Below are 57,671 nucleotides of genomic sequence, written 5' to 3'. Positions count from 1 at the left end.
GCAGGATGCTGGAGAATAGGGCGAATTCGGAAGACAGATTGCTTTATCCTCTGAAAAAAATCGATGGCAAATTCGAGAGGATTTCCTGGGAACAGGCACTCGATGAAATTGCTGGAAAACTGGCTTATTATAAAGAGAGTTTTGGCACCACATCCGTATTGCACAGCCATGATTATGCCAATGGTGGTTTGCTCACCAATCTCGACAGCCGCTTCTTTAATCTCTATGGCGGTGTGACTGAATTGACTGGTTCCATTTGCTGGGGATCGGGAATTGAAGCACAGAACTGGGACTTTGGCGATGCCTACAGCCATGCACCAGAAGATTTGAAAAACAGCAAACATGTTGTCATCTGGGGCAGAAATGTCGCCCGGACGAATATGCATCTTTTCCAAAACCTTCAGGCTACGAAAAAGAATGGCACGAAAATCTATGTCATCGATCCAATTTATAATGCAACGGCCAAGCTGGCCCATGAATATATCTCCATCAAGCCAGGTTTCGATGGATTATTAGCTGCTGGAATCATGAAAGAGTTACTGAGGATGGATTTGCAGGATGGCAATTTTCTGGCGGGCCATACTTTAGGGTTTGAGGACTTGGAAGCCTTGCTTGATACGGTTTCATTAGACTATATAAGTGAAGTGACAGAAGTTCCGGCCGACCTCATCACCCACCTTGCCGAGGTTTATGCTGATAAGCCAGTATCGACCATCATGGGACTTGGCATGCAGCGCTATGAAAATGGCGGGAGTACAATCAGGCTGCTGGACGCGCTTGTTGCCGTCAGCGGCAATATCGGGATTCCGGGCGGCGGAGCCAACTATGCGAACAAGCAGGTAGGGCAAAGTTTTGACTACCAGAATATGACTATGCCTGAACAGAAAAAGACATCACGAACGTTCACGATGATGAGGCAGGCAGAAGGAATACTGTCGGCAGTTGATCCTGTGATTAAGATGGGAATCGTCACATGCGGAAATCCGCTGACTCAAGTTCCGGATACGAAAAGAGTGCGAGAGGCTTTTGAATCGCTCGAAACACTCGTGGTGATTGACCAGTTCATGACCGATACAGCTGAACTTGCAGATTATGTTCTGCCAGCTGCCACAGCTTTTGAGGTAGAGGATGTGTACTATTCTTCCATGTACCATCATTATGTCAATCATGGTCCGAAGCTTGTCGAACCGCCGGGAGAAGCTAAGCCGGACGCATGGATTTGGGGAGAACTGGCGAACAGATTAGGATTCGGGGACGAATTTGGTTTTACCAGGGAAGAATTCTTGGGAATGGGTCTGGCATCCTTGACAGAAAAGGGTATTACTTTGGATAAAATCCGTGTGGAAAAGTTCGCGGAGCTCCCGGTGGATAAAATTCCATGGGCAGACAGGAGATTCAAAACGCCAAGCGGCAAGTATGAATTCACTGCTACTGCAGTCGCTGACGGCCGAATCAAATTGTCACTGCCAACAGAAACAAAATGGACGAATCCAGAGCTGGCGGATAAGTATCCATATTCCTTGCTGACGATCCATCCTTTGCGTTCCAACCACTCGCAGCATTTCCACCTGTTCCAGCCGGAGCCATATGTGAAAGTGGAAATCGCAAGCAGCGTGGCTGTAGAAAAGGGACTGAAAGACCAGGACTATGTCCGTGTCTGGAACGACAGAGGCGAATTGAAAGGGACCGTTTCAATTTTAAAAATGGCCCACCCGGGGACCGTGAATATTGATGAAGGCTTGAGCGCCCGATTCGGAGGGTCTGTCAACCAGCTGACATCCAGCCGGGAATCAGACAACGGCCTCGGCAGCACACTATATGACTGCCTGGTCAATATTGAAAAAGTTGAAAAAGAATAATCATCGTTTTGCCGCACTTTCATTGAGAGTGCGGTTCTTCTGTGCGCCCGGCATGGGTGCAGTCTATAGGGTGTAAGTCCCGAGCCATGAAGGCAGTAGTAGTGGTTAGCTTAACGCAAGGGTGTCCGCGGTGACGCGGAATCTGAAGGAAGCGAGCGGCAAACCTCCGGTCTGAGGAACACGAACTTCATATAAGGCTAGGTACCATTGGATGAGTTTGCAGAACAAAACAAAGTCCTTACTGCCGAAGGTGGTACAGAGTAAATGAAGCAGATAGATGGAGGGAAAGACTGTACTCTTACCCGGGGAGGTCTGATTGGAAAGCCAAGTACACTTGGTAACCTATCTAGCAATAGATAGCTGAACAATCAGAAGTCAGCAGAGGTCATAGTACTTTACCGGCTCGAGACGGTAAGGGAAGGACTGAACAATTAGGAAGAACGAGAACTAGGCATACAATTCCTGTGTAGAAGCAGACAATCCGAAAGGACTTACTTGAAGGAGGAAGTGGTGAATCCACAGGGGACTTCATGAGGGTGGAGCAGGAATAACATAATTAGATTTCTACGTTCACGTCGAAAGGAAATATCACATGTTAATGAATCTGATTCTATCACGGGAAAACTTAATAGAAGCACTTAAACGTGTGGAGAAGAACAAAGGGAGTCACGGCATAGATGGAATGTCCGTAAAATCCCTACGAAGACATCTCTATGAGAACTGGGACACCCTTTGTGATTCTTTAAGGAAAGGTACCTATCAACCTAACCCAGTACGTCGAGTCGAAATCCCGAAACCGAACGGTGGAGTAAGGTTACTTGGAATACCTACCGTGATAGATCGTTTCATCCAACAGGCAATCGCCCAAGTTTTAACTCCGCTTTTTGACCCAACCTTCTCGGAACATAGTTATGGGTTTAGGCCAAGCCGAAGAGGCCATGACGCTGTACGTAAAGCAAGGGGATATATAAGTGAAGGTTACAGATGGGTGATTGACATGGACTTGGAGAAGTTCTTTGACAAAGTGAATCATGACAAGCTGATGGGGATATTGGCAAGCAGAATCCAAGACCGATTGGTCTTGAAGCTAATTCGAAAATATCTCCAAGCAGGAATCATGATAAATGGTGTAGTCTACGATGCAGAAGAAGGAACACCACAAGGAGGTCCCCTGAGCCCTCTTCTTTCGAATATACTTTTGGATAAGCTTGATAAAGAACTAGAAAGGAGAGGTCACAAGTTTGTCCGATACGCCGATGATTGTAATATTTACATGAAATCGAAGAAAGCTGGAGAACGAGTAATGAACTCCATTACATGCTTCATTGAGCAGAAATTAAAGCTCAAAGTAAACAGAGGGAAATCAGCGGTTGACCGCCCGTGGAAACGAAAATTCCTTGGCTTTAGCTTTACGGTTAATAAGAAACCGAAGGTTCGAATAGCCAACGAAAGTGTTAAAAGGCTAAAAGCTAAAATACGAAAGTTAACATCCCGTTCTAAACCAATCCCCATGGAAGTTAGAATTGAGAAATTGAATCAATTTCTAACGGGATGGTGTGGATATTTTGCATTAGCTGATACACCAAGTAAATTCAAAGAATTTGATGAGTGGATTAGAAGAAGACTCCGTATGATTGAATGGAAACAATGGAAGAACCCGAAGACAAGAGTAAGAAAACTCAAAAGTCTTGGCGTTCCAGACCAAAAGGCATACGAATGGGGAAATTCCAGAAAGAAATTTTGGAGAATTGCCTCAAGTCCAATCTTACACAAAACCCTCGATAACTCTTATTGGAGTCATCGAGGGCTCAAAAGTCTATATCAAAGATATGAATTTCTACGTCACACTTAATTGAACCGCCGTATACCGAACGGTACGTACGGTGGTGTGAGAGGTCGGGGGTTAGTCACCCCCTCCTACTCGATTTTTTAGAGAATATGGACAAGCAACATTGGTGTTAGATGTTGAAAAATATGGGCATGAGGACGCCAAGAGACATGATTGATGAACAGATATTTGAAATCTAAGGTACCAAAGATACCCTTATGCAAGCCAATCGGACTCTATAAGTTGCCGTTTAAGGAGAAAGAGACCCTTATGCAAGCCAATCTGCCTCTATAAGGGTGCCGTTCAGGGAGAAAGAGACCCTTATGCAAGCCAATCCGCCCCTATAAGGGTGCCGTTCAGGGAGAAAGAGACCCTTATGCAAGCCAATTGGCTTCTATAAGGGTGCCGTTCAAGGGGAAAGAGCCCCTTATGCAAGCCAATCTGCCTCTATAAGGGTGCCGTTCATGAAGAAAGTCAAAAAATAGTTTCACTGTCAGGCCTTGCAGGGCTTTTCGGGGCTGACCAAGGCGCTTGCGCTTTTCTAACAAGCTTGTCTTTTCCCTTCGTTATCTCTATAATTGTGAGAGGAAAAAATCGTTTAGGTGATTCTTGCTTGAATAGATACATTTTTAAATAGAGGAGTGACATGGATGGCCTTAACAGCAGGTATTGTTGGACTTCCTAACGTTGGGAAATCTACATTGTTTAATGCGATCACACAGGCTGGTGCTGAATCAGCGAACTATCCGTTTTGTACGATTGACCCGAATGTCGGAATCGTTGAGGTTCCTGACCATCGTTTAACTAAATTGACTGAGCTCGTACAGCCGAAAAAGACTGTACCGACTGCATTCGAATTCACTGACATTGCTGGAATCGTTAAAGGAGCGAGCAAAGGAGAAGGTCTGGGAAACAAGTTCCTTTCCCATATTCGCCAGGTAGATGCGATTTGCCAGGTTGTCCGCTGTTTTGCGGATGACAATATTACGCACGTTGCCGGTAAAGTAGATCCTATTTCTGATATCGAGGTTATCAACCTGGAATTGATCCTTGCCGACCTCGAGTCTGTTGAAAAAAGAATCAGCCGTGTCGAAAAGTTGGCTAAGCAAAAAGACAAGGAAGCTTCTATTGAGTTTCCAATCCTTGCTCGCCTTCGGGACGCGTTTGAAGCTGAGCAGCCAGCTCGTGCGGTTGAATTTACAGATGAAGAGATGAAAATCGTTAAACAACTTCATTTGCTGACAATCAAGCCAATGCTTTATGTTGCGAACGTGGGCGAAGAAGATGTTGCAGATCCGAGCGGAAACGAATATGTCCAGAAGGTCCGCGACTTTGCACAAAAAGACAATGCGGAAGTCATCGTCATCAGCGCTAAGATCGAAGAAGAAATCGCTGAGCTTGAAGGCGAAGAAAAGCAAATGTTCCTAGAAGAGCTAGGCATTGAAGAATCAGGTTTGGACCAGTTGATCCGTGCGGCTTACAGCCTGCTTGGACTGGCAACCTACTTCACAGCTGGTGTCCAGGAAGTCCGCGCATGGACATTCCGCCGCGGAATGAAAGCACCTCAGTGTGCCGGTGTCATCCACTCAGATTTCGAACGCGGATTCATCCGTGCAGAAACAGTCCACTACGATGACCTTTTGGCAGCAGGATCCATGACAGCAGCCAAGGAAGCAGGAAAAGTCCGCCTTGAAGGAAAAGAATACGAAGTAAAAGACGGAGACATCATCCACTTCCGTTTCAATGTATAACTCATTTTTTGCCCTGCCCATACAGCAGGGCATTATTTTTTATTATCGATTCATTTAGCATGGACAAAAATACGAACATATGTTAGTATTTTCTTATAGAAATCTATCACATAGAAATAGGGAAAATAGATTCTCTATACATATCATTGCCTTTGAATATGTTCTGTGATATAATTTCATCTTGTGAGTAATTAAACAATTACTCCTTGCCCTGTAATGGGGCCGTTTAGACCAAAAGGAGGTGACAGTGATGAGAAAGTACGAAATTATGTACATCATCCGCCCAAACATTGAAGAGGAAGCTAAAAAGGCTCTTACCGAGCGTTTCAGTTCAATCCTTACAGAAAACGGTGCGGAAGTTTCAGAAGCTAAGGAATGGGGCAAACGCCGCCTTGCTTATGAAATCAATGATTTCCGTGATGGCTACTACCAGCTTGTTAAGGTAAACGCTACTCCGGAAGCAGTTGAGGAATTCTCTCGTCTTGCTAAGATCAACGAAGATATCCTTCGCCACATCGTAATTAAAGAAGAAGAATAATTAATGTTATAAATATAAACTTTCAGCGGAAGATGTTTCATATGGAACATTCATGCTGGGGGGAAGGAGTTGATTCTGATGATGAATCGTGTCATTCTTGTTGGCCGTTTGACCAAGGATCCTGAATTACGTTTCACACCGAATGGAGTTGCGGTGGCTACTTTCACACTTGCGGTAAATCGTTCATTTACCAACCAGCAGGGGGAAAGAGAAGCTGACTTCATTAACTGTGTGGTATGGCGCCGTCCAGCCGAAAATGTTGCTAACTTCTTGAAGAAGGGCAGCCTTGCAGGTGTTGATGGACGCGTTCAAACTCGTAGCTATGAAGGACAAGATGGTAAGCGTGTATACGTTACAGAAGTTCTTGCTGAGAGTGTTCAGTTCCTTGAGCCAAAAGGACAGTCTTCAGACAGAGGGGATAGCGGTTATTCCCGTCAAAATGATCAAGGATCCCCGTTCGGGAATCAGAATCAACGACAAAACCAAGGTTATACAAAAGTAGATGAAGATCCATTTGCAGGTGGCGGCCAGATCGACATTTCAGATGATGATCTTCCATTCTAATATAACTCGGATTTGAAATAGAATACACAAGGAGGGAAATGACCATGGCAATGGGTGGACGCAGAGGCGGACGTGCAAAACGCCGTAAAGTTTGCTACTTCACAGCAAACGGAATCACTAAAATTGATTATAAAGATGTTGATCTTCTTAAAAAATTCATCTCTGAGCGCGGTAAAATTTTACCACGCCGTGTAACTGGTACTAGCGCTAAATATCAGCGTAAATTGACAGTTGCAATCAAACGTTCTCGTCAAATGGCATTACTGCCATACGTTTCAGGCGAATAATGATCGGATTTTAAAAGGCAGCGGGGCTTTCCCGCTGCCTTTTATATTAGCTATATATCACTTCGTTTGCTTGTCATACGTTTAAAAGCTAAAATAGTTCTTATCGGTTATCTTAAAAATGGCTGGTACTTGGTTCAGTAAACAGTTATTAAATCTTGATTGAACCTTATAATGACACCAAGGCGCTTATGCTTTTCGGTGTCTAGCTCCAGCACTTGTCGAGGCTGATCAAGGCGCTTACGCTTTTCTGTGAGGTGGATTATGAAGAATACATACAAGCTGACGGAAGGTGCCATCCTGTTAGCGATTTTTGCGGTTTTATTATTGATCACTTTCTATATACCTGGCCTGGGGTTAATCGTAAACCTTTTTCTTTCTTTGCCGTTCTTATTTTTCGGTGCTAAGTATGATGGGAAAAGTACGGCTGTTTTTACGCTCGCAGCTGTGTTATTATCCATGATTTTAGGATCGCTCCTGGCAATCCCGCTTGCATTGGCATATGGGACAACAGGTGCTGTTATGGGTTATATGGTCAGGGAAGGGAAAAGTAAGTTCGCAGCATACATAGCTGGTTCCCTCGTGTTCCTTTTGAATTTGGTGGCACAATATGCGTTATCAGTCATCTTATTCAAAATTAATATTATCGATGAATTGATGGAGGCTTTTCGTGCCTCTACCGACCAGGCGATTAAATTGCTGGAACAAATGGGGCAGGCACCTGATGCGAACCTCATCAAGCAATTTGAAGCAATGATCGATATGATGGAAGTACTTATGCCGAGCATGTTCGTCATGGCCTCATTCTTGATTGTGTTCCTGCTTCAGCTTGTCTCGTTTCCATTCTTGAAACGGTTCGGGATCAAGGTGCCAACCTGGCCGCCATTCAGGGAATTGAATCTGCCTAAGAGCATACTTTGGTACTATCTCATCACGATGATTGCAGCATTGATCATACAGCCGGAAAAAGGAACCTATTTGTTCTGGGTGATTTCCAATCTAACATTCATCCTGCAAATGCTGATGGTTCTCCAAGGGCTCTCTTTAGTGTTTTATGTAACACATATTAAAAACTATCCTAAAGCGGTTCCCATCATCTTCGTTGTCCTGGTTTTCCTCCTTCCATTTGTTCTTTATATTGTGAGGATATTAGGTATAATTGATTTAGGATTTGACTTAAGAAAACGTCTTGGGGAGAAGAAGTAATCAGAAACTAACGCTTTAGGAGCTGAGCACATGCCTTCTTATTTAGAGAGGCGGCAAATACGCTATCCATTGTATGGATTGATGGCCGTAACACTAGTGCTGATTGGATTTCTGTCTTACTATAACTGGATTATAGGAGCAGCAGGTTTCATTCTCACTGGCCTATTGATATATTTGATTTTTCAAGTGAATCATAAAATAAGGCAAGAGACGGAAGAGTACATTTCCACGCTGTCTTACCGGGTGAAAAAAGTCGGCGAAGAAGCGTTGATGGAAATGCCCATCGGGATCATGCTGGTTAATGATGACTATTATATTGAGTGGACGAATCCCTTCATTGCTGCATGTTTCAATGAAGATTCGCTAGTAGGAAAATCACTTTATGATGTTGCTGATGCGGTCATTCCGCTGATCAAGCAAGAAGTGGAAACAGAAATCATCACTCTTCATGCCCGTAAATTCCGAGTCATCCATAAACCTGAAGAACGGCTGCTCTACTTTTTCGACGTGACCGAACAGGCAGAAATCGAAAAAATGTATCATGATGAGCGTACAGTCATCTCGATCATTTACCTTGATAACTATGAGGAATTGACTCAGGGAATGGATGATCAGACGAAAAGCAGCTTGAACAGTCTTGTGACGTCCATTTTAAATAAATGGGCAACCAATAATGGGGTATTCCTCAAAAGGGTTTCCTCTGAGCGCTTCATCGCAGTATTTAGCGAGCATATACTTCAGCTGCTGGAAAAAGGGAAATTCTCGATACTTGATGAAGTAAGGGAAACGACATCGAAGCAAAATGTCCCATTAACTTTAAGCATAGGTGTTGGCACAGGATATTCATCCCTTCCTGAGCTTGGCACCCAGGCACAATCCAGCCTGGATTTGGCTTTGGGACGCGGTGGTGACCAGGTTGCGATCAAGCAGCCTAATGGCAAAGTTAAGTTTTATGGAGGCAAGACGAATCCTGTTGAAAAGCGAACAAGGGTTAGGGCCCGAGTCATCTCTCACGCATTGAAAGAACTGGTCATCGAGAGTGATAAGGTCTTAATCATGGGACATAAGAACCCTGATATGGACGCCATCGGTTCGGCAATCGGAATTCTCAAAGTAGCGCAGATGAATAAGCGTGAAGGTTTTATTGTCTATAATAAAAATGAGATTGATACAGGTGTACAGCGCCTGATGGATGAGATTAAGGAAAACGAATCCCTCTACTCTCGATTCATTTCGCCGGAGCAGGCATATGAAATTGCATCTGATGACACATTGCTTGTCATTGTTGATACGCATAAACCATCACTTGTCATTGATGAGAGACTGTTGAACCGGATTGAGAACATCATCGTGATTGACCATCATCGCCGGGGAGAGGAATTCATCAAGAATCCTTTGCTCGTATATATGGAGCCTTATGCTTCATCAACAGCTGAACTCGTGACCGAGTTACTGGAATATCAGCCTAAGAACGGTAAAATCCAGATGCTAGAGGCAACTGCTTTATTGGCGGGAATCATCGTAGATACTAAAAGCTTCACATTAAGGACCGGGGCCCGGACATTCGATGCTGCTTCCTATCTGCGCAGCCACGGGGCGGATACCATTTTAGTCCAGAAGTTTTTAAAAGAGGATATTAATACGTATATCAGAAGAGCTAAAATTATTGAGAATGTTTATTTTTACCGGGATGGCATTGTCATTTCAAAAGGTGCAGACGATGTTTATTGTGACCATGTGCTGATTGCGCAGGCTGCTGACACCCTGCTGACGATGGATGGAGTCTCAGCATCCTTTGTCATCTCAAAACGATCAGAAGATACCATTGGCATAAGTGCGAGGTCGCTTGGCGAAATCAATGTCCAGGTGATCATGGAAAATCTCGAAGGTGGCGGGCATTTAACCAATGCTGCGACACAAATGTATGATATAACTACGGATGAGGCAGAAACACTTTTACAAAATGCCATAGATGATTATTTAGAAGGGGGACAAAAAGAATGAAAGTAATCTTTTTGAAGGACGTTAAAGGAAAAGGAAAAAAAGGCGAAATCAAAAATGTGGCAGATGGCTACGCACACAATTTCCTGATTAAACAGGGTCTTGCAGTTGAAGCAAATCAGGCCGCTATGAGTTCCCTGAGTGCACAACAAAAGAAAGAAGAGAAAGTGGCCCAGCAGGAGCTTGAAGATGCGAAAGCATTAAAGGAAAAGCTGGAAAAGGTTACGGTTGAACTATCTGCGAAATCTGGTGAGGATGGACGTCTATTTGGCTCAATCACTAGCAAGCAGATTGCTGATGAACTGCAAAAAAGCAATGGCATCAAACTTGATAAGCGTAAAATTGAGCTTTCGGATGCCATTCGCACACTTGGATACACAAAGGTTCCAGTCAAGCTTCATAAAGATGTACAGGCAACTTTGAATGTCCATGTAAAAGAAGGTAAATAATTTACAGTTCCATATAGCCGTAAACATGATAAAATAATATAGTTACAGAAATAGGTGATCGGTTCTGCTGATCACTTTTTTCAATTAGACGAGAGAGAATTTTGTAAGGGGGCTGGCAGATGAGTGAATTATTCGCGGATCGACTTCCGCCGCAAAACATGGAAGCGGAACAAGCCGTACTTGGCGCAATATTTTTAGAGCCATCAGCTTTAACTCTTGCTTCAGAACTATTATTACCCGACGATTTTTATCGTGTTGCGCACCAGAAAATCTTCAACGTCATGCTGGATTTAAATGATAAAGGCAAAGCCATTGACCTGGTGACTGTCACTGAGGAATTGGCTTCATCCAAGCTGATTGAAGATGTTGGAGGCGTCAGTTATTTAAGTGAATTGGCTGCATCCGTGCCGACGGCTGCTAATATAGAGTATTATGCTAGAATCGTAGAAGAAAAATCATTGTTGAGAAGGCTGATCCGTACAGCATCTGGCATCGCTGAAGATGGCTATTTGCGTGAGGATGAAGTCGAGGCATTACTTGCCGAAGCAGAAAAGAACATCATGGAGGTTGCCCAGCGTAAGGGCGGAGGAGCCTTCCATAATATCAAGGATGTCCTTGTCAGGACCTATGATAATATCGAGGAAATGCATAACCGCAAAGGGGATATCACCGGTCTTGAGACGGGATTTACCGAGCTTGATCGAATGACAGCGGGCTTTCAGCGAAATGATTTGATTATCGTTGGTGCCCGCCCTTCTGTTGGTAAAACCGCCTTCGCCTTGAATATCGCCCAGAATGTTGCGAAAAAGACTGGGGAGAATGTCGCGATCTTCAGTTTGGAGATGGGCGCAGAGCAGCTGGTCATGCGTGTTCTTTGTGCTGAAGGAAATATTGATGCACAAAGGCTTCGTACAGGATCCCTGACTGATGAGGACTGGGGCAAACTGACGATGGCCATGGGAAGCCTGTCAAACGCAGGAATCTTCATAGATGATACTCCCGGCGTCAAAATTACCGATATCAGGTCAAAATGCCGACGCTTAAAGCAGGAGCAGGGACTTGGCATGATCATGATCGATTACTTGCAGCTGATCCTTGGAAGCGGACGTGCCGGCGAAAACCGTCAGCAGGAAGTATCAGAGATCTCCCGTTCCCTCAAGCAATTGGCGCGTGAATTGCAGGTCCCTGTCATCGCTCTGTCCCAGCTTTCCCGTGGAGTGGAACAGCGACAGGACAAGCGTCCGATGATGTCCGATATCCGTGAATCCGGTTCAATCGAACAGGATGCAGATATCGTAGCCTTCCTTTACCGTGATGACTACTATGACAAAGAATCCGAAGACAAGAACATCATTGAAATCATCATTGCCAAGCAGCGTAACGGCCCTGTAGGCACCGTCAAGCTGGCCTTTGTAAAAGAATATAATAAATTCGTCAATATAGAGAATAGATATGATGAATCGTACGCTCCACCAGGGGCATAATGAGAATTGACCATATAGGTTGATTCTCTTTTTTTATAAAAGATTATATTAGACTACATAGAGTAAGAATTTTTACGAACGAAATAAGTGTTATATAAAATTAATGTTCGTGTTTTGTTGACTTTTACCTGAGATTGCTGGTAAACTTTATATGTTTGAAACGAAAAAAAATTACTGTATACCTTTGGAGGTGCTTTTATATGTCATCCGTAGTAGTAGTAGGGACACAATGGGGAGACGAAGGAAAAGGGAAGATTACAGACTTCCTATCAGAAAATGCCGAAGTGATTGCCCGTTACCAGGGAGGGAACAACGCCGGACATACAATTAAGTTCAATGGTGAAACATATAAATTGCATTTAATTCCATCAGGAATTTTCTATAATGATAAAATCAGCGTCATCGGCAACGGAATGGTTGTGGACCCAAAAGCTTTAGTGAAGGAGCTTGCTTATCTTCACGACAAGAATGTTAAAACAGACAATCTGCGCATCAGCAACCGCGCGCATGTCATCCTTCCATATCACTTGAAGCTTGATGAGGTGGAAGAAGCGAGCAAGGGCGCCAATAAAATTGGAACGACCAAGAAGGGAATCGGCCCTGCATACATGGACAAGGCTGCACGTACCGGAATTCGAATTGCCGACTTGCTGGATCGTGAAGTATTTGAAGAAAAGCTTTCTCGCAACCTGGAAGAAAAGAATCGCCTGCTTGAACGAATCTACGAAACAGAGGGATTCAAGCTTGAAGACATTCTGGATGAATATTATGAGTATGGCCAGCAAATCAAGGATTATGTTGTCGACACATCCGTCGTTCTTAACGATGCTTTGGATGATGGCCGCCGGGTACTATTTGAAGGCGCACAAGGTGTTATGCTCGACATCGACCAGGGAACCTATCCATTCGTCACTTCATCCAATCCAGTAGCGGGTGGTGTCACAATTGGTTCAGGAGTAGGACCGACCAAAATCACTCATATTGTTGGAGTTTCGAAAGCTTATACCACTCGTGTGGGAGATGGACCATTCCCTACAGAGCTAGATAACGAAATCGGCCACCAAATCCGTGAAGTAGGCCGCGAATATGGTACGACAACTGGACGTCCGCGCCGCGTCGGCTGGTTCGACAGTGTCGTCGTCCGACATGCCCGCCGTGTCAGCGGAATCACGGACCTATCTTTAAACTCGATTGATGTTTTGACTGGAATCGAAACACTTAAAATTTGCGTCGCATACCGTTACAAAGGCGAGTTAATCGAAGAATTCCCAGCAAGTCTCAAGACACTTGCTGAATGTGAGCCAGTTTACGAAGAACTGCCAGGATGGACAGAAGACATCACAGGCGTAAAATCACTCGATGAACTGCCTGAGAACGCACGACACTATCTCGAGCGTATTTCACAGCTGACAGGCATTCCATTGTCTATCTTCTCTGTCGGCCCGGACCGCACCCAAACAAACGTCGTCCGCAGCCCTTGGAGATCATAAGTAATCTCAATTTAAGCCCCTGATCATGTAGATCGGGGGCTTGTTTTAATTATGTATTAAAAGACTTGCCACTGAATTCGGAGGAAAACTGCCGGATAAAAGAAAAAAGCGAAAAAAGTTTTAAAAAAATATATACAAATGACAAAATGCTATGGTAATATAAACAACGTTGTCACTAATTCGACAAAAAATGATAAGAAACGAGCCATTAGCTCAGTCGGTAGAGCATCTGACTTTTAATCAGAGGGTCGAAGGTTCGAGTCCTTCATGGCTCACCAAGTTTTTTTTTTCGCGTAAAGTGAAAAAGATCAACTTTAATATATGGCCCCTTGGTCAAGCGGTTAAGACACCGCCCTTTCACGGCGGTAACACGGGTTCGAATCCCGTAGGGGTCACCATATTACATATTTAATTGAGTGGTATTATCTTGGCTCAGTAGCTCAGTCAGTTGCTTGCTTCACTGAATATGCATCTGCGGCAACTTGCGAGAAAGACCGTAAGGTCATTCGAGCAAAGGATCTAAACCAAACAAAGTTTAGGAAACAACATATCATCTTGGCTCAGTAGCTCAGTCGGTAGAGCAAAGGACTGAAAATCCTTGTGTCGGCGGTTCGATTCCGTCCTGAGCCATTAAAAAAGGGAGCGTGTCATATGACATGCTCCTTTTTTTTGTAACATTTATGTAACATAACGATAAACTTCCTATTTTTAGCATGTTTGTATTGCTATTAACAACATTGTTCAATGTTAATCCTGCAAAAGTAGGAGAATAACCTGTTATTACTAGGTTTTTGGCTCATTTTTAATATGAAAGATAGGAAAATATACCGAGAGTGAATTCCATATATCTGACAAAAAACGTAATAAAATGTCAGCTATTATACATTTTTGTTACATAATGAAGACTAGCCTCCCCATCGATACATTATATGGTAAAGTATAAAGGTACAATTATCAGATAATAGTTATTTAGAACTAGATTAATAGTGTTTGACCGTTGTAGGAGGATCAGGATGAATAATTTAAAACATAGGCTGTCCAATCTTGCCGGCAAAACATCTAGAGAGATGAAGCCAGCAATAAAAAAGTCAATCATGGCTGCAGTGACTGTGGCTGCGTTGTCTTTTGGTGCAGGAAATGCTGCACTAGCGGCGGATTCTGAATTAACAACTTTGTATCATGTATATGTAAATGATAAGTTTATAGGAACTGTAGCAGATAAAGCACAAGTAGAACAGCTGGTAGAAGATAAGCTGACATCCGTGAAGAAGGAATATGCGGATCTTGATGTCGAACTCGGGTTAGACGTAACTTTTATTCCTGAGCAAGTGTTCAGCTCGGCAGCGAATGCAAATACAAGTGAAGTAATAGAAGTACTTAAAGACGAAATGACTGTCCAGGCTGAAGCGACAGCTCTTGTAATTGCTGATCAGCCAGTAGCATATGTAAAAGATGCTGAAGCGGCAAGAGAAGTACTTAAGACATTAATGCTCGAGCACGTTACAGAAGATGAATTAGCCGAGGTTGAGAGCAGAAAAGTATCTACTAATCTACCTGTACCCGAAGTGAAAGAAAATGAAACTCGTATATTAGACGTTTATTTAACTAAGGAAGTTTCAAATTCGGAAGAAAAAGTTAATCCCGAAAAAGTACTTTCTGTACAGGAAGCGGTCCAGTTCCTTAAAAAGGGTACTTTAGAAGAACAGAAGTACCAGGTTAAAGAAGGGGACGTATTGGGGAGCATCGCAAATGATCACAATTTGACGCTTGCTCAATTGCTTTCTTTAAATGCAGGATTCGATGACAATACAGTTCTGAAGCCAGGCCAAGAGCTAAATGTGACTGTCTTGAAGCCATTTGTTGAAGTCGTGGTCAATCGCCAGGTATACGAACATAAAGAAGTGCCTTTCGAAAGAGAAGTCAAAGAGGATTCTTCCATGTTCAAGGGAGATACGAAGACTCAGCAAGAAGGCAAAGTTGGCATGAATGGTATTACCTATTCAGTGTCAGAACAAAATGGCAGGGTAACCAAGAAGGAAGTCATTAATGAAACGGTTCTTGAAGAGCCAGTGAAGGAAATCATCGTTAAAGGTACTAAGGTTGTTCCTTCGCGCGGTGATGGAACATTCGTATGGCCGACAAATGGCGGATATGTATCCAGCCGCCAGGGCTATCGTTGGAGCAAGATGCATAAAGGGATTGATATTGCGAGGCCAAGCAACTACACAATCAAGGCTGCCGATAATGGTAAAGTCGTATATGCAGGTAACAAGGGCGACGGATATGGCAATAAAATCATCATCGACCATCAAAACGGTTATCGCACAATGTATGCACACCTAGCATCAATCTCAGTAAGCGTAGGCCAGTCAGTTTCCAGCGGTTCGAAAATCGGCGTTATGGGAAGAACAGGAAACTCCACTGGAATCCACCTTCACTTTGAAGTATATCAAAATGGCAGGATTATCGATCCGATGTCTAAATTGCCTTAATCTTTATGTAAAAGTCTCTAGCCAAACTAGAGACTTTTTTTATTAGAGCTTGTGTTGGCCTTAGTGATAGGCTACAAAATCATTATAAGCCTGTCAGTTTATTGTTATGGGCAGGATTGGTACAATTGGGAAGAGAAGAATAGAAGTTATATAACAGAAAAATTCAGTTTTTCTCTGTTTTAAAGTAAAATAGATAAGATAGCATTTTTACAAAGATAAGAAGTATTCATATATGATTGTTAAATTGGCTTAAAAGGAGAATTGGTATGGAGAAAAAAATACTGGTAGTAGACGATGAGAAACCAATTGCAGATATTTTACAGTTCAATCTGAAAAAAGAGGGCTACGATGTTTATTGTGCCTATGATGGAAACCAGGCAGTGGAAATGGTGGAAGAAGTTCAGCCGGATTTGATCTTGCTGGATATCATGCTGCCGATGCGTGATGGCATGGAGGTATGCCGTGAGGTCCGCAAAAAATACGAGATGCCGATTATCATGCTGACTGCTAAAGACTCTGAAATTGATAAGGTGCTCGGACTTGAACTTGGAGCGGATGATTATGTCACGAAGCCATTCAGCACAAGGGAATTGATTGCCAGGGTAAAAGCGAATCTTCGCCGCCATCAGCAGAATGCAATCAAAGAAGATGAGCAGGAAGAGTCTAATGAAATTACCGTTGGCTCTTTGATCATCCATCCGGATGCTTATGTTGTTTCCAAAAGAGGCGAAACGATTGAATTGACGCATCGTGAATTCGAGCTTCTTCATTATCTTGCCAAGCATATTGGACAAGTCATGACAAGAGAGCACCTTCTACAAACGGTATGGGGCTATGACTACTATGGGGATGTCCGTACAGTAGACGTAACTGTTAGGCGTCTGCGCGAAAAAATCGAGGATAATCCAAGCCATCCGACATGGATCGTGACAAGACGAGGAGTAGGATATTATTTGAGAAACTCTGAGCAGGAGTAAATCCAAGAATGAAAAAGGTAGGTTTTTTTCGCTCAATACACCTTAAATTTGTGATTATATATGTCCTGCTTATTCTCGTTGCGATGCAAATTATCGGTGTTTACTTTGTACGCAAACTTGAGACGACCTTAGTGACGAATTACCAGGAATCTGTAAAATCCCGTGTAGATCTGCTGGTTTATGATATCCAGGAAGAAATGGTCAAGGAACGCGGGAAGGAAGATCCCACGAAAGAGGAAGCGATCAGGCAGATCTTAAAAGATTATAAAGCTAATGATATTGCTGAAATCCGTGTTATTGACGGAAGCAGCTTTAAAATACTCGGAACATCAAGCCTGAGCAATCAGGGGATGGTGGGGCAGAGGACTCCTGATGTAAAAATCAAGCGTTCGATCATCTTTAAAGAAGATGAAGACGTCATCCAGTTGAAAGGCAATGATAGGGTTTGGGTACTGTCCACACCTATCATGCATAACAATGAAGCAATAGGTGCTGTCTATCTTGTAGCCCAGATTGATGATATCTTTGATCAGATGAATGATATCAATAAAATCCTGGCTACCGGAACAGCCATTGCCCTGATTTTCACAGCTATTTTGGGAATCATGCTGGCACAGACGATCACGAGGCCGATATCGGATATGCGTAAGCAGGCGCTGGCGATGACGCGCGGTAATTTTTCCAGGAAGGTTAAAGTGTATGGTTACGATGAAATTGGCCAACTTGCGATCACTTTCAACAACCTGACGAAAAAACTACAGGAAGCACAAGCTACAACTGAGGGCGAGAAAAGGAAGCTCTCCTCTGTTATTTCCTATATGACCGACGGTGTCATCTCGACGGATCGGAAAGGACGCATCATTCTGATCAATGACCCTGCAACACAGATGCTTGGTGTTCCACGTGAAACAGTGCTGTCTCAGCCATTGGTTTCCGTGCTTGGCCTGGATGAAAATTATACTTTCGAAGATTTACTGCAGGAGAAGGAATCAATCGTCCTGGATTACAGTACGAAAAGCAAGCCATTTATCCTTAGGGCTAACTTTTCTGTGATCCAGAAGGAAAGCGGCTTTGTGAATGGATTGATTGCAGTCCTGTATGATATTACGGAACAAGAAAAAATAGATATGGAGAGACGTGAATTCGTTGCGAATGTTTCCCACGAATTACGGACTCCTCTGACAACGATGCGCAGCTACCTTGAAGCGTTAGCGGAAGGAGCATGGAGAGATGAGGAAATCGCTCCAAACTTCCTTGAGACTACTAGAGGTGAAACAGAGCGGATGATCCGCCTTGTAAATGATTTGCTGCAGCTTTCAAAACTGGATAGTGTAGATTATCGCCTCTCAAAGGAATGGGTCAACTTCCCGGTCTTTTTTAACAGGATCATTGACCGATTTGAAATGACGAAGGAACAAAATGTTTCTTTCAAAAGGAAAATCACCGAGGATGCGATTTTCGTAGAAATAGATGAAGATAAAATTACGCAAGTACTTGATAATATCATTTCTAATGCCATGAAGTATTCACCAGAGGGCGGAACGATTACGTTCGAAGTGAAAGAGCTGGATGACCAGATTGTCGCTAGCATCTCTGACGAAGGGGTCGGCATCCCGAAAGACAATCTTGATAAAATTTTTGATCGTTTTTACCGTGTCGATAAAGCCAGGACAAGGAAACTTGGCGGGACAGGCCTTGGACTGGCCATCGCCAAGGAAATGGTCAATGCCCATGGCGGCAGAATATGGGCAGAAAGCGTGGAAGGAAAAGGAACTACTGTTCAATTTACGCTTCCTTATGACCGAAGTGCAGAGGATGATTGGTCATGACATATGAAAATATAAAATCTGTTATTTTAACATTTCTCGTCGCGCTGAGTGGTTTTTTAACCTGGAATATTTGGACATACCAGCCGGATTATGAGTTGGTCAACAATCAAAAAACAGTTGAAGAAATCAACATTGCCACACAGAAGGAACTTAAGAAAATCGTTAAGCCACACCAGATTATTTATCATGTAGGCGGGAAACAGTTTGGCTCTGTAGACAATGGCCATATTGATGATCTTATTGGAGTCATTTCGAAATGGAAGTACTTTGATATGGAACAGTATCCCGGACGAATCAGTGATTTTAATGAAAGAATAGTCCAGGGTGAAAATACCGAAATCATTTTTCCGGATGAAGTACCGATTGAACTCTATAAAAGAGTATTGAATATTGACGAGAAGAATATTCCGAAGTTTGATTTCGACCGAATCATCATCAATTCCGAAACCCAGCAAAAGCAAGAGGGAATTGTCTATTTTTACTCGCAAAAAAACCAGGAAGTCTATGTCAGCAATGTCAGTCCTTCCTATATAAATAGTTTTACAAAAAAATACTATGATTCTTCAAGAAGGCTGACGCCATATTTCCTATATACCGTTTCAGACATTAGGAAGATCTATCTGCCAACCGAAGAAGTGAATATGGTGATGCACACCTATTACCAAAATCCATTGGATTCAGAACAGTTCAAGGATGCGCTATTCGCGGATCCGAGCTTTGTTCAGCGCAGCATGGTTGATGGCGTGGAGGAATACACTGATGATGCCAGCAAAATGATCGTGGATACGCAAACCAATATGATTAACTATGTGAATCCGGTCCGGACTGGTGATTCGATTATCGGCACGAACAATGTTTTACAGAAAAGCATTGAGTTTGTGAATAGCCATGGCGGCTGGACGGAAACGTACCGATATGTGTACAAGGATGATTTTAACCAGAATGTCCTTTTCCGACTGTACAGCAAGGAAGGTTATCCTGTGTTTAACCAAATTGGGATGTCAGAGATTTATCAGCAGTGGCGACAGTCGGAGATCAGCCGATATGTGCGCCCTGGATTCCACCTGGAGCTCCCTTTGAATCCAGATGTCGTTACAAAGACATTGCCATCTGGATATGAAGCGCTGGAGTACCTGCAAAGCAAAAAGGATTTCAAGCTGGAGCTGCTTCAAAACCTAATGCCTGGCTATTACATGACACAGGGACCAGAAAATTCATTGATTCTGCTGGAGCCAGGCTGGTTCTATTTATATGATCAGCAGTGGCGGCAGCTGATATGGGAGGAGGAATTGAATAATGGATTGGAGTAGGATCAAGACAATCTTTATTCTCACGTTCCTCGTCCTTGATGTTTACCTTGTTTATCAGTTCATGAATACGAGGGATGCTGCCCAGTATGAAATTCCAAAGGAAGCGACCCTGGAGGAAAAGCTGAAGAATGATGATATCACCTATGTTGAACTCCCTGATATTAAAAAGAAAGAACAGTATCTAAGTGTGCGGACGAAAGTTTTCACGACCGAGGAGATAGGAAAGGCCAAAGGGCAGACAATCAGTCTGGGAGATGGGACTTCTATTGAATCTAAGCTGGACAAGCCGTTTAAATTAACGAGCAAGTTCCAGCCAGCCGAGCTATCTGATTTTATAAAAGCGAACATTTTTGCTGGTGAAGAGTATAAGTTCTGGAGTAAGAATGATGAAGAAAAAACGATCACGTATTACCAGGAATATGACAATAAGACATTTTACTATAACAGCAATGCAAAATTGACGTTCTTTTTCAATGAAAATAATGAAGTGACTTCGTATAAGCAAACGTATGTGGAGATCATCGATGAGCTCTCGGAAACAGAAGAATTGCTGCCGCCATTAAGGGCGTTGGAAACTCTATATAAAAAAGGTTTGATCAAGCCGAAGAGTGAAATTACCGATTTTAAATTAGGATATTCCACTCTTGTTTCCCTGACTGCATCACATGTCGTGACACCGACATGGAGGATTGAAGTCAATGGCAAGGAGAACCTTTTTGTACACGCATTCGAGGGTCGGGTCATCCCGTTGTCTGACGGAGAAAATAAAATGACGGAGTGAAGAGATATGAGTTTGCATTTTAGTGTTCTCGCAAGCGGGAGTACGGGAAATGCGATCTATGTGGAGACGGAGGGCCAATCCTTTTTAGTGGATGCTGGATTGAGCGGCAAACAGATGGAGGCTTTATTCAAGCAAATTGGCCGTAGTATGAAAGACCTCTCTGGTATATTAGTGACGCATGAACATAGCGATCATATAAAAGGCATAGGAATCGTTGCCCGTAAGTACAAACTGCCAATCTATGCGAATGAAAAAACATGGAAAGCGATGGACGGATTGATTGGGGAAGTTCCGCTTGAGCAGAAATTCTCTTTTGACATGGAAACTGTGAAAACATTCGGCGGCCTTGATATCGAATCCTTCGGTGTCTCGCACGACGCGGCTGAGCCAATGTTCTACGTATTCCACAAAGAAGGCAAGAAACTGGTGCTCATCACAGACACAGGCTATGTCAGTGACCGGATGAAAGGGATCATTTCCAATGCTGATGCCTATGTGTTTGAAAGCAACCATGACGTCCAGATGCTGAGGATGGGAAGGTACCCTTGGAGTGTCAAGCGCCGGATCCTAAGTGATTATGGCCATGTCTCTAATGAGGACGCCGCTGTCGCGATGAGCGAAGTCGCAGGAGATAATACGAAACGAATTTATCTGGCTCATTTAAGCACAGATAATAACATGAAAGACCTAGCACGTATGTCAGTCTCCCAAACCTTGGAGGGCAGGGGCATTATAGTAGGAGAGCAGTTCGATTTGATTGATACAGATCCGAAGACCCCAACCCCTTTGACAGCCATTTAATTTGTTTAAGGTCTAGAATGAATAGGTAAAGGAGTAAAGGCATCATGTTTGGGTGCTTTTGCTCCTTTTTATTTTGAAATGGAAATGGAGAGGCTTTTGATTTAGAAATTACCTTCACTGGTAGTATAATAATCTATATAAAAATAACTAACGTATCTATTGGTCAATGAAAGGATTGGTGGACATTGGGTTATTATGATCAAGATTATCAAAGCAGGTATAAACCGCAAAACGGCAGGAAAGGCGGCTTTTTCTGGGCCAGCCTGGCAGGTGCAGTCATAGGTGCATTATTGGTGATCTTCTCGATTCCTATACTAGCTAACTTGGATGTGCTGCCATACAAAATAGAACCTCATAATCAAACAGCTGTTACCGACGAAGATCCAAGTGAAGAAAGTGAAGAAGGCAATACCTCTAAAAAAAATGTATCCATTGATGTTTACTCACAGATCACTGAAGCCGTCGACAAGGCAGGAGATGCAGTAGTGGGCATTACGAATATCCAGGAGAGCACGAGTTTCTGGGGCCAATCCCAGGAATCAGGCGGAACGGGATCGGGCGTAATTTATAAGAAAGAGGGCGGCAAAGCCTATATAGTCACAAACCATCATGTTGTGGCCGAAGCCTCCGAACTAGAAGTCAGCCTTAGCGACGGAACGAAAGTACCTGCTAAGTTGTTAGGAAGCGATATCTGGACAGACCTGGCTGTATTGGAGGTTCCTTCTGAACAAATAAAAGTCGTAGCGGAATTCGGCAATTCAGACAATCTAAAACCAGGTGAACCGGTCATCGCAATCGGTAACCCGCTTGGGCTTACTTTTTCAGGATCCGTTACACAGGGGATCATCTCTGGTTTAGAACGCGCGATTCCAGTCGATATCAATCAGGATGGAACCCCCGATTGGCAGGCAGAGGTTTTACAGACCGATGCAGCGATCAACCCTGGAAACAGTGGAGGAGCTTTGATTAATATCGATGGCCAGGTGGTTGGCATAAATTCGATGAAAATTGCCCAAAGTGCTGTAGAAGGGATCGGTTTATCGATTCCAATCAATTACGCAGCTCCAATCATTGAGGATTTGGAGAAGACAGGTGAAGTACAGCGGCCATTCATGGGTGTTGAATTAGCCTCAGTCAATGAAATTTCATCCTACCACCAGCAGAATACACTGAAACTTCCTAAGGAAGTGAATTATGGTGTGGCAATCAGAGGTGTACAGCCAAATTCACCTGCGGCTCAGGCAGGATTGAAAGAATATGACGTCATTGTTGAAATGGATGGCGAGGAGATCCGCGATGTAGTGGATTTACGCAAACATCTTTACAATAAAAAGAAAGTTGGCGATGATATGCAAATCAAATATTATCGAAATGGCCAGCTGGAAGAAACGACAATGAAGCTGGGCGGAGAAACATTATAAGAGTTGTGGATAATGACAGGAGGCAGAATGCTTCCTGTTTTTTTTAAATAAGAAGTATAAATTTTGTATTAAGAATAGTGTCTAGCTACAGCGCCAAACCCCTCGAGACGCTGCGGTCCAGCCAATGAAGTCAAAGACCGACTTCACTGGCTAGCCCTCCAGCGCTTGTCGGGGCTGACCAAGGCGCTGGTGCTTTTCGTATGTTAAAATGGTCATTGTGGATAAATTTAAATGGGAAAATAGGCAAATGATAATCATATAAAAAGAAGCTGAAAGGATGATTGTAATGAAGTATTGCTGCGGTGAACATGTAGAATTGGCGCTGGATGAAGCGGTTGATGAGTTTGAAACAGCACCACAATTAACGAAGTTAGAGTCTGTTGATAAGTCGGAGTTTGTTTGTGGATACTGTGGACAACCTGCTGTATATATTGTGGCGAACGAATGATCGCCTACTAAATGTGGATATCGATGTGAATATGTGGATAACTCCTGTTGATAAGTTGTTTGTAAACTGTTTGTAATCTGTTTGTAAAGTGGGGATGACTGTGAATATCTCAATCGTAACGGTTGGCAAATTGAAAGAAAAATACCTCAAACAAGGGATTGAGGAGTATTTAAAACGTCTGGGAAGCTATGCAAAAGTGGAAGTCATCGAGGTGCCTGACGAAAAAGCCCCGGAGGAATTGAGCGATACTGAGATGATCCAGGTCAAGCAAAAAGAAGGCGAGCGGATCCTATCGAAAATTGGACTCGATACCTATGTTATCGCCCTCGCCATTAATGGAAAGCTCAAATCATCAGAAGAACTTGCAGACACACTCGATAAACTAGCGACGTACGGAAAAAGCAAAATCGCTTTTGTTATCGGAGGATCACTTGGATTGAGTGATGAAGTATTGAAAAGGTCCGATGAACAACTATCCTTCTCCAAAATGACATTCCCTCACCAATTAATGCGATTGATCCTTGTTGAGCAAATTTACCGTGCTTACAGGATAAATCGCGGTGAACCGTATCACAAGTGATGGCAGAGAAAGTTTCGAGGTAGTTCTTTGATTATCGCAAAGGTTTTTCTGAGTCACCTATATATGGATATAATCCCCGATGTTTAAAAACCAGTAATAAATGGATACACAAAGATTGGAGGGATGAAGATGAAAATACTTATTATTGGTGGAGATGCGGCGGGTATGAGTGCTGCGATGCAAATGGTCCGAAACAGCTCTGGACATGAAATCACTGTGTTAGAAAAGGGAGGCGTGTATTCATACGGACAATGTGGCCTGCCTTATGTGATCAGTGGGAAGATTGAATCCACAGATAAGTTAATTGCGCGCACACAGTCAACTTTTAAAGAGAAATATGGCATTGATGCACGAGTATACCATGAAGTCCAAAAGGTAGACACAGAGAATAAAATGGTAAGTGGAATAAACCATAGTAATGGCGAAACGTTCAGCCTTCCATATGACCGCCTTCTGATTGCAACTGGTGTAGGCTCAGTCATTCCAAAGTGGGAAGGTGTGACACTTCCTGGTGTTTTCTCACTAAAGACCATCCCTGATGCAAAGGCAATCATGAATTATCTGGAAAAGGATATAAGTAATGTGACCGTGATTGGTGGCGGATACATTGGGCTTGAAATGGCCGAAAGTTTTGCGGAGCTTGGCAAGAAGGTAACGATCATTGAAAGAAATGAGCAATTGGCTAAAATATTTGATAAAGACATGGCCGAACTGATTCACGAGGAAGCAATAAAGCAAAACATTGAGTTGAAAATGGGCGAATCCGTGGAAGCATTCGGTGGAAGTGACAACGTGGAATCTGTGAAAACCGATAAAGGAGAGTATCAAACAGATTTGGTGCTAGTCGCAGTAGGTGTGAAGCCCAATACTTCCTTTTTAGAAGGAACAGGAATCAAAACCAGTGTAAATGGTGCAATCGAAGTAAATGCCTATATGCAAACCAGTATTGAGGATATCTACGCGGCAGGAGATTGTGCCACACAATATCACCGAGTAAAAGAAAAGGATGATCATGTCCCATTGGGAACACATGCCAATAAGCAAGGACAAATCGCCGGATTGAATATGGTTGATGTACATAAAACGTTTAAGGGAATTGTAGGGACTTCCATTATTAAGTTTTTCGATTTATCCCTGGGAAGAACAGGGCTATCAGAAACAGAGGCAAACTTGCTGAACATCCCATATGGCTCTGTAACCATTACAGCAACTGATATCGCTGGTTATTATCCCGATGATAAAAAAATGAAATTGAAGCTAGTCTATCATAAAGAGACACATAAGGTTCTTGGCGGACAGATTATAGGGGAAAATGGCGTCGATAAACGAATCGATGTACTATCTACGGCCATATTTCATTCCATGACGACCGATGAACTGCTTGATTTAGATCTGGCGTATGCTCCCCCGTATAATGGTGTATGGGATCCTATTCAGCAAGCAGCCAGGAGGGTGAAGTAGCTTAACAGCACAAATAAACACTGTCGGCATACTCGATTTTCATTGAGTTTGTCGACTTTTTTAGTCCTGCTTTTTAGAGTAAAGCAACTGGTTACGGAAAAGAGACTAATAAAATATGTATTAACCTGAGCTGAGGTTGGGTTAAGATAAGGGTAGTTGCTTACCTGGAGGATATAAATGATTAAAATTTTGGCTGATTCTACTTGTGATTTATCGAAGGAAGTACTTGAATTATATGACATTATCTTAGCCCCATTGACAATAAATATAGAGGGTAAACTTTATAAAGATCGAGTGGATATTGAGCCAAATGATTTTTATTCTATTTTAAAAGGTTTATCTGAGCACCCAACGACAGGGATGCCAAGTCCTGAAGAATACCTTAAAATCATAAATAAAGCTGTGAATGATGGATATGAGGAGATACTATGTATATGCATGTCTAGCGGGACAAGCGGTGCCTACCAATCAGCTGCGATAGCAAAAGATTATTTCTATGAGGAGTACCCTGAATCGGCTGTTAAAATCCATGTAGTCGATTCTAAATGCATGAGTCATGGCAGTGGCTGGTTAATCATGAAGAGTGCAATGATGCGAGAGCAGGGGGCATCATTTGAGGAAATCATCGATTTTAATGAAACGTACAAAACCAAAGTAAAACACTTCCTATCCGTTGATGATCTAAATCATTTAATCAAGAGTGGCAGACTCACGAATGCAAGTGCATTTATCGGAAAGATTCTTATGCTTAAACCGATCATGACGATGAAGCAAGGAAAAGGGGCAATCGTCGCAAAAGAAAGAGGCCGTAATAAAGTACTGAAGCATTATGTACAAGAGTTTATTAAACGAAACGACAACGAAATGACAGAGTTTATTCTCATTGGCTATACATCGGATAAGGCCGTTGCTGAAACGCTAAAACAAAAACTCCGGGAAGAAGCAGGATTTTCAGGTGCAATCCATATCATGCAGATGGGAGTTTCTGTTGGAACCCATGTCGGTCCGGGAGCCATATCAATGTTTTTTATAGAGAAATGAGTAATACAAATAGAGGGAAAACGAAAATTTTATTATAAGATTTTGCTTTTGTTTCTGGTGATTCCTAACCTTATAAAGATACTTCTCACTTTTTTACTATGGAAAAATAGTTTATAATAATCAGTAAATAGTAGAAATTTCAAACTATAAATCATTATAATTGAATATGTTAAGGTTTGAACGAACGAACAGGGTGTGCACATAAGGGATATATATGCTGGCGCGCCAACTCAAATATATGGACAAGGAAGGGTATAATGAGCAACGTACAGAAAGCAACAGACGTTATCTTGATCGGTGCCGGAGTCATGAGTGCGACGTTGGGATCCTTACTGAAAGAATTAGCACCAGATTGGGAAATCAAAGTGTTTGAGAAACTTGCTTCAGCAGGCGAAGAAAGCTCTAATGAGTGGAATAACGCAGGTACTGGCCATGCCGCATTGTGCGAACTTAACTACACACCTGAAAAACCGGACGGATCAATTGATATTAGCAAAGCTATAAACGTAAATGAACAGTTCCAAATTTCAAGACAATTTTGGTCTCATCTTGTAAAAAGCAACTTGATTCGTAATCCCCAGGATTTTATCAGGCCTCTGCCTCATATGAGTCTAGTAGAAGGGGAAAAGAATGTAGAATTTTTGAAAAATCGTTTTAAAGCGCTTTCAGCTATTCCTATGTTTCAAGGAATGGAGTATTCTGAGGATCCAGCTAAGCTGAAGGAGTGGATTCCTTTAGTCATGGAGGGCCGTACTTCAACTGAGCCGATTGCTGCGACCAAAATAGATTCAGGCACGGATGTTAACTTTGGAGCTTTAACAAGGATGTTGTTTGAACATCTGGAGAGTCAAAAGGTCCAGATTAACTATAGACATAGTGTGAAAGATATCAAACGTGCTAGCGATGGCACTTGGGAAGTCAAGGTAAAAAATCTTGAAAGCGGAAGAACAGAGTCCCATTTTGCGAAATTCATTTTTATTGGCGGTGGGGGCGGCAGCCTGCCATTGCTGCAAAAAACAGGGATTCCCGAATCAAAACAAATCGGCGGGTTCCCGGTAAGCGGATTATTCATGGTGTGCAACAATCCTGAGGTTGTCGAGCAGCACCATGCGAAAGTTTACGGTAAAGCCAAGGTAGGGGCTCCTCCAATGTCCGTTCCGCACCTGGATACACGTTTTATTGATAATAAAAAGTCGTTGCTGTTTGGACCGTTTGCCGGCTTCACGCCGAAATTCCTAAAAACAGGCTCGAATTTGGATTTGATAGGTTCAGTAAAGCCGAATAATATCATTACTATGTTAGCGGCCGGAATGAAGGAAATGGCGCTGACTAAATATCTGATCGAGCAGGTTATGCTATCGCATGAAAAGCGGATGGAAGAACTGCGTGAGTTTATCCCTAATGCGAAAAGCGAGGATTGGAGTATCGTAGTCGCAGGACAGCGTGTACAGGTCATCAAGGATACCGATACAGGCAAAGGGACACTACAGTTCGGCACAGAGGTTGTAAGCTCCTCTGATGGCTCAGTGGCCGCATTGCTAGGGGCATCTCCAGGAGCATCCACTGCAGTTAACGTCATGCTTGAGGTACTGGAAAAATGCTTCCCAGAGAAAATGTTTGAATGGAAAGATAAAATCAAAGAAATGGTACCTTCGTATGGAGTGTCTTTAGTCGAAAATCCGGAACTATTCCATGAAATTCATGAATCAACAGCTAAAATGCTTGGTTTAAATGAAAAAGAAAAGGTCCTCAGTAGATAGAGCTCTAACCTTCGATCCCTTGGATTGAAGGTTATTTTTTATCTCTATACTTCGCGGTTGAAAGGAAATCATTGATTATTTATATAAAAATACTTTAAGGATGTCTTTATTATCAAGGGTGGCAAGCAGGACATCTTGAACACCTGTCTGATAAATATTTTCTAAATTTGAAACAACCCAGCCTTCGTCCTTGTGAACTTGATTCAATACTTCGTAATTTATTTTTCCTTCTTTAATGATCGTCCTTGGAAAATTGAATGGCTCTGCAGCCATTTGCATAGAGGAGGGAGTCAGTGGTTCATATTTTGGATCTAAGAAAACGGATAATTTACCGTCAGCCTCCCAAATCGCCAGGGCTACTTTTTTCACATCTTCTATTTTTCTTTCCCGCAGCTCTTCCAATAATACATCAATAGAGATTCTTGCCTTTTTTAATCCTTTATAAAGTATTTCACCGTTTTCAACAATGGTGATTGGTGCATGGCTGAGTAACCGTCTAAACCAGGAGAATTTGAGTATCATATAGATTCCGCCGAGATATAATGCCAATAAGACAGTAGTTGTGATGATAGAGCCTTTTAATCCTAAATGCTCGTCTGAGAGGGGATGGGCAATAATGTTCCCGATAACTAAAGCGATCGCAAAATCCAAGGGTCTCAATTGGGAAATGGCACGTTGCCCAAGAGCTCTGGTTACAATTAATAAAAAGAAAAAACCAATAATAGCCCGCAGTATCCACTGAATAGCAGTAAGCGATTCCTGGCTTTGGAAAAATTCCATTAAAGTCACGTCCTTTACCCAGAAGCTATCCCTTAGTTTATCTCCCGGACTATCGATTCATCCAATTTATTAAGTAATGGTGTAACTCTGCAGAACGCAACTTCAAATAATATATTCTTCTCTCCGAAATACCAGTCTCTAGAAAATAAAAAGCTGACTCCAAAGGCGTCATACAACGACTTTTGGAGTCAGCTTCTATCTTGCACATGAATTAATTTCGGATTAGATAATCAAACGCACCTAATGCTGCGGTTGCACCTGATCCCATTGAAATGATGATTTGTTTGTATGCACTGTCCGTGCAGTCGCCTGCAGCGAAGACGCCTGGAAGATCCGTGGCACCGTGCTTGTCTACGACGATCTCACCGAAGCGAGTGCGTTCAAGCGTGTCACCGAGCCATTCTGTGTTCGGTACGAGGCCGATCTGGACGAATACACCTTGTAATTCAACATGGTGTTCTTCACCTGTTGCACGGTCAACATAGGAAATGCCGTTCACTTTGTCTGTTCCAGTAATTTCAGTTGTTTGTGCGTTCGTCACAACTGTAACGTTCTGAAGGCTGTGCAGACGGTCTTGTAAAACCTGGTCAGCTTTGAGTTCAGGGTTGAACTCGATAACTGTTACATGCTTTACGATACCTGCAAGGTCGATTGCTGCTTCAACACCGGAGTTTCCTCCGCCGATAACCGCAACATCTTTTCCTTCGAACAATGGTCCATCACAGTGAGGGCAGTAAGCCACCCCTTTGTTCTTGAACTCGGCTTCTCCTGGTACATTGACATTACGCCAGCGGGCACCAGTTGAAATGATGACAGTTTTACTCTTAAGAACTGCACCATTATCAAGTTCAAGTTCAATCAGGTCTTTTTTCGTCAGGCTTTTAGCACGCTGCAAGTTCATGATATCCACGCCGTACTCTTTTACATGCTCCTCAAGGCTTGCAACAAGCTTTGGACCTTCAGTATGCTTCACACTGATGAAGTTCTCAATGCCTAAAGTATCCATAACCTGTCCGCCGAAGCGTTCTGCTACGATACCTGTACGAATTCCTTTACGAGCCGCATAGATGGCCGCACTGGAACCAGCCGGTCCGCCGCCGACAACAAGGACATCGTAAGGGTCTTTGTCGCTCAGTTCAGATGCATCAGGGCCAGAGCCCATTTTTGCAAGGATTTCTTCTAGGGACATACGTCCGCTTCCGAATGTTTCACCATTCAGGAATACCGTTGGCACGGCCATGACCTGCTTGCTTTCAACTTCATCCTTGAAAGCTGCGCCATCGATCATGACATGGGAAATGCCAGGGTTTAGAATGCTCATCAGGTTCAGGGCCTGCACCACATCAGGGCAGTTATGGCAGCTCAGGCTGACATACGTTTCAAAACGATATTCGTCTTTGATCGCTTTTACCTGATCGATGACTTTCTGGTCTACCTTAGGAGCCCTTCCGCTAACCTGCAGCAGAGCCAGGACTAATGAAGTGAATTCATGTCCTAAAGGAATGCCTGCGAAAGTCACTCCAGTGTCTTCGCCAGGGCGGTTGACACTGAAGCTTGGTGTTCTTTCGAGTTCTGCATGCTCCACTTTGATGTGGGATGACATTGTTGCCAATTCATCGACTAAAGCCAGCATGTCTCGTGATACATCATCCGATCCTGCGCTAACTTTAAGCAGCACATCGCCCTCCATCATTTGAAGATATTGGGCTAATTGTGCTTTTATATCTGCATCTAATAACATGGGAGTGTACCCCTTAAATCTTTCCTACAAGATCAAGGCTTGGCTTAAGAGTTTCGCCGCCTTCTTTCCATTTAGCAGGGCAAACTTCGCCTGGGTTGTTGCGTACATATTGTGCTGCTTTTAGCTTGTTTACTACCTGGCTAGCGTCACGGCCGATTCCGCCTGCATTGATTTCGACAGTTTGGATAACGCCGTCTGGATCGATGATGAAAGTTCCGCGCTCTGCAAGACCATCTTCTTCGTTCAATACGTCGAAGTTGCGAGAAATCTTCTGAGAAGGGTCGCCGATCATGATGTACTCGATTTTGCCGATTGCTTCTGAGTGGTCATGCCATGCTTTGTGAGTGAAGTGAGTATCAGTTGATACAGAGTATACTTCTGCTCCCATTTCTTTTAAAGTAGCATATTCGTTTTGCATGTCTTCAAGCTCAGTTGGGCATACGAATGTGAAGTCTGCTGGGTAGAATACAACTACGCTCCACTTGCCTTTAAGATTTTCTTCGGTAACAGTGATGAATTCTCCGTTGTGGAATGCGTTTGCTGTGAATGGTAAAACTTGAGTGCCGATTAATGCCATGATTAATTTCCTCCTTGAATGGTTGAATTATTTTTTGAAATAGTTTCACTGATGTATTCAGTTAACTATTCGGTAAACTAGAATAATTCTAATACAGTAACGATTATTATATAAAACTTAGTAAGTGTCAAGCGATAAAACTCCGGCTTTTCATACTTCATCATTATTTCAGGAAAAAGACACTATTATACCGAGTTTATACTTGCCCTATATAAGCTTGTCCAACTTTCCCTCTTGTAATGAATTCATCAGCAAACTTCTGTATAGTATTAAGTAGATGAAAAATTCAGAAAAGGAGGGGTTGGATGGTCTCCACTGAGAAGATCCGTTCATTTCCTTATCCGTTTGGTGAACATGATGTATATAGATATTCTAACAATGCCATTCCATTAAATCCACCAATTGCAATCGAAGTAACGGAAACTTATATAGAGGAAATGAATCTGAAAAGAGAGCTGCTGAAAAAGCACCCGGAACGCTGTTATTATTCAGAGCCGCATACCATGGATGCCCAGTGGGAGGCACTGGACCAGATTTTGCACGATTTGTCCAAATATTATCCTGAAACATTCAAGCTTGTTACCAACGGTGATCAATGGATTTTCAATAACCTACACACTGATGAGAAATACTCCTTCACATTTGGGGATTCAACAACACTGGACGAGGAGCCCCTTGATTTTGCAGGACGCCATGTCCAGGAAGACTTGATCCTGATGATGCAGCGGGACGGAGATTTATTCCTCGATGTGGGCCAGCTTTGTTTTCCGGCCAATTGGTCCTTGTATTTTGATGCAGGCATGTCATTCAAAGAAATACATACACCTATTCCTGGTTTCAAGTCCGACTCTCTTGATGAACGCATCCTCCAGTTTTTAATGAGAATCGAGGCAGGAAGTCCCTGGTGGAGGAAAAACTGGTCGTTGATGGCAGGAAACATCCTGGATACATCGCTCGAAACCTTTGCAGAATGGGGCCAGGCTCGCAAAAAGGTGACCAAAGAAAATGCTGGTGAGATGGTTCACTTTCGAGTAGAAGTTCAAAAATTATTCCGTCTCCCAAAAAGCAATGGAATTTTATTTACGATCCATACACATATGCTTCAGTTGCAGGAATTCATACAGCATACGCCATGGCTGGAACAGTTTTCGGCGATCCTCAAAGAACTTCCGGAATTCATCACTGACTATAAGGGCATCTCTCTCTATCGGGAAGTTGTCCTGGAATATCTGGAGGGGGAATTAAAAAAGAGATGAACCAAGATCATTTATCATTGATGGAAGGCAAGAGAAAGTTTCTGTTTTGTGCAGATTCACAAGGTGTGAGGTCTTTATATATTCTCGTTAGCCAGGCAATAGATGAGAATGCGCCATTCGATTTTCATATTTTTCAGGAAGAGAGTGAAGAAAGCTTTGTGGATGAATGGATCAGCCATCAGAAAATGGGTACGTATCTATACATTTCGGGTGCAGTGGATTTTGTAAAAAGGATACAAAATAAAGCATTGAAGATAGGCTTTACTGAACATGACTTTCAATCGCTCCCTATTGGGCCTGCTAAGAAAAAACTAGTCTGTTGTACTTGCCACGGTGAAAGTGAAGTAGATGTTGAACCACATATCACTTGCGCACACTGTGGACTGGAGCTTGAAGTGTCGGATCATTATTCACGCCGTTTGGATGCCTATTTGGGGTATGTCACAATCAGATAGAATAGGAGGAGCTTTCGATTGCATCGGAAATCTACCTTGGACGTACGGATAAAATCAATTAAAAAAGAAACAGCGACAATTAAAAGGTTCACACTAAAGGAGATGAATGGATCAAAGTTGCCGCCATTCAGTGGGGGATCTCATATTACCACTTATTTGCCGAAGAAATCGGGAACATTGGAGAGGTCGTATTCAGTTTTTAACCTGTCTGAACCCGGCTTGATCGAAATAGCAGTACGGCTGGCAGAACCTTCAACTGGCGGCTCTGATTACTGGCATCATCGAGTTTCCGAAGGGAATGTGTTAAGAATCAGCTATCCGAAAAATCATTTTCCTTTGAGTTTCCAGGCTAAGCATCATGTTTTATATGCAGCTGGTATTGGAATTACGCCCTTTTTATCGATGATGGCGGAACTTGCTGAAAAAGAACAATCCTTTGAATTGCATTACGCAGCAAAATCAAAAGAGCAGTGCGCATTTTATGATTACTTGAACGAGACTTATCCTGGGCATTGCCATTTTTATTTTTCAGAAGGAGAGAAGCCTGAACGATTAACAGTCAATATTCTTAAGAATCACCGAATCGGCACACATGTTTATTTTTGCGGGCCGGAAAAAATGATACAGGAATTCACGAGTGCAGCCAAAAACTTTGGCTATCCTGAGTTTAATGTCCATTATGAACGATTCGCGCCACCCGTGATGAAGGATTCAGTCCCCTTTGGAATTACCTTGAACCAGAGCGGCAAGCATCTCTCAGTGCCCGCGGACCAATCACTGCTGGATGTCCTTCGCCAAAACGGCATTGATGTCCCTTATTCCTGCAGAGTCGGCGGCTGCGGTACATGTGAAGTGAAGGTGGCAGAAGGAGAGATTGACCACTATGATTCCTTCCTGACAGAAGAACAAAGAGACTCCAACCAAATGATGTTAAGCTGTGTTTCACGCGGGAAAGGGAATTTGGTGCTGGATTTATAAATATCATAAAAGACCGCATCTAAAAGCAGATGCGGTCTTTACGCTTTATGATCCAGCCATTTCAGCTTTCTTTTCGGATTGGTCAACCACTGCGGCACCAACCACGTCTCCTACTACGTTAGAGGCTGTTCCGGCCATGCCGATGATTGCATCGACACCGGCAATCAGAGCTACGACCTCAAGCGGCAAATCAAACATCGTCAGCACGACTGACAAAGTCACCAGACCTGCAGCAGGGATACCTGCTGTTCCAATCGAGAGAAGAGTCCCGATCAGGACGATGGTAATGAAATCAGTCAGTGAGAAGCTGATCCCTGTTACATTGGCAGCAAAGACAATCGAGGCGCCCATCCGAAGCGCTCCGCCATCTGAGTTGAACACAGCTCCCAAAGGTAAACTGAAGTTCACCATTTTTTCGCTGATGCCCGCCTTCCTCGCACTTTCAATTGCAACAGGCAAGGAAGCGATGCTGCTGGATGTGAAGAACGCTGTTGTATAAGCATCCTTTGTGTTGGCAAAAAAGCTTCTGACCGGAATCTTGAATAGTTTCAAAGTCCCACTGTAAACAAAGAGCCACAGAATGATGACCCCGATATAGAATACTGCTGTAAACTCCAATAATGAGGTTAATGTATCCCAACCTTGTGTGCCGAATGTCGAAGCACTTATCGCAAAAATACCGATTGGAGCGTATAGGAGGATTCCTTTTAGAATCCTGAAGAACAATTCATTCGCCGCTTCAAAAAATACTTGCAGTTGGGCTCCATAGTTTTGGATTTTCTCCTCATTAGCAAATCTCATCCCTGAAATCGTAAAGCCAATAATGATCGCCAGGAACAGGATGGCCATTAAATTTCCCGATGTAAAAGCAGCAAAGAAATTATCCGGGACAATATTGAAGATCACGTCGGAAATCGAAGGTGTAGCAGGCTTCTCAACCTCCGTGTTAGGCAGTGAAAGGGAGTCCCCAGGATTGATCCATAGAGCAAGTCCAAGGCCGATCAAGACGGCCGCTGCCGTGGTCGCTCCATAATAAAGCACCAGCTTTCCTCCGGTCCGGCCTAATTGCGCAGGATTCATTTGATTGACTGCGAGCACAACCGTCAGGAAAACAACAGGAGTAGCAATCAGGTTAAGCAGTTTTATTAACAGCGTCCCGAAAGGTTTGAGCACCTCCGCTTCCGCCCCGAATACAATACCAGCTACAATGCCAAGTACGAAGCCGACTGTCATTTTTAAAATAAAAGATGAATTTTTGTATGAATGCCAAATGTTCACGTTCTTGAATCGCCTCTTTTTTATAAATTGTTATGCACTGGATAAATAGTACTAACTATTAAATTACACTTGTTAACTGAAACAGACAATAGCGAAATTGGTAAAAGGTGACCACGTTTAAGTTCTATATGATACAAAATTTTGTAAAAGCGGTCCGTCACATATCGACGAATATTCGTTGTTTATAGCAAAGTTTGTTATTAGATCATTTTTGGTCGGTTTTCATGTTAATTTTTTTGGTGAAGTATATCAGAATTTTTGGATAATTTATTAGAGGGAAACTTGAGAGATTAGTTAATTAGTAATAGGTAAGGGATTTTTTAGATACATACTCGCTCTTTTTTCCTAAGGAGGTGTAATTCAGTCCAGAAGAGTGAGGTTTTGATTATATTACGAGAGAGGATGAGGCGAAGGAATGAAGAGGTATTTTCCAAGAGTATTACTTACATTAGTAGCATTCGTAATGATTTTTTCCACATTCGGCTTTGGAGCAGCAGCAAATGGAGGGACAACCTCACAAACCAAATTGACTGAGTTGCCTTTGGCAGAAATTTTTGGGGATATTGAACTTTCGTCCAGCAGGCCGACTTCGGTCATTGTCGAGTTAAAAGCAGAATCAATCATTGAAGCGAAGCATAAAGGAAAGAAGCAGACAAAGGCCAGCCTTAAATCTGAACGAGGGAAAGTAATTGGTGCATTAAAGAATTCTGTTAAAGGTGCAGAGGTGAAAAGGGAATATGATTATGTATTCTCTGGATTCTCTGCGAAACTACCAGCAAATGAAATTATTAAACTAATGGCGCTGCCTGGCGTAAAGGCAGTATACCCGAATGTTCATTACACAGCAGATGTCATTTCTGCAGAAGAAATTTCGGCGGAGGAATTCAGCCCGAATATGATGAACAGTGCTCCATTCATCGGTTCTAATGAAGCGTGGGATGCAGGCTATACTGGTGAGGGAGTTACAGTAGCGGTAATCGATACTGGTGTTGATTACACTCACCCTGATCTTGCACATGCATTTGGCGATTACAAAGGGTATGACTTTGTCGATGATGACAATGACCCAATGGAAGGTGCTGGACAATACCACGGTACGCACGTATCTGGTACAGTTGCTGCCAATGGAGGAATCAAAGGGGTCGCTCCTGATGCTACATTGCTAGGATACCGAGTACTAGGCGCTGAGGGCGGTACGACGGAAGATGTAGTTGCTGGAATTGAAATGGCAGTTCAAGACGGTGCTGACGTCATGAACCTGTCTCTTGGTAACTCATTGAACAATCCAGACTGGGCAACTTCCATTGCGCTTGATTGGGCAATGGCTGAGGGTGTAGTAGCAGTTACTTCAAACGGAAATGCTGGTCCGGACAACTGGACAGTTGGATCTCCTGGTACTTCCCGTGAGGCGATTTCTGTTGGGGCAACACAGCTGCCGTATAATGTGTATAATTCTGCGATTTCTACTTCAGAAGGCGTAGATTATCCTTCAGCGAAAGTTCAAGGTTTTCCAAGTGATGAAGAGTTACTTGCACTAAATGGTAAAGAATTTGAGTTTGTTTACGTTGGAAAAGGTGGAGCAAGTGATTTTGAAGGAAAAGATCTTGATGGGAAAATTGCTTTAATCATTCGTGGAGATTATCCATTTGTTGACAAAGCTGAAAATGCAAAGAATGCTGGTGCGGTCGGAGCAATCATCTTCAACAATGTTGAAGGTGAACATGCAGATGTTCCTGGATTAGCTGTCCCAACAATTAAGACTACATTAGCAGATGGTCAAAAATTGCTTGCTGAGTTAGAAAAGGGTAATAACGAAATTTCTTTCAATATTGGATTCTCTAAGTGGGTAGACGAAACAATGGCTGATTTCTCTTCCCGGGGTCCAGTAGCCCTCACATGGATGATCAAGCCGGATGTATCAGCTCCTGGCGTGAACATTGTAAGTACCTTCCCTGGCAACGGTTATGCTGCGTTACAAGGTACTAGTATGTCATCTCCACACGTTGCTGGAGCAGCAGCATTGCTTTTACAAAAGCATCCTAAATGGGGTACTGAAGATGTAAAGGCTGCACTGATGAACACTGCTGAAGATGTGATTGACCCGGCTACGGGCGAAGCCTACGCACATAACTCTCAGGGTGCAGGAAGCATCCGTATTGTTGACGCTTTTAATACAAAAACTCTTGTCGCTCCAGGCAGCCACTCATTTGGCAAATTTGTTAAAGATAGTGGCAAGCAGGTCGAAAAGAACAGCTTTGAAATCAAGAACCTTTCCAATGAAAGAAAGACTTATAGCTTTGATGTTGAGTTTGCTGGAAACCCAGAAGGTATCAAGGTTTCGACAAGCAAGAACCTAAAAGTTAACGCAGGCAAGTCCCAGCAGGTGAACTTCAATGTTCAGGTAGATACTTCTAAGCTGGAGCCAGGCTATTACGAAGGAACGATCGTAATTAGCGAAGGATCACAGACGATTGACGTACCGACGATCCTGTTTGTTGGCGAGCCGGACTACCCTCGTGTAACGGGTGCTTTCATGGATAAGGTTGAGGATGGATACTATGTTGGTGCGTATCTGCCGGGAGGTGCGGAAGTACTTGAATATGATGTTTATGTCTTCAACCCTAATGGAACAATTGGAGGTTTTGTTGATACAATCGGCTCATTCACAAACGCTCCAGTTCCGTATCATGAATTCCTCTGGGATGGCACAGTTCAAAATGGAATTAATCTTCCAAACGGTGACTGGGTACTAGGCGTTTATGTAGAATATGCAGGAGTCACAGAATACAAAGCCTACCTGGTAACAAAAGAATAAACTAAAAAAGGATTCCTCCTGGCTTACGCCAGCTGGAATCCTTTTTTCATACCTTCCGATCCAAAGCCTGCGGCGGCTGTTCTAGCCATTTTTCGGTGATGGTCAGGAGCAGGCCTTTTCCGTAAAACTTCTTCATCTGATTTGAAATCATCGTGAACTTTGTGACGATATCAGTCCTCAAGCTGGATGTCAGTGCCTGGTTGATCATGATGAAGCAGAACATTCCGAGGCATGTGTTCACGAAAAATAGCATTAGTTTATCAGAAAATGGTGAACTTCTGACTTCAAAAAAATTATAATCCCCTGAGGCAGAATAGGGGATGTTTTCTTTTTCAAAAACATCACCGAGCGTTTCCAGGACTTTTTCCAGAGCATCTCTGCCTTTGCTGAAATGCTGCTTAACATCTTTGTGGGAAGCCAGTTTGCTGAATGTCACAAGGATCATTTTTGAGAAACGGGCCCGGTGGATGACTCTAGAAAGGTTTGCGATTTCAGCTGCATTGACCGGCCGTGAACCGCCGAAAAGCCCATTGAGGTATTTCATCTCATCAACCAAATCAACTGTATGGTCCAACGCTACCTGGGGAGATTTAAGGTAGATTCCTTGGGATAGCATTAGTTCGGTGAGTTCGTTTTGTATTTTTATCGTAAATTCTATAGCATTCTGAAAAAGATTCCTGATGTCCTTCCTGGTGCAATCGGGAAACGCAGATGGGTATGTACTCAAGGACAGCATCGTTATGTCATGGCAAATATATAGGATGAAGGTGTCCGAAAATACCCTATCTGCATCCAGTCTGACATCCTTTTCGGTAAAGCCCAATGGAATTGTCAGGTTCTCTTTTATGAAAATAGCCTTTAGATCTTCAAGGCTTTTTTGAGAAAAATCCACCAACTTTTCTACTATATTTTTAACCCCTGGATCCTCAGCAGTTGCCTGGAAATATTGAAAGAATCGCAACTCCATACTGCTTTTCAAGTAGGAAGACCATATATTCGAAATTTCCGTTGAGGTGAGCTGTACGTTTGTTCCACTCATTCAGCGAGTCACTCCTTTGTTATTATTGTTAGTTTTATGCTGAAATTTATTACAAATAGAAAAATTTAATTAAGAATTTTACATATCTGCTAACTAAATTCTCCAATTCTTAGAGGGGTTTTCTGGAAAGACACCAAAGTTACATAGAAATATCAAGCCTTGGAAAAACTTTTTCTAAAGGAGGAATGAATAATGAAAAAGCTTTTATTCATGTTTTTATTGGCAATTTCCATGTTCACTGTAACCGGCTGTGGCAATGACGCACCGCCTGAAGAAGGGGAACAGCTGGAAGATGTCGAGGAAGAAGATGAAATTGGTGATGGCGAAATAGATGATGAATAATCATACGAAATCCGCTTCTTTATGAGGCGGATTTTTTCATCTGTTTTATGTAAATTCTGTACATCTACAATTGACAAATGACCGGTCAGTCAGTAACATTGTTATCGTCAATAAAGTCAATTTGAGGTAGGTGCAGTAGTGAAGAATTTAGTCAATTTTGTACTTGGAAATAAACTGGCCGTATGGCTTCTTACGATTATCATTACGGTATCAGGGATTTATTCTGGTACGCGGATGAACATGGAGACCATTCCGAATATATCGATTCCATACTTGATGGTTATGGATGTTTATCCCGGGGCGACTCCCGAAAAAGTAATGGAGGATGTATCGATCCCAATTGAAAAAGCGGTGGAGGGGCTCGAAGACGTTAAATATGTCTATTCGAATTCCTACTCCAATATGTCGAGTATCCAGGTAGAGTATGAGTATGGCATCGACATGGATGAAGCTAAACGGGCCTTACAATCGGCATTGGATATGGTGACACTGCCGGAAGGGGCTCAGGAGCCGACAATCACAGCGATCAGCATGAATATGATGCCGGTGGCTGCATTGAGTGTCAGCAGTACAACGGAGGATATTGTCGAGCTTACATCAACCGTTGAGGAAATTATCCTTCCTAAAATCGATAAAATCGATGGTGTTGCGTCTGTTACGATGACAGGACAGCATATTGAAGAAGTTAATCTTACGTATGACGAGGCGAAACTGGCCGAGTTTGGTTTAACAGAGTCCAAAGTGAAGGAAATGATCCAGGCTAGCAACCTTGGCGTTTCATTAGGCCTTTTTGAGTTCAAAGAAGGAGAGCAGGCTGTTGCTGTTGATGGCAAGTTCACGACTACAGATGAATTGAAAAATATGCTGATTCCGGTCACGCCTTCTGCAGCCAATCCATCACCTTTTGTTAAACTCAGCGACGTTGCTGAGGTTGAGCTAGTTGGTAAAGTTCAATCCATTTCCCGCACGAATGGGGAAGACGCGATTGCCCTGCAGATTGTTAAGGAGCAGCAAGCGAACACCGTGGATGTAGTGAATGCAGTGAAAGATTTAATCAAGGAAGAAAAATCTAAAATAGATGGCCTTGTCATTGAAGTATCGCTTGACCAGGGAGAGCCAATTGAAGAATCAGTCTTTACGATGATTGAAAAAGCTTTATTTGGCGGATTGATCGCAATTCTTGTAATCCTTCTATTCCTGCGTGACTTCAAATCTACGATTATATCAATTGTCTCGATTCCAGTTTCGATTTTTATGGCATTGCTGCTATTGAACTGGATGGATATCACGCTTAATATCATGACACTGGGCGCGATTACTGTAGCGATTGGCCGTGTAATCGATGACTCGATTGTCGTCGTTGAAAATATATATCGCCGCCTGCATTTAAAAGAAGAGAGATTAACTGGCAGGGCACTTGTGCGTGAAGCGACAATCGAAATGTTTAAGCCAATCCTGTCGTCCACACTCGTAACGGTTGCCGTATTTGCTCCGTTGATCTTCGTAGGCGGCATGGTAGGGGAATTATTCGCGCCATTTGCCTTGACGATGACATTTGCACTGGGTGCTTCACTGATTGTGGCGATTACCATCGTACCAGCGTTATCCCACTTTTTGTTCAGGAAGAAGTTATACAGCGAGAAAACGGAAAACAGCCATAAGGAAGTTGGAAAAATGGCTCATTGGTACAAGGGCGTCTTGAATAAGTCGCTTAACCATAAGGTCATTACTTCACTCATTGCGGTTATTCTGCTCGTCGGAAGTCTTGCCCTGACACCAATCATCGGTTTCAGCTTCATGGGCAGTGAAGAAGATAAAGTAATGTATCTGACTTACACACCTAAAGCAGGTGAGCTTAAGGAAGAAACAATTGAAAATGTTGCAGAAGTAGAAGAAGAAATGCTGAAACGCAAAGACATCGATATCGTACAGGTATCGATCAACGAAGAGGCAGATCAGATGACGGCCATGATGGGCGGAGGAGCAGGCGGAGCACTAATGTACCTGATCTTTGACCCGGATATGGAAAACTTTTCAGAAGTAAGGGATCAACTTGAGGAATATGTCTTCAACATTGGCCACAGCGGCGAATGGAAGAGCCAGAATTTCGGCGGAATGTCGATGCCTGAGAATGAAATCAGCTATACCTTGTACAGTGAGGATTTAGGTAAGTTAAGCAAAACTGTCAAGTTGGTAGAAGAGGAAATGAAGGCTGTTGACGGCTTGAAGGACGTGTCTTCAAGTGCAGAAGATGCTTATGTAGAATATACCTTCAAAGTTGAGCAGGACGAATTGCTTCAGTATGGGCTGACGGCCGGACAAATTGTCATGATGCTCAATCCGAACAAATCAGAAGAAATTTTGACGACCGTTGAAAAAGATGGTGAAACACTAGATGTCATTGTCCAGCAGGAGCAGGCTGAACAGCCAGAATCGATCGAGGATATCCTTGCTACTGAAGTACAAACAGCGCTAGGCACGACCTTGCCATTGTCTGAATTGGTGACCGTTGAAGAAGGCACAACAATGAATACATTAGCCAGAAGCAAAGGCCAGTATTATGCTTCTGTATCAGGAACGGTAGTAAGCAAGGATATTTCGAAGGCAGCTGCTGATGCTGAAAAAGCAATTGATGAATTAGATTTGCCAAAAGGCGTTGAAGTTGGCGTAGCAGGTGTCCAGGCGGATATGACCGAAACATTCACCCAGCTTGGAGCTGCCATGCTTGCTGCGATTGCGATCGTTTACTTCATCCTGGTCGTAACCTTCCGTGAAGGTGTCGCACCATTTGCAATCCTATTCTCGCTTCCATTTGCAGTCATAGGATCGTTTGTAGGGCTGCTTATTGCAGGTGAAACCATCTCTGTATCAGTCATGATGGGTCTGCTGATGCTGATAGGGATCGTCGTGACGAATGCCATCGTGCTTGTAGACCGAATCATTCACATGGAACGAGAAGGGCTGACAATGCGTGCGGCGGTGCTTGAGGCAGGAGCCACACGTTTACGTCCAATCCTTATGACCGCAATCGCTACGGTTGGTGCCTTGATTCCATTAGCGATCGGTTCAGGCGGTGGCGGACTGATCTCCAAGGGCCTTGCGATCACTGTAATCGGCGGTTTGACTAGTTCAACATTATTGACGCTGATTATCGTACCGATTGTATATGAAGTTCTATCAAGGATATTCAAGAAAAACCGTAAGGACATTGTAGAAAACTAATGAAAAAGCCCTGATGGATGACTGATCGTCCTATCGGGGCTTTTCGTTATTCAGAAGTCTCCTAAACTGTATGGCTTTGCCTTAATATGTGTCAGTAAGCTTAAAGAAACATATCGCTATACAGACATGTGATTGATGATGGTCGTATTTTGCTAATAACATAGGAATGTTGCTGAAACTTGGCTATAATTAAGCTTATTAAAAAGTAATTCGGAGGCTTAACTATGTCCAAATTGCCAAATTGTCCAAAATGCAGTTCAGAATATACATATGAGGATGGGCCGCTGCTCATTTGTCCAGAATGCGCCCATGAGTGGGATCCTGCTGCTGAAATGGCTAATGGAGAGGATAGCAGGGTAATCAAAGATTCAAACGGGAATATTCTGAGCGATGGAGATACCGTTTCTGTCATCAAAGACCTTAAAGTGAAAGGTACATCATCAGTAATTAAAATCGGCACTAAGGCTAAAAATATCCGTTTAATTGATGGTGACCATGATATTGAGTGTAAACTGGAAGGATTTGGTGCGATGAAGCTAAAATCTGAATTTGTTAAGAAAATATAAACCCCTTTAAGCCAGGCACTGTCCTGGCTATTCTATTTCATTTGCAATCTTCTTCCTTTGTCGTCATCCTTCGACGGTATTATACAAGGATATCCCTGCCCTTTACCGAAAGGGGAGGGGGCTGCCTCTTCTTATACAACTCCACTGACCTGAAGCGCCAATGTGTTCCTCTTAGCTGATTCGAATTACTTTTCTTTTTTTATCCTAATTCTATACTGCGGCCGAAATTTCAGGACATTTATTAATCTGTTTGATATGAATATTGATTTTCCACCGAACATCAGATTGAATTCCATCTTTTTCTTCGGTTTTTACGGATTCCCTTATACCAATTACCGTAATAGCGTAAAAACTATCAATAAAAAGAGAAGGCAGGGGAGGGGAGTCAGAGATTGATTTATGGAAATTACTAGAAAAATACACGCATTTAGCAATTGTATACATAATAGTAAACAAGTATACGAAATGTAAACATTGTGTATACAATTATGTTTACGTGTATACAAAACCGTATACATGTTGTTAAATCAAGATGTATACAATATTGTATTCATTGTGTACAATTATGTTTACATTCGCCCTGGGTTTACAACATGTTTACATGTTTACATTTATATTTCTTTTTGCCTGTACTGCTTGCAGTATCTATTATTTACCTTTACCTTTAAAATAGTAAGTGAGTATACATAATTACTAGATTTACTTAGATTATTGAAAAGGAATGATGAAAATGACGAAATCTAGAATTGCAGCTGTTGATGTTGGTAACGATTCTATTAAAGCTATTTTTGGAGAGTTCGATAATGAGCTTAATATCCCTAATATCGTAGCAAGGGATACAGAAGACCGTCCTGTCATCGGTATTGAGGAGCTTGATACGAAGGATCCGCTTGAAGGAATTCATATCCGTGTCCACTCCCCTGCCCTGAAGGATAATAATGCTATTTATCGTGTCGGCAATCTGGCGACTAAAAGCGATAATGCAACAGAATTAGATCCAGGAAGCAGCAAGTCCGAGGAAGACCAGACATTGATCATGCTTTTCGCGACTCTTGCTTTGGATGCAGTGAAAGAAGAAAATGCAAAGCTTTTCCCGAAAAGCAAGAATGTCATCGATGCGAACTACACACTCGGAACTGGACTTCCGCTTCGTGAAGTGAAAGAAGGAAAAGACGCAGGCTATCGTTCGAAACTGGTTGGATCTGTCCACCAGGTAGAATTCCTTGTTACTCCGAAATTTCAGGGCCTGAAAGTTAATATCAAATTTGATGAAGTGAAGGTTTATCCAGAAGGCTTCGCTGCTTATATCAATCTAGTAATGGATAACAGCCTTAAAATCATCAATAAGGATTTAATTGATAGAAGAATCCTGATCCAGGATATCGGTGGTTTATCTACTGATATCGCTGTCATCAAAAACCGCAATGTCGATGATGACAAGGCACAGGGCTTCAACCTTGGAGTTTCTGAGGCGCTTGAACAAATCAGGGAAGAAATCCGCAGCAAGCATGGCGTTGAACTGGACAGCCGTACAGATGTTGTAGAGATCATCACACGCAAGAATGACCGCAACCACATCATGGTCAAGGGAAGCCGTACAAGCGTCCATGATATCACGGACCGTATCCTTCTAGAACTGGCCAAAAAGCAATACCGCCTGCTACGCAATGTGTGGGCAAAGAACTCACAGACGGAAATCTGCTATTTTGTCGGTGGCGGTGCGACAGTCTTGAAAGAGTATATTAAGACATTAAACAATAATCTTGATGGCTATAACATCGAATTTTTCGAAGACGAGAAAGAGAGCATCTGGATGATGGCAAATGCTTACTATAAGCTCATCATGGATTATGTGAAGAAATCAGAGAAGAGCAGCAAAGCCGCTTCTGAACCTGTTAAAAGCTAAAATAAGGTGATTCTATGAAAAAAACCAACCCAAATGAGATTAAGAGGGGACAAGCACTATCGTTCCGTATCCCGTCTGATACACCAGACCATATCTTGAGGCAGCTTCAAAAATTAAAAGAAACTGAGAGAAGGAATTTCTCCAGCAAAATTGCTGATTTTGTCCTGCAGGGTGTAGGGAATTCATATTCGAGGGAACGCGAGACGATTACCATTCCCCTTCCGCGCAATCTCAACAAATCGCAACGGGATTGGATCAAGCACGAGCATTCAGAGGCTTTGCTGGGCAATATCGTATATCATCTGCTGACAGATCCCATACGGGCTACTGCACTGCTTGCATCATTGAACAGCAAGTCAACAGAAATAGATGAGGCCCTGTACCTCCAGGAAGAAGAGATGGATCTTCCGTCTGCAGCTGTAACAGAGGATTCACCGGTTATAGAAGAAACGGCCTCAACTGCTGAGACCGACCCAATGGATGATGATTTAGATTCATTCGTGTGGGAATCGATCAAGCAAACCGAAACTTCGGAAGAAGAAAGTGAAGAGGAAGAGGATTTAGACGACCTTCTTGGCGATTTCCTTGCAAAAATGAATAAATAACAAGAACCCATGGGCCTTTCATGCCCATGGGTTCTTCTGTATTTTCTGGCTAAGAAAGTATAAATTTCCCCACTCTAGATTAGTGTCTAGCTCCAGCGCCTAGCCCCTCGAGACGTTTCGGTCCTGCCAATGAAGTCAAAGAGCGACTTCACTGTCAGGCCCTCCAACGCTTGTCGGGGCTGACCAAGGCGCTTGCGCTTTTCTATTGATAGGATTGCTCCAACTCGTCAATCAATGAACCGACATAAGCAACAGCTTTTCTGACAGGTTCCGGTGTGGACATATCCAATCCTGCTTGTTTCAACAATTCAAGCGGCTTCATAGTGCCGCCCGCACGGAGCACCTCAAGCCAGCGGTCAACGGCAGGCTGGCCTTCTTCCTTGATCAGCTGTGACACGGCAGTCGATGCGGTCAATCCTGCTGAGTAGGTGTATGGATACAAGCCCATGTAATAATGAGGCTGGCGCATCCAGGTCAGGCCTGCTCCCTCATCGATTTCCACTGTATCGCCCCAGAAGCCCTCAAGGACGTCAGTTTTGATCTCCGTAAGCGTCTTTGCCGTCAGGGCTTTGCCAGCTTCAGCATGGGCGTACACACGGCGCTGATACTCTGCTTCAAGCAGGTGTGTGACAAAGTTATGATAATACGTTCCCAGTAGCTGTAGAATGACCCAGCGGCTCATCTGGACATCGTCCTTATTTTTATCGAGAAGATGCTGTGCAAGAAGCATCTCATTCATGGTAGAAGGTGCTTCAATAAAATACATGGAAGGACGGACATTCATGATGCGCTGGTTTTGATTCGCCAGGTAAAAATGTCCCGCATGTCCAAACTCATGGGCAAGCGTAAAGCAGCCGCGCATATTGTCTGCCCATGTGATCAGGATATATGGATGTGAGCCATAAGGGCTTGAACAGAAAGCACCTGTTGATTTTCCAACATTATCAGCTAGGTCCACCCATCTCTCTTCAAAGCCTTTTTCAATCATGGCCGTATAGTCAGCACCCATAACTTTCAAGGACTCTGTGATCAGGTTGCGTGCTTCTTCATAGGTGATCGACGGATCGAATTCAGGATCAAAAGGAGCCTTCAAGTCACAGAACTTCATCTTATCAAGGCCCAGCACCTTCTTCTTTAACTGGGCGAATCGGCGCATATGGGGTGCCAGTTCCTTGTAAATGATATCGATCTGGTTATTGTACATTTCCTTTGTTACCTGCTGCGGTTCCAATAGCATATCGGTAACAGACTCATAGTTCCTGAGTTTTGCGAGAGTTACCTGTTTTTTCACTTCGGTTGCATAGGTAGCAGCGATTGTATTTTTATATTGTTTTAGTGTAGAAACAAAGGAATCATACGCTTTTCTGCGGACATCTGTGTCTGGTGAAAATTCATAACGGCTCTCAAATAGCGCAAAAGAAACAGGTAATTCATTTCCCTCTTCGTCCTGAATGGATGAGAACTGCATGTCGGCAAGTTTAGCCATGCCATAGATGTTGTAAGGTGCGGCGTGAACCTCCCCAAGCGCAGCGAGTACCTCTTCTGTTTCAGGTGATAGCTTATGCTTCTTCGTTTCTAATAGCTCAACTAAACTTTTTTTGAAGGGTTCCAGACCAGGCTCCTCCTGGATGAATTCTTCTACTTTCCCATCTTCAAACTCCAGTATTTCAGATGAGATAAAGGATAGAGCAGCCAAAGCCTGTGTGCCAGTGGCTGCCACTTTAGCGGAATTTGCCTGATTCACAGGATCTGTGCCATCTGCGGATTGCTTCAAGCTAGCATATGTGCGGACTTTGACTAGCTTCTTTGTCAGTTCTTCCTGAGCAGTAAGACATTCAAGCAGTGATTTTGCACTAGTATGTAAGTTTCCTTTAAAGTCTGCGAATTCCTTGACGTCAGTTTCAATTTCTTCAAGTGCAGCCTCCCACTCCAGGTCAGACAGGAATAGGTCATCCAGATTCCATGTCAAATCCGCAGGGACCTCAGAGCGGACAGGACGCTTTTCAATCGTTTTTGTCAAATGAATCTCCCCCTTTATTCTCTATATTACTACGAAATCCGAAATATAGGCAGACAATTTGTTAAATATTTAGAAAAGTCCGGATAAAAAATAAAGAGCGGCATAGAGGCCGCCCTGTTGATTATTTTGCTGTGCTTAAAGATCGAGCACTGTAGACTCTGTATAAAATGAGAGCAATCACTGATAATAAAATCCCCGAGATATAAGGCATCCCAATGGCAATCGAGAACAGCCATCCACCTAATGGCGGTCCGATAATCCTGCCAAGGGAATCAAAGGATGAAAGCAATCCGGTCGTGCCTCCATGCCCAGTCGTCGATTTTTTTGTCAGAAGCGATGATACGCTAGGACGAATCAGCCCATTACCAATACCAAAAATGGTCAGGAATAATGCTGCAGTTCCGAATCCTTCTGTCAAAAGGATCAAACCAAAGCCTGCAGCAGAAATAACAATACCAAGCTGGATGACCTTACCCTCGCCAAGCGTCTTTGTCAGCCTGCCGACTAGTCCTCCCTGTACGATAGCTCCTGCCAGTCCCATGATCATGAAAATATATCCTAATTCAACGGATCCTAACCCAGCTTTTTCAGCAGCGAAATATGCAAAGGTTGCCTCTAATCCAGCAAGAGAAAGCGAGACGAACAACTGAAGCAGGAATAGCATGGATAGCGGTCCGTTCAAAGCCTTCAATAAAGATGTTCTTTCCTTTTCCTGACTGCTGCGCTGTTCAGGTGATAATGACTCCTTCAGGACAAAAGTAACGAACAGGAACGTAACGAGCGATGTTGCCCCTGCAAGGTAAAATGGTGTGTTCAGGCTGGATTGTGAAAAAATGCCGCCAATCGCAGGACCAAAAATAAACCCGAGTCCGACTGAAGCTCCGATGATTCCCATGCCTTTTCCACGGTCCTCCTCAGATGTGATGTCCGCTACATAGGCCATGACAGTCGGCATATTAGCTGATGACAAGAAGCCTCCAATGATTCTGGCCGCAAACAGCATCCAAAGCTCAGTGGAAAGAGCCATCAGGAAAAAAGAAAGGGACAGCCCGAGAATACCGATCATTATGACAGGCTTTCTGCCAATCCTATCGGAAATTCGCCCCCACATAGGTGCGAATATAAACTGCATCAAGGAGTAGACTGCCATTAACAGACCTAATTGAGTTGGCGTTGCCCCGATTTCTTCCGCATAAAAAGGAATGACTGGAATGATAATCCCAAAGCCGACCATCACGAGAAACATGACTAAAAATAAAATAGGCAAAGCCTTTTTGGTGTTCATCTTTATATTCACTCCATTACATCGACGGTTTCATTGCTAGTAAGTACACAATAATAAAAATTATATCAGAAACCCCAAAGGTATAGCGAAAATTACTTTTCGATAGTGGAAACAATTTTTAAAAGTAATAGTGACTCTCTAGAAGATTAGCATTCGGTATTTTAGGATATATAATTCAAAACTTTGAAATATACCGGAGGGAGTTAAAGGATGAATCCAAAAATGAAAAAGAAGTACCTGGCCATAGGCAGTTTCACTCTTGGTTTTGGGTTTATGGGATCGATGGATGGCGTTATTTTTCATCAATTGCTCCAGTGGCATAGCGTCGTCATGGAGACTAGCAGACCGGGACAGATTTTCAGTGACGGGGTCTTCCATTTTGGCGTGACTGTGGCTCTCGTGATTGGAGGGGTTCTGCTATGGTTGGCAGGACGGCCATCTGAAATATCGAGAGGTGTCAGCCGACTAGTTGGCGGATTTTTATCCGGGGCTGGAATTTTTAATTTAGTGGAGGGTGTGGTGAATCACCATCTGTTGCAAATTCATCGGGTGAAACCAGGGGACCCCAATGCCTTGATGTACGATCTTGGCTTTCTGACAATCGGCCTCGTGCTGGTCATCATTGGCGAGGTAATGAGGAGAAAGCGGTCAACCTCTGGAACCCATGCAGAGATGCAATAGGAGGGTCATAGATGTACCGGATCGTCAGTTTTATCATCATATTTCTCTTTGTTTCAACAATGCTCTATTTTCATAATCAAAACAGTCATTATCAAGCTTCAGACCAAGATAATCATCACGGGCATGAAATGGTAAATATTCCAACGGGAATACAAGCGCCTTCCATTGATGGAAAGGTAGAGCAAGATCCTTCAGGTTCCTGGCTGCTTAAAATTGAAACAGAACAATTCACCTTTGCTCCAGAAAAGGCTGGCGCAGACCAGGTCAACTATGACGAAGGCCATGCACATCTTTACCTGGACGGAGAGAAGGTTAATAGACTTTACGGGAACTATTACAATTTGGGAGAGTTGAAAAAAGGCACCCATCAAATAAAAGTGACACTCAATGCCAATAACCACGATATCTTGGCTGTTGGCGGCCAGGAAATTGCTTACAAAGAAACCTTTAAAGTGAAGTAGCTTTGAGTCTATCCCTGAAGTTCTGTAGAATGATATCAAGAATCTTTTACGGAAAAGGTGTAGGGAATGAAAACATATATCGTCATCGGGGCAGGAATATTAGGCGCTTCCACTGCCTATCACTTAGCGAAGGAAGGCAGGAATGTCACAATCATTGACCGAGGGGAACCTGGACAAGCGACGGATGCAGCAGCTGGTATCATTTGTCCCTGGCTGACCCAGCGAAGAAATAAGGCCTGGTATTTCCTCGCAAAGAATGGGGCGGCCTTTTACCCGTCACTGATTAAACAGCTTGAAGAGGACGGGGAGAAGGAAACAGGTTATCAGCGTGTAGGCGCAATCAGCCTTCATTGCGATCAGGAGAAACTTGCGAAAATGGAAGAAAGAGCGACTGTAAGACGAGAAGACGCACCAGAAATCGGAGAGGTCAGGCAGCTGGATCAGCAAGAAACGAATGAGCTTTTTCCGCTACTGTCGGAAGAGTATGCTTCTGTGCATGTAACTGGTGGGGCACGCGTAAACGGACGCTTGTTGCGGGATGCTCTCCTGAATGCTGCGCAAAGACATGGCGCTTCCATCGTAAAAGGAAATGCCCAATTAGAATCCTCTGGAGAAAAAGTGACGGGTGTTAAAGTCGGAGACACAAGATATGAAGGTGACAGCATCATCCTGACTGCAGGGGCATGGGCACCTGAGCTGCTGGAACCTCTTGGTATCAAGTTGAGCATCTCTCCTCAAAAAGCTCAAATTATCCATCTGATGCTGGAGAATACAGAGACTGGCTGCTGGCCTGTAGTCATGCCTCCGAATAACCAGTACATTCTTGCGTTCGATGGAGGCAGGCTGGTCATTGGCGCAACGCATGAAGACGATCATGGATTTGACCGCCGCCCGACTCTTGGCGGTATGCATGAAATCATTGATAAAGGGTTGACGGTCGCACCCGGTCTGGCAGATGCAACCTATCTCGAAACAAAAGTGGGTTTCCGTCCAGTCGCACCGAATTTCCTTCCAATCATAGGGACTATCCCTGGCTATGAAAATCTATTCCTGGCAAATGGACTGGGAGCATCAGGTTTGACCGTCGGACCCTATCTGGGTGCCCAGCTAGCGAAACTGGCAGCAGGTGAAGACCTCGAACTAGACCCCGAGCAATACGATGTCTCAGGAGCTATCACTGATAATATTTCCTAGGCAATGAAGAAAAGCGCCGGCGTTGGTGCTGGATTAAGAAAATCTACAATATTTCCTGGTGAACAAAGACGAAGCAAGCAGGAGAACCTCTCGCTGGAGGTGCCCTGCTTGCTTTTTGTGCATTGGTGGACATGAGATTGGTAAGGGTTCATAATGAGTTGCCAAAAAAATATTCATAGAAAGCAAATAAATCGCTTCATAGCGGGTATAACACTAAGGACATCCATCATAAAAAATTGTTAATCAGTGTTTATTATATAGCAGGAAGGAGCCAACATCATGCAATGGAAAGGCAGAAGAGCGAGCAGCAATGTGGAGGATAGGAGAGGAATGGGCGGCGGAGGCATGCTCATGGGCGGAGGCCTTGGCGGAATTATCCTGTTAGTAATCATGACATTCCTTGGCGGAGGCGATATGGGGGATGTCGTCGATAATATGACAAGCGGTGGAAACCAGTCTCCTGCACCTTATGAGCAATCAGCCGAGGAAGAGGAGCTTGCCCAATTCGTTTCAGTCGTCCTTGCAGATACAGAGGAAGTATGGTCCGAGGTATTTGCCGAAGAAGGGATGGAATATCGAGAGCCTACACTTGTTTTATACTCAGGAAGTGTCCAGTCTGCCTGTGGGATGGCTGGATCGCAGGTAGGACCGTTTTATTGTCCGGGTGATCAAAAGCTCTATATTGACCTTAGTTTTTATAATGAACTTCAAACAAAATTCAAGGCGCCTGGTGACTTTGCGATGGCTTATGTTGTCGCGCATGAAGTAGGACACCATGTGCAGACATTATTGGGAACTACTGATAAACTGAATTCGCTCCGCGGCCGTTTGGACCAGACAGAATTCAATAAATATCAAGTCCGTTTTGAACTTCAGGCTGATTATTTAGCAGGCGTATGGGCTCACCATGCACAGGGAATGGGAGTAGTCGAAGAAGGAGACCTGGAGGAAGCGTTAAATGCAGCAAGTGCGGTTGGAGACGATACGATCCAGAAGCGATCCCAGGGCTATGTCGTTCCGGAAAGCTTCACGCACGGTACATCGGAGCAAAGGAAAAGCTGGTTCTATAAAGGCTATAAAGCTGGCAACCTTAAAGAAGGCGATACGTTTAACACAAGAGAATTTTAGGTACAGATTAGCATAGGCCATTTTGGCTCATGCCATCATAGGAACAATTGTGGTGGGCACTTCACTTTTAAAAGTATCGTCCAAATACTATAAAAGAAAGGAGCAGGTTCCACAATGGGAACACAAGTACAGTCATTTTTGCACAGGGCACAGGTGATATCCCGAACAATCCGACATTGCCGGTCATCGTCTATCAGGGTGTTTTTGATGATAACTTGAGCATGGAGGAACAATTCGAGCAGCATAATTGGACAGGCACCTGGACGGGTGACATCTACGATTATCATCACTATCATACCAATACCCATGAAGTGCTTGGCGTAAAATCAGGCAGCGCTACCGTGCAAATCGGCGGTGACAGCGGAGAACGTCTCGAGCTTAAAGCGGGTGATGTCATCGTGCTGCCGGCAGGTACCGGGCACAAGAAAGTCGACAGCAGCCAGGACTTTACTGTCGTAGGCGCCTATCCAAACGGACGGACTCCTGATTTGAAAAAAAAAGACCCAGGCACAAGGGCACAGGCACTATCCCAGATCAAGAACGTGCCAGTACCAGAGACAGACCCGGTATATGGTGAAACGGGGCCCCTGCTTCATAAATGGGTGAAATAATTGATAAAGAGACGGGCAGCAGTTTGGTTTAAGAGCCAGGATGCTGCCTGTTTTTTTGTTTTGTGAAATACGTAACAGGGTATATAATAGTGGTAAGGTTTATCAATCATTTGGACAACATAATTAATTGTAGAAATAAACGATTTGAAGGAAGGGAAGCCAAATGGCAAATAAGAAATTTGTTTACTTCGTTTCATTGAGTTCCAATGTCCCCTATGTTCTGAAAAAAGCGCTCAGAAACGCTGAGGAAGAGGACGAAGTATCGATTTTCTTTGATTTAGATGGAGCCCGTGTCCTGGATAAACGATATATGAAAATCATGGAGAGAACACACAATATGGATTTGCAACAACTAATGCAGCAGGCATTGGATAAGGGGATTAAATTTTTCGGCTGCCAGATGAATGTGCTGATCGCTGATGGACTTGAGCTGGTTGACGGTGCGCAACTATCAGGGGTCGCAACTTTTCTGGAAACAGCCTACCAGGCAGATGCAGTGCTAAGTTACTAATGGAGGGGAAGAGCTGATGGAAAAGAAAAAAGTAGTGGTGATGGCTTTGCATGATGAATTGGAGTCTGCGTACCCACCATTAAATGTGGCCGTAGGTGCCGCGTCATCTGGTGCAGATGTCATCCTGGCATTTTCCCGCAGAGGAGTCAACATTCTTGATAAACGCTATGTATCCGTTCCGTCCGAGGACCTTGAATACTTATCAAATGCGTTGAATGACTTCGGAGTAGCTTCTGTTCATGACTTGCTGGGAATCGCCGTCGAAATGGGAGCCCAATTATATGTGGTCGATATGGATGTGAACAATCACTTTGAATTTATCCATCCCGCAGAACAAGTACCAATCAAATGGCTGCTGAACGAAGCAGCATCTGCCGACTTATTTATGCATTTTTAAGCTTGAAATAGGTTCAGACAGGATCTGGACGGAAACAAGAAAAGTTGTGATTAAGAAACCCAGTTATTGTGACAGGTTTGAGGTTCAAAGCAGAAAAGTTGTCACAAGTTGAGGGAACTTAAGACAGGTTCGGTGCCAAAAGGTGAAAAGCTGTCACAAGATAAGGGAACTTAAGACAGGTTTGGTGTCAAAAGGTGAAAAGCTGTCACAAGATAAGGGAACTTAAGACAGGTTCAATGCCAAAAGACGAAAAGCTGTCAAAAGATGAGGGAACTTAAGACAGGTTTGGTGTCAAAAGACGAAAAGCTGTCACAAGAAGAGGAAACTTAAGACAGGTTCAATGCCCAAAGACGAAAAGCTGTCAAAAGATGAGGGAACTTAAGACAGGTTTGGTGCCAAAAGGTGAAAAGCTGTCACAAGAAGAGGAAACTTAAGACAGGTTCGATGCCAAAAGGCGAAAAGCTGTCACAAGATAAGGGAACTTAAGACAGGTTCAATGCCAAAAGACGAAAAGCTGTCAAAAAATGATGGAACTTAAGACAGGTTTGGTGCCAAAAGGTGAAAAGCTGTCACAAGAAGAGGAAACTTAAGACAGGTTCGATGTCAAAAGACGAAAAGCTGTCACAAGAAGAGGAAACTTAAGATAGGTTTGGTGTCAAAAGACGAAAAGCTGTCAAAAGATGAACTAACTTCTGACAGGTTTGGAGCGCAAACCAGAAAAGCTGTCAAAATAGCATTGATTCAAACAGAAAAAAAGACAGAGATCCAGTTCTCTGTCTTTTTACATGGCATTTACCGGTGTTTGCTGGGTTAGTTCATCCTTGAAGGTGACTTTGTTTTTGCCGAGCTCCTTTGATTGGAGCAGTAGCTGGTCGGCGTATATATAGCCTTTCTCCATGGATGTATATTGGTTCACTTTGAAGTAATAGAGCCCAAAGGAAGAGGTAATGCTGACATCATGTCTGCTTGATTGATATTCGACCTCAACTGAGCTTGATTCGACTCCATGACGGATTCTTTCCACGAGTTCGATTGTTTGGCTATGGGTTCTGTTCCTTAGAATCAAGGTAAATTCTTCCCCGCCGCTGCGAAAGACGTAATCGTTCTCGGATAAATAGTTTTTAAGTGTGCTGGCAAAATGCTGGATGACCCGGTCACCAACCGCATGGTTATAGGAGTCATTGATCAGCTTGAATTTATCAATGTCTGCGACAACAATCCCTACTTTTTCACCTGTCTGGTTTAACTCGGACATTTTTTTATCCATAAAAGCACGGTTTGGAATACCTGTGAGAAAGTCTGTATAAGCCATTTGCTCGAACTTGTCACGCTCGATTTTATTCTTGATGCTTTGTGATTTTGACTGGAAGGAACGGCTGACGAGATAGTTCAGGATGAATAATCCAACGACCATTTCCCAGCGCTGCTCCTCAAGCAATAGCAGAAGCAAGCCATTCGTGAACGCTGTTTTCCCAAGGTCCAGCCAGTTATTGCTGTCTTTGTAAAATTTGATTGCCTGCTGTAAGCTTTTGATTTCTCCCAAAATATAAAAGGCCGTTGATAAAAAAGTATAGGAAATCAATGTCGTCATCAAAGCAAGGATGCACATCAATATCCAGAATCCAAAAGGAATCCCCTCAAATAACGGGTATGCCAAATGAAACAGGTAATAGCCAATCGAGTAAATTAACACATGGGCGCCTATATTGTAGAATGTATCGGAAAGCTCACTTTCATCGGCAGTTTTCGAACTTATTCTTGAAAAATAGACTGTGAAACGATAGATTGCTTCAAAAATGAAAAGACCGAGCGGACCCGCAAAAACCCCGAAAGACAGACTGTAGCTGATTCCGTAGTCGAATTTCATCGCTCCGCTTTGCGCACGAATCCTTAAATGGTTATAAAGGGTTGAAAATAACCAGTAAATCATTAACGCAATCAAAAAAGTATTCTTGTCTATAGTGAACGCACCTAGTCCAAAAGCCACGGCAACAGCAGTGAAGAATAATGTAAAATCATATAACCTAGCTTTTAGCATAGGCAAAAATTCCCCTTTCCCAAACTCTACCATTAATTTTATCCTAAATATAAATCTAGTTGCAAAGTAATTTTTTGATTTGTGTAAATTTTTGTACCATTTAATTTGTCTGCTGCATAACATAAAAGGCTATAATGGAATTATCGGCAAAAAAAGATTTTTGTACATCGAAATATTCCTGATACAGGGATTTTCACAAGGTTTGTCGAATAATCTTACTATATAAATTCAGAATTTTTAATTAATATTCTATATAAGAGAGGGGTTATATATGGAACTGATCTATGGCGCGTTTTTCGTCCTTTTATTGATAGCTGCTGCAACAACGGCACTCTATTTTCAGCGGAAAGGCCGGATTAACCAGCTGCCTCCCAACAATCCGGGCGCTTTTCTGGAAAAAGGGCTTCGCCAGGAAGGAAAAAAGCTTGTCGCTGTCATTGGCGGTGACGCGGTGCATGGCAACATCAGCTATAATTTTGTCGATGACGCAGCCAGGAGGCGCAGCTGCAAGGATTATCAGTTCATCAATGCGGGAGTCAACGGAAGTACAGCTTATGATGTTCTGCAGCGTTTGGACGATGTGATCGCCTGCCAGCCAGAATTCATCGTCATTCTAGTCGGATTGAATGATGCTGCAGCCAAAATAGCCCCCGATCTTGCAAAGAGGAACGTGAAGCTGGCTGTGCAAATGGAAAAACCGTCATTGTTGGTATATGAAAAGAACTTAGCAATGATTGTCTCAAGGCTGAAGGCAGAAACCTCCGCAAAAATCGGCCTGTTATCGCTCCCGGTTGTCGGCGAGAACCTCTTTTCAAAAGCGAATAAGGAAATTGACCAGTACAATGAGGTCATCAAAAAGACAGCAGAGATGACCAATGTTTCTTACCTTCCATTTAACGAAAAACTGAAGGCTTATCTAAAGGGAAAAGGGCATACGAGAGGGCGGTCGCTGAAGAACGGGACAAAGCTTTATGAAAAAGCGATCATCGAGCATTTCGTATACGGCTACAGCCTTGACAGGATTTCTGCCAGGAATGGATATTTGCTGCTGACGGACGGGGTACATTTGAACAGTACGGCGGGGATGATGGCGGCACATCAAATCGAATTATTCCTGAAAAAGAATGAATTGAAGGCAATCCAATAAAAAGGATACTGCATCGACAGCAGTATCCTTTTTACTTTTTAAGCAGAAACCTCGCTCATAAATGCATGAGTGTTTTCCTCTGTATCCTTGAAGAACACCATCCATGTTTCTGTATCGCCGATTTTGGCGACAACATGAGGCTCCCCGATGAACTTAACCCCGCTTGAAATCAGGTCTTCATATTTCGCCTTGATATCTGCTACCTGCAAATAGATGACTGAACTAGGATGGGCAAATTGCTCGTTTTCCGGAAGGGTTAACATGAGACGGACACCTTCACAGT

At 43.2% G+C, this 57,671-nt stretch carries 49 protein-coding genes and 3 tRNA genes (2 of these 52 running past the window's edge); 43 read left to right on the top strand and 9 right to left on the bottom strand.

Annotation, left to right across the window (positions count from 1 at the left end; all coding sequences use genetic code 11):
- The 26 genes from RH061_RS22980 to RH061_RS22855 all read left to right on the top strand — a co-directional run.
- A protein-coding gene (locus RH061_RS22980; RefSeq protein ID WP_311073123.1) for a molybdopterin-dependent oxidoreductase crosses the window boundary here: on the top strand, nt 1–1,859 show its 3' portion. It extends 142 nt beyond the left edge of the window; only the last 1,859 of its 2,001 coding nucleotides appear in the window; the start codon falls outside the window, past its left edge; it ends in the stop codon at nt 1,857–1,859.
- Between the two features lie 592 nt (nt 1,860–2,451).
- A complete protein-coding gene (gene ltrA, locus RH061_RS22975) occupies nt 2,452–3,711 on the top strand; it encodes a group II intron reverse transcriptase/maturase (RefSeq protein ID WP_311070432.1) in 1,260 nt (419 codons plus the stop codon).
- A gap of 626 nt (nt 3,712–4,337) precedes the next feature.
- Nucleotides 4,338–5,438, top strand: a complete 1,101-nt coding sequence (gene ychF, locus RH061_RS22970) for a redox-regulated ATPase YchF (protein ID WP_311073121.1) — start codon at nt 4,338–4,340, stop codon at nt 5,436–5,438.
- Between the two features lie 250 nt (nt 5,439–5,688).
- The gene (gene rpsF, locus RH061_RS22965) at nt 5,689–5,976 is read left to right on the top strand and encodes a 30S ribosomal protein S6 (protein WP_311073118.1); all 288 of its coding nucleotides are present in this window, start codon (nt 5,689–5,691) and stop codon (nt 5,974–5,976) included.
- Nucleotides 5,977–6,054: 78 nt separating this feature from the next.
- On the top strand, nt 6,055–6,540 hold the full coding sequence (gene ssb / locus RH061_RS22960) for a single-stranded DNA-binding protein (protein ID WP_079505977.1): 486 nt from the start codon (nt 6,055–6,057) through the stop codon (nt 6,538–6,540).
- A 50-nt stretch (nt 6,541–6,590) separates the two neighbouring features.
- Nucleotides 6,591–6,827, top strand: coding sequence for a 30S ribosomal protein S18 (gene rpsR, locus RH061_RS22955; RefSeq protein ID WP_079507585.1), 237 nt, complete (start codon nt 6,591–6,593; stop codon nt 6,825–6,827).
- 261 nt (nt 6,828–7,088) lie between these two features.
- Nucleotides 7,089–8,030 (top strand): YybS family protein, encoded by a 942-nt coding sequence (locus tag RH061_RS22950; RefSeq protein ID WP_311073115.1) that lies wholly within the window; start codon nt 7,089–7,091, stop codon nt 8,028–8,030.
- Nucleotides 8,031–8,060: 30 nt separating this feature from the next.
- Nucleotides 8,061–10,034 (top strand): DHH family phosphoesterase, encoded by a 1,974-nt coding sequence (locus tag RH061_RS22945; RefSeq protein WP_311073113.1) that lies wholly within the window; start codon nt 8,061–8,063, stop codon nt 10,032–10,034.
- Nucleotides 10,031–10,480 carry a 50S ribosomal protein L9 gene (gene rplI, locus RH061_RS22940; RefSeq protein WP_311073111.1) on the top strand — a complete coding sequence of 150 codons (450 nt, stop codon included), beginning with the start codon at nt 10,031–10,033 and terminating at the stop codon, nt 10,478–10,480. The genes RH061_RS22945 and rplI overlap by 4 nt, the downstream gene beginning before the upstream one ends.
- A 119-nt stretch (nt 10,481–10,599) precedes the next feature.
- The gene (dnaB, locus tag RH061_RS22935) at nt 10,600–11,964 is read left to right on the top strand and encodes a replicative DNA helicase (RefSeq protein WP_311073109.1); all 1,365 of its coding nucleotides are present in this window, start codon (nt 10,600–10,602) and stop codon (nt 11,962–11,964) included.
- A 200-nt stretch (nt 11,965–12,164) separates the two neighbouring features.
- Nucleotides 12,165–13,454 (top strand): adenylosuccinate synthase, encoded by a 1,290-nt coding sequence (locus RH061_RS22930; protein WP_311073107.1) that lies wholly within the window; start codon nt 12,165–12,167, stop codon nt 13,452–13,454.
- Nucleotides 13,455–13,656: 202 nt separating this feature from the next.
- Nucleotides 13,657–13,732: transfer RNA gene (locus tag RH061_RS22925), tRNA-Lys, on the top strand.
- 45 nt (nt 13,733–13,777) lie between these two features.
- Nucleotides 13,778–13,852, top strand: a tRNA-Glu gene (locus RH061_RS22920).
- Between the two features lie 159 nt (nt 13,853–14,011).
- Nucleotides 14,012–14,084 (top strand) — tRNA-Phe (locus RH061_RS22915).
- A 383-nt stretch (nt 14,085–14,467) separates the two neighbouring features.
- Nucleotides 14,468–15,946: a peptidoglycan DD-metalloendopeptidase family protein gene (locus tag RH061_RS22910; RefSeq protein WP_311073105.1), complete on the top strand. Its 1,479-nt coding sequence runs from the start codon at nt 14,468–14,470 to the stop codon at nt 15,944–15,946.
- A gap of 266 nt (nt 15,947–16,212) precedes the next feature.
- Nucleotides 16,213–16,923: a response regulator YycF gene (gene yycF / locus RH061_RS22905; protein WP_311073103.1), complete on the top strand. Its 711-nt coding sequence runs from the start codon at nt 16,213–16,215 to the stop codon at nt 16,921–16,923.
- Between the two features lie 8 nt (nt 16,924–16,931).
- Nucleotides 16,932–18,752, top strand: a complete 1,821-nt coding sequence (walK, locus tag RH061_RS22900) for a cell wall metabolism sensor histidine kinase WalK (RefSeq protein ID WP_311073101.1) — start codon at nt 16,932–16,934, stop codon at nt 18,750–18,752.
- Entirely contained in the window at nt 18,749–20,062 is a 1,314-nt protein-coding gene (locus RH061_RS22895; protein ID WP_311073099.1) for a YycH family regulatory protein, read from the top strand. The genes walK and RH061_RS22895 overlap by 4 nt, the downstream gene beginning before the upstream one ends.
- The gene (locus RH061_RS22890) at nt 20,049–20,843 is read left to right on the top strand and encodes a two-component system regulatory protein YycI (protein ID WP_311073098.1); all 795 of its coding nucleotides are present in this window, start codon (nt 20,049–20,051) and stop codon (nt 20,841–20,843) included. Before RH061_RS22895 ends, RH061_RS22890 begins: the two co-directional genes overlap by 14 nt.
- Before the next feature lie 6 nt (nt 20,844–20,849).
- Nucleotides 20,850–21,644, top strand: coding sequence for an MBL fold metallo-hydrolase (locus RH061_RS22885; protein ID WP_311073096.1), 795 nt, complete (start codon nt 20,850–20,852; stop codon nt 21,642–21,644).
- A 185-nt stretch (nt 21,645–21,829) separates the two neighbouring features.
- Entirely contained in the window at nt 21,830–23,065 is a 1,236-nt protein-coding gene (locus tag RH061_RS22880; protein WP_311073094.1) for a S1C family serine protease, read from the top strand.
- A gap of 286 nt (nt 23,066–23,351) precedes the next feature.
- On the top strand, nt 23,352–23,513 hold the full coding sequence (locus RH061_RS22875; RefSeq protein ID WP_311073093.1) for a CxxH/CxxC protein: 162 nt from the start codon (nt 23,352–23,354) through the stop codon (nt 23,511–23,513).
- Between the two features lie 100 nt (nt 23,514–23,613).
- Nucleotides 23,614–24,093 carry a 23S rRNA (pseudouridine(1915)-N(3))-methyltransferase RlmH gene (rlmH, locus tag RH061_RS22870; protein WP_311073091.1) on the top strand — a complete coding sequence of 160 codons (480 nt, stop codon included), beginning with the start codon at nt 23,614–23,616 and terminating at the stop codon, nt 24,091–24,093.
- A gap of 129 nt (nt 24,094–24,222) precedes the next feature.
- Nucleotides 24,223–25,554 (top strand): CoA-disulfide reductase, encoded by a 1,332-nt coding sequence (locus RH061_RS22865; protein WP_311073089.1) that lies wholly within the window; start codon nt 24,223–24,225, stop codon nt 25,552–25,554.
- A gap of 177 nt (nt 25,555–25,731) precedes the next feature.
- Complete coding sequence (locus tag RH061_RS22860) at nt 25,732–26,595, top strand: DegV family protein (protein ID WP_311073088.1); 864 nt, start codon at nt 25,732–25,734, stop codon at nt 26,593–26,595.
- A gap of 257 nt (nt 26,596–26,852) precedes the next feature.
- Nucleotides 26,853–28,355 carry a malate:quinone oxidoreductase gene (locus RH061_RS22855; protein ID WP_311073085.1) on the top strand — a complete coding sequence of 501 codons (1,503 nt, stop codon included), beginning with the start codon at nt 26,853–26,855 and terminating at the stop codon, nt 28,353–28,355.
- A 75-nt stretch (nt 28,356–28,430) separates the two neighbouring features.
- Here the strand turns inward: RH061_RS22855 and RH061_RS22850 are convergent, their stop codons facing one another.
- The 3 genes from RH061_RS22850 to ahpC all read right to left on the bottom strand — a co-directional run bounded on the left by RH061_RS22850 (nt 28,431) and on the right by ahpC (nt 31,453).
- Nucleotides 28,431–29,135 (bottom strand): DUF421 domain-containing protein, encoded by a 705-nt coding sequence (locus tag RH061_RS22850; RefSeq protein WP_311073083.1) that lies wholly within the window; start codon nt 29,133–29,135, stop codon nt 28,431–28,433.
- 211 nt (nt 29,136–29,346) lie between these two features.
- Nucleotides 29,347–30,876 (bottom strand): alkyl hydroperoxide reductase subunit F, encoded by a 1,530-nt coding sequence (gene ahpF / locus RH061_RS22845; protein ID WP_311073081.1) that lies wholly within the window; start codon nt 30,874–30,876, stop codon nt 29,347–29,349.
- Nucleotides 30,877–30,889: 13 nt separating this feature from the next.
- Nucleotides 30,890–31,453 (bottom strand): alkyl hydroperoxide reductase subunit C, encoded by a 564-nt coding sequence (gene ahpC / locus RH061_RS22840; RefSeq protein ID WP_311073079.1) that lies wholly within the window; start codon nt 31,451–31,453, stop codon nt 30,890–30,892.
- Nucleotides 31,454–31,758: 305 nt separating this feature from the next.
- On the opposite strand from ahpC, the gene RH061_RS22835 reads away from it, so the two are divergent.
- The 3 genes from RH061_RS22835 to RH061_RS22825 are packed head-to-tail and all read left to right on the top strand — an operon-like array spanning nt 31,759 to nt 34,142.
- The gene (locus tag RH061_RS22835; RefSeq protein ID WP_311073077.1) at nt 31,759–32,709 is read left to right on the top strand and encodes a heme-dependent oxidative N-demethylase family protein; all 951 of its coding nucleotides are present in this window, start codon (nt 31,759–31,761) and stop codon (nt 32,707–32,709) included.
- Nucleotides 32,706–33,164: a dimethylamine monooxygenase subunit DmmA family protein gene (locus RH061_RS22830; RefSeq protein WP_311073075.1), complete on the top strand. Its 459-nt coding sequence runs from the start codon at nt 32,706–32,708 to the stop codon at nt 33,162–33,164. Before RH061_RS22835 ends, RH061_RS22830 begins: the two co-directional genes overlap by 4 nt.
- Before the next feature lie 18 nt (nt 33,165–33,182).
- Nucleotides 33,183–34,142: a PDR/VanB family oxidoreductase gene (locus RH061_RS22825; RefSeq protein WP_311073073.1), complete on the top strand. Its 960-nt coding sequence runs from the start codon at nt 33,183–33,185 to the stop codon at nt 34,140–34,142.
- A 45-nt stretch (nt 34,143–34,187) separates the two neighbouring features.
- Here the strand turns inward: RH061_RS22825 and RH061_RS22820 are convergent, their stop codons facing one another.
- Nucleotides 34,188–35,420: a dicarboxylate/amino acid:cation symporter gene (locus RH061_RS22820; RefSeq protein WP_311073071.1), complete on the bottom strand. Its 1,233-nt coding sequence runs from the start codon at nt 35,418–35,420 to the stop codon at nt 34,188–34,190.
- 415 nt (nt 35,421–35,835) lie between these two features.
- Here RH061_RS22820 and RH061_RS22815 point away from each other — a divergent pair, with 415 nt between their 5' ends.
- Complete coding sequence (locus RH061_RS22815; protein ID WP_311073069.1) at nt 35,836–38,235, top strand: S8 family serine peptidase; 2,400 nt, start codon at nt 35,836–35,838, stop codon at nt 38,233–38,235.
- Between the two features lie 46 nt (nt 38,236–38,281).
- On the opposite strand, the gene RH061_RS22810 is transcribed toward RH061_RS22815, so the two are convergent.
- Nucleotides 38,282–39,274 carry a DUF3231 family protein gene (locus RH061_RS22810; RefSeq protein ID WP_311073068.1) on the bottom strand — a complete coding sequence of 331 codons (993 nt, stop codon included), beginning with the start codon at nt 39,272–39,274 and terminating at the stop codon, nt 38,282–38,284.
- 192 nt (nt 39,275–39,466) lie between these two features.
- Between RH061_RS22810 and RH061_RS22805 the strand changes: the two genes are divergently transcribed.
- The 5 genes from RH061_RS22805 (at nt 39,467) to RH061_RS22785 (ending at nt 45,915) form a co-directional block, all read left to right on the top strand.
- Complete coding sequence (locus tag RH061_RS22805; protein WP_023613442.1) at nt 39,467–39,616, top strand: lipoprotein; 150 nt, start codon at nt 39,467–39,469, stop codon at nt 39,614–39,616.
- Nucleotides 39,617–39,754: 138 nt separating this feature from the next.
- Entirely contained in the window at nt 39,755–42,838 is a 3,084-nt protein-coding gene (locus RH061_RS22800) for an efflux RND transporter permease subunit (RefSeq protein WP_311073066.1), read from the top strand.
- 224 nt (nt 42,839–43,062) lie between these two features.
- The gene (locus RH061_RS22795) at nt 43,063–43,404 is read left to right on the top strand and encodes a zinc ribbon domain-containing protein YjdM (protein ID WP_311073064.1); all 342 of its coding nucleotides are present in this window, start codon (nt 43,063–43,065) and stop codon (nt 43,402–43,404) included.
- 730 nt (nt 43,405–44,134) lie between these two features.
- Nucleotides 44,135–45,310: an Alp7A family actin-like protein gene (locus RH061_RS22790; protein ID WP_311073062.1), complete on the top strand. Its 1,176-nt coding sequence runs from the start codon at nt 44,135–44,137 to the stop codon at nt 45,308–45,310.
- 14 nt (nt 45,311–45,324) lie between these two features.
- Nucleotides 45,325–45,915 carry a hypothetical protein gene (locus tag RH061_RS22785; RefSeq protein ID WP_311073060.1) on the top strand — a complete coding sequence of 197 codons (591 nt, stop codon included), beginning with the start codon at nt 45,325–45,327 and terminating at the stop codon, nt 45,913–45,915.
- A 202-nt stretch (nt 45,916–46,117) separates the two neighbouring features.
- On the opposite strand, the gene pepF is transcribed toward RH061_RS22785, so the two are convergent.
- The gene (gene pepF / locus RH061_RS22780) at nt 46,118–47,935 is read right to left on the bottom strand and encodes an oligoendopeptidase F (RefSeq protein WP_311073057.1); all 1,818 of its coding nucleotides are present in this window, start codon (nt 47,933–47,935) and stop codon (nt 46,118–46,120) included.
- Between the two features lie 121 nt (nt 47,936–48,056).
- On the bottom strand, nt 48,057–49,220 hold the full coding sequence (locus tag RH061_RS22775; protein WP_311073055.1) for an MFS transporter: 1,164 nt from the start codon (nt 49,218–49,220) through the stop codon (nt 48,057–48,059).
- A 210-nt stretch (nt 49,221–49,430) separates the two neighbouring features.
- On the opposite strand from RH061_RS22775, the gene RH061_RS22770 reads away from it, so the two are divergent.
- The 7 genes from RH061_RS22770 to RH061_RS22740 all read left to right on the top strand — a co-directional run bounded on the left by RH061_RS22770 (nt 49,431) and on the right by RH061_RS22740 (nt 54,203).
- Nucleotides 49,431–49,901, top strand: coding sequence for a DUF2243 domain-containing protein (locus RH061_RS22770; RefSeq protein WP_311073053.1), 471 nt, complete (start codon nt 49,431–49,433; stop codon nt 49,899–49,901).
- Nucleotides 49,902–49,912: 11 nt separating this feature from the next.
- Nucleotides 49,913–50,362, top strand: coding sequence for a hypothetical protein (locus tag RH061_RS22765; RefSeq protein WP_311073051.1), 450 nt, complete (start codon nt 49,913–49,915; stop codon nt 50,360–50,362).
- A gap of 66 nt (nt 50,363–50,428) precedes the next feature.
- Nucleotides 50,429–51,556, top strand: coding sequence for an NAD(P)/FAD-dependent oxidoreductase (locus tag RH061_RS22760; protein WP_311073049.1), 1,128 nt, complete (start codon nt 50,429–50,431; stop codon nt 51,554–51,556).
- Nucleotides 51,557–51,835: 279 nt separating this feature from the next.
- Complete coding sequence (gene ypfJ, locus RH061_RS22755; protein WP_311073048.1) at nt 51,836–52,684, top strand: KPN_02809 family neutral zinc metallopeptidase; 849 nt, start codon at nt 51,836–51,838, stop codon at nt 52,682–52,684.
- A 134-nt stretch (nt 52,685–52,818) separates the two neighbouring features.
- Nucleotides 52,819–53,295 carry a cupin domain-containing protein gene (locus RH061_RS22750; protein WP_311076515.1) on the top strand — a complete coding sequence of 159 codons (477 nt, stop codon included), beginning with the start codon at nt 52,819–52,821 and terminating at the stop codon, nt 53,293–53,295.
- A gap of 163 nt (nt 53,296–53,458) precedes the next feature.
- Nucleotides 53,459–53,806, top strand: coding sequence for a DsrE/DsrF/DrsH-like family protein (locus RH061_RS22745; protein WP_311073046.1), 348 nt, complete (start codon nt 53,459–53,461; stop codon nt 53,804–53,806).
- A gap of 16 nt (nt 53,807–53,822) precedes the next feature.
- Nucleotides 53,823–54,203: a peroxiredoxin family protein gene (locus RH061_RS22740; protein ID WP_311073044.1), complete on the top strand. Its 381-nt coding sequence runs from the start codon at nt 53,823–53,825 to the stop codon at nt 54,201–54,203.
- A gap of 781 nt (nt 54,204–54,984) precedes the next feature.
- Here the strand turns inward: RH061_RS22740 and RH061_RS22735 are convergent.
- Nucleotides 54,985–56,241, bottom strand: coding sequence for a GGDEF domain-containing protein (locus RH061_RS22735; RefSeq protein ID WP_311073043.1), 1,257 nt, complete (start codon nt 56,239–56,241; stop codon nt 54,985–54,987).
- Nucleotides 56,242–56,512: 271 nt separating this feature from the next.
- Between RH061_RS22735 and RH061_RS22730 the strand changes: the two genes are divergently transcribed.
- Nucleotides 56,513–57,388 carry an SGNH/GDSL hydrolase family protein gene (locus RH061_RS22730; protein WP_311073042.1) on the top strand — a complete coding sequence of 292 codons (876 nt, stop codon included), beginning with the start codon at nt 56,513–56,515 and terminating at the stop codon, nt 57,386–57,388.
- A 38-nt stretch (nt 57,389–57,426) separates the two neighbouring features.
- Here the strand turns inward: RH061_RS22730 and RH061_RS22725 are convergent, their stop codons facing one another.
- Nucleotides 57,427–57,671, bottom strand: partial view of a VOC family protein gene (locus tag RH061_RS22725; RefSeq protein WP_311073040.1) — the 3' portion only. The gene runs 133 nt beyond the window's last position; only the last 245 of its 378 coding nucleotides appear in the window; its start codon lies off the right edge, out of view; its stop codon occupies nt 57,427–57,429.

Source organism: Mesobacillus jeotgali (assembly GCF_031759225.1).
In the GTDB taxonomy this organism is placed as follows: Bacteria; Bacillota; Bacilli; order Bacillales; family Cytobacillaceae; genus Mesobacillus; species Mesobacillus jeotgali_B.
The sequence above is the reverse complement of the archived record's forward strand: the minus strand, read 5'-3'. Positions and strand labels throughout refer to the sequence as shown.

Excerpts from the sequence above, each read along its gene's own strand:
- ltrA (WP_311070432.1), top strand. The coding sequence starts at position 2,452 with ATGTTAATGAATCTGATTCTATCACGGGAAAACTTAATAGAAGCACTT.
- ychF (WP_311073121.1), top strand. The coding sequence starts at position 4,338 with ATGGCCTTAACAGCAGGTATTGTTGGACTTCCTAACGTTGGGAAATCT.
- rpsF (WP_311073118.1), top strand. The coding sequence starts at position 5,689 with ATGAGAAAGTACGAAATTATGTACATCATCCGCCCAAACATTGAAGAG.
- ssb (WP_079505977.1), top strand. The coding sequence starts at position 6,055 with ATGATGAATCGTGTCATTCTTGTTGGCCGTTTGACCAAGGATCCTGAA.
- rpsR (WP_079507585.1), top strand. The coding sequence starts at position 6,591 with ATGGGTGGACGCAGAGGCGGACGTGCAAAACGCCGTAAAGTTTGCTAC.
- RH061_RS22950 (WP_311073115.1), top strand. The coding sequence starts at position 7,089 with ATGAAGAATACATACAAGCTGACGGAAGGTGCCATCCTGTTAGCGATT.
- RH061_RS22945 (WP_311073113.1), top strand. The coding sequence starts at position 8,061 with ATGCCTTCTTATTTAGAGAGGCGGCAAATACGCTATCCATTGTATGGA.
- rplI (WP_311073111.1), top strand. The coding sequence starts at position 10,031 with ATGAAAGTAATCTTTTTGAAGGACGTTAAAGGAAAAGGAAAAAAAGGC.
- dnaB (WP_311073109.1), top strand. The coding sequence starts at position 10,600 with ATGAGTGAATTATTCGCGGATCGACTTCCGCCGCAAAACATGGAAGCG.
- RH061_RS22930 (WP_311073107.1), top strand. The coding sequence starts at position 12,165 with ATGTCATCCGTAGTAGTAGTAGGGACACAATGGGGAGACGAAGGAAAA.
- RH061_RS22910 (WP_311073105.1), top strand. The coding sequence starts at position 14,468 with ATGAATAATTTAAAACATAGGCTGTCCAATCTTGCCGGCAAAACATCT.
- yycF (WP_311073103.1), top strand. The coding sequence starts at position 16,213 with ATGGAGAAAAAAATACTGGTAGTAGACGATGAGAAACCAATTGCAGAT.
- walK (WP_311073101.1), top strand. The coding sequence starts at position 16,932 with ATGAAAAAGGTAGGTTTTTTTCGCTCAATACACCTTAAATTTGTGATT.
- RH061_RS22895 (WP_311073099.1), top strand. The coding sequence starts at position 18,749 with ATGACATATGAAAATATAAAATCTGTTATTTTAACATTTCTCGTCGCG.
- RH061_RS22890 (WP_311073098.1), top strand. The coding sequence starts at position 20,049 with ATGGATTGGAGTAGGATCAAGACAATCTTTATTCTCACGTTCCTCGTC.
- RH061_RS22885 (WP_311073096.1), top strand. The coding sequence starts at position 20,850 with ATGAGTTTGCATTTTAGTGTTCTCGCAAGCGGGAGTACGGGAAATGCG.
- RH061_RS22875 (WP_311073093.1), top strand. The coding sequence starts at position 23,352 with ATGAAGTATTGCTGCGGTGAACATGTAGAATTGGCGCTGGATGAAGCG.
- RH061_RS22865 (WP_311073089.1), top strand. The coding sequence starts at position 24,223 with ATGAAAATACTTATTATTGGTGGAGATGCGGCGGGTATGAGTGCTGCG.
- RH061_RS22860 (WP_311073088.1), top strand. The coding sequence starts at position 25,732 with ATGATTAAAATTTTGGCTGATTCTACTTGTGATTTATCGAAGGAAGTA.
- RH061_RS22855 (WP_311073085.1), top strand. The coding sequence starts at position 26,853 with ATGAGCAACGTACAGAAAGCAACAGACGTTATCTTGATCGGTGCCGGA.
- RH061_RS22850 (WP_311073083.1), bottom strand. The coding sequence starts at position 29,135 with ATGGAATTTTTCCAAAGCCAGGAATCGCTTACTGCTATTCAGTGGATA.
- ahpF (WP_311073081.1), bottom strand. The coding sequence starts at position 30,876 with ATGTTATTAGATGCAGATATAAAAGCACAATTAGCCCAATATCTTCAA.
- ahpC (WP_311073079.1), bottom strand. The coding sequence starts at position 31,453 with ATGGCATTAATCGGCACTCAAGTTTTACCATTCACAGCAAACGCATTC.
- RH061_RS22835 (WP_311073077.1), top strand. The coding sequence starts at position 31,759 with ATGGTCTCCACTGAGAAGATCCGTTCATTTCCTTATCCGTTTGGTGAA.
- RH061_RS22830 (WP_311073075.1), top strand. The coding sequence starts at position 32,706 with ATGAACCAAGATCATTTATCATTGATGGAAGGCAAGAGAAAGTTTCTG.
- RH061_RS22815 (WP_311073069.1), top strand. The coding sequence starts at position 35,836 with ATGAAGAGGTATTTTCCAAGAGTATTACTTACATTAGTAGCATTCGTA.
- RH061_RS22810 (WP_311073068.1), bottom strand. The coding sequence starts at position 39,274 with ATGAGTGGAACAAACGTACAGCTCACCTCAACGGAAATTTCGAATATA.
- RH061_RS22805 (WP_023613442.1), top strand. The coding sequence starts at position 39,467 with ATGAAAAAGCTTTTATTCATGTTTTTATTGGCAATTTCCATGTTCACT.
- RH061_RS22795 (WP_311073064.1), top strand. The coding sequence starts at position 43,063 with ATGTCCAAATTGCCAAATTGTCCAAAATGCAGTTCAGAATATACATAT.
- RH061_RS22790 (WP_311073062.1), top strand. The coding sequence starts at position 44,135 with ATGACGAAATCTAGAATTGCAGCTGTTGATGTTGGTAACGATTCTATT.
- RH061_RS22785 (WP_311073060.1), top strand. The coding sequence starts at position 45,325 with ATGAAAAAAACCAACCCAAATGAGATTAAGAGGGGACAAGCACTATCG.
- RH061_RS22775 (WP_311073055.1), bottom strand. The coding sequence starts at position 49,220 with ATGAACACCAAAAAGGCTTTGCCTATTTTATTTTTAGTCATGTTTCTC.
- RH061_RS22770 (WP_311073053.1), top strand. The coding sequence starts at position 49,431 with ATGAATCCAAAAATGAAAAAGAAGTACCTGGCCATAGGCAGTTTCACT.
- RH061_RS22765 (WP_311073051.1), top strand. The coding sequence starts at position 49,913 with ATGTACCGGATCGTCAGTTTTATCATCATATTTCTCTTTGTTTCAACA.
- RH061_RS22760 (WP_311073049.1), top strand. The coding sequence starts at position 50,429 with ATGAAAACATATATCGTCATCGGGGCAGGAATATTAGGCGCTTCCACT.
- ypfJ (WP_311073048.1), top strand. The coding sequence starts at position 51,836 with ATGCAATGGAAAGGCAGAAGAGCGAGCAGCAATGTGGAGGATAGGAGA.
- RH061_RS22745 (WP_311073046.1), top strand. The coding sequence starts at position 53,459 with ATGGCAAATAAGAAATTTGTTTACTTCGTTTCATTGAGTTCCAATGTC.
- RH061_RS22740 (WP_311073044.1), top strand. The coding sequence starts at position 53,823 with ATGGAAAAGAAAAAAGTAGTGGTGATGGCTTTGCATGATGAATTGGAG.
- RH061_RS22735 (WP_311073043.1), bottom strand. The coding sequence starts at position 56,241 with ATGCTAAAAGCTAGGTTATATGATTTTACATTATTCTTCACTGCTGTT.
- RH061_RS22730 (WP_311073042.1), top strand. The coding sequence starts at position 56,513 with ATGGAACTGATCTATGGCGCGTTTTTCGTCCTTTTATTGATAGCTGCT.